At 60.0% G+C, this 57671-nt stretch carries 57 protein-coding genes (1 of these 57 running past the window's edge); 42 read left to right on the top strand and 15 right to left on the bottom strand.

The genetic code is table 11. The features are described from left to right. A protein-coding gene (locus tag AC04P6_RS00840) for a DNA internalization-related competence protein ComEC/Rec2 (protein ID WP_475564696.1) crosses the window boundary here: on the top strand, positions 1-557 show its 3' end. The gene continues 1714 nt to the left of window position 1, outside the view; only the last 557 of its 2271 coding nucleotides appear in the window; its start codon lies beyond the left edge, outside the window; its stop codon occupies positions 555-557. 9 nt (positions 558-566) lie between these two features. Beyond that, the gene (gene holA / locus AC04P6_RS00835) at positions 567-1541 is read left to right on the top strand and encodes a DNA polymerase III subunit delta (RefSeq protein ID WP_475564695.1); all 975 of its coding nucleotides are present in this window, start codon (positions 567-569) and stop codon (positions 1539-1541) included. A gap of 103 nt (positions 1542-1644) precedes the next feature. Here holA and rpsT read toward each other — a convergent pair whose 3' ends face one another. After that, complete coding sequence (gene rpsT / locus AC04P6_RS00830) at positions 1645-2139, bottom strand: 30S ribosomal protein S20 (protein WP_475564694.1); 495 nt, start codon at positions 2137-2139, stop codon at positions 1645-1647. A gap of 218 nt (positions 2140-2357) precedes the next feature. On the opposite strand from rpsT, the gene AC04P6_RS00825 reads away from it, so the two are divergent. The 17 genes from AC04P6_RS00825 (at position 2358) to AC04P6_RS00745 (ending at position 18488) form a co-directional block, all read left to right on the top strand. Beyond that, complete coding sequence (locus tag AC04P6_RS00825; RefSeq protein WP_475564693.1) at positions 2358-2831, top strand: hypothetical protein; 474 nt, start codon at positions 2358-2360, stop codon at positions 2829-2831. Positions 2832-2839: 8 nt separating this feature from the next. Then, positions 2840-4645 (top strand): translation elongation factor 4, encoded by a 1806-nt coding sequence (gene lepA, locus AC04P6_RS00820; RefSeq protein ID WP_475564692.1) that lies wholly within the window; start codon positions 2840-2842, stop codon positions 4643-4645. Then, a complete protein-coding gene (locus AC04P6_RS00815; RefSeq protein WP_475564691.1) occupies positions 4645-4836 on the top strand; it encodes a hypothetical protein in 192 nt (63 codons plus the stop codon). Before lepA ends, AC04P6_RS00815 begins: the two co-directional genes overlap by 1 nt. Positions 4837-4887: 51 nt before the next feature. Continuing rightward, entirely contained in the window at positions 4888-5826 is a 939-nt protein-coding gene (gene dusB, locus AC04P6_RS00810) for a tRNA dihydrouridine synthase DusB (protein ID WP_475564707.1), read from the top strand. After that, positions 5827-6936 (top strand): radical SAM family heme chaperone HemW, encoded by a 1110-nt coding sequence (gene hemW / locus AC04P6_RS00805; protein ID WP_475564690.1) that lies wholly within the window; start codon positions 5827-5829, stop codon positions 6934-6936. It abuts the gene before it with no gap. 188 nt (positions 6937-7124) lie between these two features. Next, a complete protein-coding gene (gene hrcA, locus AC04P6_RS00800; RefSeq protein WP_475564689.1) occupies positions 7125-8135 on the top strand; it encodes a heat-inducible transcriptional repressor HrcA in 1011 nt (336 codons plus the stop codon). A gap of 45 nt (positions 8136-8180) precedes the next feature. Further along, positions 8181-9308 (top strand): molecular chaperone DnaJ, encoded by a 1128-nt coding sequence (gene dnaJ / locus AC04P6_RS00795; protein ID WP_475564688.1) that lies wholly within the window; start codon positions 8181-8183, stop codon positions 9306-9308. Between the two features lie 6 nt (positions 9309-9314). Continuing rightward, positions 9315-10094 carry an RsmE family RNA methyltransferase gene (locus AC04P6_RS00790; protein WP_475564687.1) on the top strand — a complete coding sequence of 260 codons (780 nt, stop codon included), beginning with the start codon at positions 9315-9317 and terminating at the stop codon, positions 10092-10094. Next, complete coding sequence (mtaB, locus tag AC04P6_RS00785; RefSeq protein ID WP_475564686.1) at positions 10091-11317, top strand: tRNA (N(6)-L-threonylcarbamoyladenosine(37)-C(2))-methylthiotransferase MtaB; 1227 nt, start codon at positions 10091-10093, stop codon at positions 11315-11317. The genes AC04P6_RS00790 and mtaB overlap by 4 nt, the downstream gene beginning before the upstream one ends. Beyond that, positions 11314-12339: a PhoH family protein gene (locus AC04P6_RS00780; protein WP_475564685.1), complete on the top strand. Its 1026-nt coding sequence runs from the start codon at positions 11314-11316 to the stop codon at positions 12337-12339. Before mtaB ends, AC04P6_RS00780 begins: the two co-directional genes overlap by 4 nt. A gap of 2 nt (positions 12340-12341) precedes the next feature. Next, the gene (gene ybeY, locus AC04P6_RS00775) at positions 12342-12803 is read left to right on the top strand and encodes an rRNA maturation RNase YbeY (protein WP_475564684.1); all 462 of its coding nucleotides are present in this window, start codon (positions 12342-12344) and stop codon (positions 12801-12803) included. Then, complete coding sequence (locus AC04P6_RS00770) at positions 12800-13180, top strand: diacylglycerol kinase family protein (RefSeq protein ID WP_475564683.1); 381 nt, start codon at positions 12800-12802, stop codon at positions 13178-13180. Before ybeY ends, AC04P6_RS00770 begins: the two co-directional genes overlap by 4 nt. Positions 13181-13182: 2 nt before the next feature. After that, complete coding sequence (gene era / locus AC04P6_RS00765) at positions 13183-14091, top strand: GTPase Era (protein WP_475564682.1); 909 nt, start codon at positions 13183-13185, stop codon at positions 14089-14091. Next, positions 14091-14858: a DNA repair protein RecO gene (gene recO / locus AC04P6_RS00760; protein ID WP_475564681.1), complete on the top strand. Its 768-nt coding sequence runs from the start codon at positions 14091-14093 to the stop codon at positions 14856-14858. Before era ends, recO begins: the two co-directional genes overlap by 1 nt. Positions 14859-15076: 218 nt before the next feature. Then, positions 15077-15364: a 30S ribosomal protein S15 gene (rpsO, locus tag AC04P6_RS00755; RefSeq protein ID WP_074777282.1), complete on the top strand. Its 288-nt coding sequence runs from the start codon at positions 15077-15079 to the stop codon at positions 15362-15364. Between the two features lie 192 nt (positions 15365-15556). After that, entirely contained in the window at positions 15557-17800 is a 2244-nt protein-coding gene (locus tag AC04P6_RS00750; protein ID WP_475564680.1) for a polyribonucleotide nucleotidyltransferase, read from the top strand. A 133-nt stretch (positions 17801-17933) separates the two neighbouring features. After that, a complete protein-coding gene (locus AC04P6_RS00745) occupies positions 17934-18488 on the top strand; it encodes a TetR/AcrR family transcriptional regulator (RefSeq protein WP_475564679.1) in 555 nt (184 codons plus the stop codon). A gap of 66 nt (positions 18489-18554) precedes the next feature. Here the strand turns inward: AC04P6_RS00745 and AC04P6_RS00740 are convergent, their stop codons facing one another. Next, entirely contained in the window at positions 18555-19916 is a 1362-nt protein-coding gene (locus tag AC04P6_RS00740) for a radical SAM/SPASM domain-containing protein (RefSeq protein ID WP_475564678.1), read from the bottom strand. Between the two features lie 151 nt (positions 19917-20067). Here AC04P6_RS00740 and dapB point away from each other — a divergent pair, with 151 nt between their 5' ends. The 18 genes from dapB (at position 20068) to hflX (ending at position 40836) form a co-directional block, all read left to right on the top strand. After that, a complete protein-coding gene (dapB, locus tag AC04P6_RS00735; protein WP_475564677.1) occupies positions 20068-20829 on the top strand; it encodes a 4-hydroxy-tetrahydrodipicolinate reductase in 762 nt (253 codons plus the stop codon). A 120-nt stretch (positions 20830-20949) separates the two neighbouring features. Continuing rightward, on the top strand, positions 20950-21846 hold the full coding sequence (gene dapA, locus AC04P6_RS00730) for a 4-hydroxy-tetrahydrodipicolinate synthase (protein ID WP_475564676.1): 897 nt from the start codon (positions 20950-20952) through the stop codon (positions 21844-21846). 15 nt (positions 21847-21861) lie between these two features. Continuing rightward, the gene (locus tag AC04P6_RS00725; RefSeq protein ID WP_475564675.1) at positions 21862-23703 is read left to right on the top strand and encodes a ribonuclease J; all 1842 of its coding nucleotides are present in this window, start codon (positions 21862-21864) and stop codon (positions 23701-23703) included. Between the two features lie 173 nt (positions 23704-23876). Then, positions 23877-24044, top strand: a complete 168-nt coding sequence (locus AC04P6_RS00720) for a hypothetical protein (protein WP_475564674.1) — start codon at positions 23877-23879, stop codon at positions 24042-24044. A gap of 171 nt (positions 24045-24215) precedes the next feature. After that, entirely contained in the window at positions 24216-26690 is a 2475-nt protein-coding gene (locus AC04P6_RS00715; protein WP_475564673.1) for an FtsK/SpoIIIE family DNA translocase, read from the top strand. A gap of 2 nt (positions 26691-26692) precedes the next feature. Continuing rightward, positions 26693-27859, top strand: coding sequence for a helix-turn-helix domain-containing protein (locus AC04P6_RS00710; RefSeq protein ID WP_475564672.1), 1167 nt, complete (start codon positions 26693-26695; stop codon positions 27857-27859). A gap of 42 nt (positions 27860-27901) precedes the next feature. Continuing rightward, positions 27902-28399: a YajQ family cyclic di-GMP-binding protein gene (locus AC04P6_RS00705; RefSeq protein WP_475564671.1), complete on the top strand. Its 498-nt coding sequence runs from the start codon at positions 27902-27904 to the stop codon at positions 28397-28399. 80 nt (positions 28400-28479) lie between these two features. Beyond that, positions 28480-29769 (top strand): 30S ribosomal protein S12 methylthiotransferase RimO, encoded by a 1290-nt coding sequence (rimO, locus tag AC04P6_RS00700; RefSeq protein WP_475564670.1) that lies wholly within the window; start codon positions 28480-28482, stop codon positions 29767-29769. 1 nt (position 29770) lies between these two features. Continuing rightward, the gene (gene pgsA, locus AC04P6_RS00695; protein ID WP_475564669.1) at positions 29771-30940 is read left to right on the top strand and encodes a CDP-diacylglycerol--glycerol-3-phosphate 3-phosphatidyltransferase; all 1170 of its coding nucleotides are present in this window, start codon (positions 29771-29773) and stop codon (positions 30938-30940) included. Positions 30941-31080: 140 nt separating this feature from the next. Further along, on the top strand, positions 31081-32148 hold the full coding sequence (gene recA, locus AC04P6_RS00690; RefSeq protein WP_475564668.1) for a recombinase RecA: 1068 nt from the start codon (positions 31081-31083) through the stop codon (positions 32146-32148). Positions 32149-32154: 6 nt separating this feature from the next. After that, entirely contained in the window at positions 32155-32736 is a 582-nt protein-coding gene (locus AC04P6_RS00685; RefSeq protein WP_475564667.1) for a regulatory protein RecX, read from the top strand. Positions 32737-32969: 233 nt separating this feature from the next. Continuing rightward, positions 32970-34541 (top strand): ribonuclease Y, encoded by a 1572-nt coding sequence (rny, locus tag AC04P6_RS00680; protein WP_475564666.1) that lies wholly within the window; start codon positions 32970-32972, stop codon positions 34539-34541. A gap of 1 nt (position 34542) precedes the next feature. Next, on the top strand, positions 34543-35667 hold the full coding sequence (locus tag AC04P6_RS00675) for an ATP-binding protein (RefSeq protein ID WP_475564665.1): 1125 nt from the start codon (positions 34543-34545) through the stop codon (positions 35665-35667). 241 nt (positions 35668-35908) lie between these two features. After that, positions 35909-36229 carry a stage V sporulation protein S gene (locus tag AC04P6_RS00670; protein ID WP_066662499.1) on the top strand — a complete coding sequence of 107 codons (321 nt, stop codon included), beginning with the start codon at positions 35909-35911 and terminating at the stop codon, positions 36227-36229. A 24-nt stretch (positions 36230-36253) separates the two neighbouring features. After that, positions 36254-37603 carry a tRNA (N6-isopentenyl adenosine(37)-C2)-methylthiotransferase MiaB gene (gene miaB, locus AC04P6_RS00665; RefSeq protein WP_475564664.1) on the top strand — a complete coding sequence of 450 codons (1350 nt, stop codon included), beginning with the start codon at positions 36254-36256 and terminating at the stop codon, positions 37601-37603. Continuing rightward, positions 37603-38610, top strand: a complete 1008-nt coding sequence (gene miaA / locus AC04P6_RS00660) for a tRNA (adenosine(37)-N6)-dimethylallyltransferase MiaA (protein WP_475564663.1) — start codon at positions 37603-37605, stop codon at positions 38608-38610. The genes miaB and miaA overlap by 1 nt, the downstream gene beginning before the upstream one ends. Next, on the top strand, positions 38600-39520 hold the full coding sequence (gene dapF / locus AC04P6_RS00655) for a diaminopimelate epimerase (RefSeq protein ID WP_475564662.1): 921 nt from the start codon (positions 38600-38602) through the stop codon (positions 39518-39520). The genes miaA and dapF overlap by 11 nt, the downstream gene beginning before the upstream one ends. Before the next feature lie 17 nt (positions 39521-39537). Then, positions 39538-40836, top strand: coding sequence for a GTPase HflX (gene hflX / locus AC04P6_RS00650; RefSeq protein ID WP_475564661.1), 1299 nt, complete (start codon positions 39538-39540; stop codon positions 40834-40836). On the opposite strand, the gene lexA is transcribed toward hflX, so the two are convergent. Next, positions 40820-41461, bottom strand: a complete 642-nt coding sequence (lexA, locus tag AC04P6_RS00645) for a transcriptional repressor LexA (protein ID WP_475564660.1) — start codon at positions 41459-41461, stop codon at positions 40820-40822. The two genes, hflX and lexA, sit on opposite strands and share 17 nt — an antisense overlap. A 106-nt stretch (positions 41462-41567) precedes the next feature. On the opposite strand from lexA, the gene AC04P6_RS00640 reads away from it, so the two are divergent. The 4 genes from AC04P6_RS00640 (at position 41568) to AC04P6_RS00625 (ending at position 43518) form a co-directional block, all read left to right on the top strand. After that, entirely contained in the window at positions 41568-41915 is a 348-nt protein-coding gene (locus AC04P6_RS00640) for a hypothetical protein (RefSeq protein WP_475564659.1), read from the top strand. A 160-nt stretch (positions 41916-42075) separates the two neighbouring features. Continuing rightward, a complete protein-coding gene (nrdR, locus tag AC04P6_RS00635) occupies positions 42076-42519 on the top strand; it encodes a transcriptional regulator NrdR (protein WP_475564658.1) in 444 nt (147 codons plus the stop codon). A 20-nt stretch (positions 42520-42539) separates the two neighbouring features. Then, positions 42540-42983: a dUTP diphosphatase gene (gene dut / locus AC04P6_RS00630; protein WP_475564657.1), complete on the top strand. Its 444-nt coding sequence runs from the start codon at positions 42540-42542 to the stop codon at positions 42981-42983. Positions 42984-43125: 142 nt separating this feature from the next. Next, positions 43126-43518 carry a MerR family transcriptional regulator gene (locus AC04P6_RS00625; RefSeq protein WP_475564656.1) on the top strand — a complete coding sequence of 131 codons (393 nt, stop codon included), beginning with the start codon at positions 43126-43128 and terminating at the stop codon, positions 43516-43518. A gap of 332 nt (positions 43519-43850) precedes the next feature. Here the strand turns inward: AC04P6_RS00625 and AC04P6_RS00620 are convergent, their stop codons facing one another. The 3 genes from AC04P6_RS00620 to galE form a co-directional block, all read right to left on the bottom strand. Then, positions 43851-44828: a biotin--[acetyl-CoA-carboxylase] ligase gene (locus tag AC04P6_RS00620; protein ID WP_475564655.1), complete on the bottom strand. Its 978-nt coding sequence runs from the start codon at positions 44826-44828 to the stop codon at positions 43851-43853. A 70-nt stretch (positions 44829-44898) separates the two neighbouring features. Beyond that, on the bottom strand, positions 44899-46581 hold the full coding sequence (locus AC04P6_RS00615; protein WP_475564654.1) for a phospho-sugar mutase: 1683 nt from the start codon (positions 46579-46581) through the stop codon (positions 44899-44901). Positions 46582-46593: 12 nt separating this feature from the next. Continuing rightward, positions 46594-47613: a UDP-glucose 4-epimerase GalE gene (galE, locus tag AC04P6_RS00610; protein WP_475564653.1), complete on the bottom strand. Its 1020-nt coding sequence runs from the start codon at positions 47611-47613 to the stop codon at positions 46594-46596. A gap of 162 nt (positions 47614-47775) precedes the next feature. On the opposite strand from galE, the gene AC04P6_RS00605 reads away from it, so the two are divergent. Beyond that, positions 47776-48720 (top strand): UbiA family prenyltransferase, encoded by a 945-nt coding sequence (locus AC04P6_RS00605; RefSeq protein WP_475564652.1) that lies wholly within the window; start codon positions 47776-47778, stop codon positions 48718-48720. Between the two features lie 33 nt (positions 48721-48753). On the opposite strand, the gene gluQRS is transcribed toward AC04P6_RS00605, so the two are convergent. The 9 genes from gluQRS to AC04P6_RS00560 all read right to left on the bottom strand — a co-directional run. Continuing rightward, complete coding sequence (gene gluQRS / locus AC04P6_RS00600; RefSeq protein WP_475564651.1) at positions 48754-49704, bottom strand: tRNA glutamyl-Q(34) synthetase GluQRS; 951 nt, start codon at positions 49702-49704, stop codon at positions 48754-48756. Positions 49705-49714: 10 nt separating this feature from the next. Further along, the gene (locus AC04P6_RS00595) at positions 49715-50320 is read right to left on the bottom strand and encodes an indolepyruvate oxidoreductase subunit beta (protein ID WP_475564650.1); all 606 of its coding nucleotides are present in this window, start codon (positions 50318-50320) and stop codon (positions 49715-49717) included. After that, positions 50317-52071, bottom strand: coding sequence for a thiamine pyrophosphate-dependent enzyme (locus AC04P6_RS00590; RefSeq protein WP_475564649.1), 1755 nt, complete (start codon positions 52069-52071; stop codon positions 50317-50319). The genes AC04P6_RS00595 and AC04P6_RS00590 overlap by 4 nt, the downstream gene beginning before the upstream one ends. A 31-nt stretch (positions 52072-52102) precedes the next feature. After that, positions 52103-52558 carry an FHA domain-containing protein gene (locus tag AC04P6_RS00585; protein WP_475564648.1) on the bottom strand — a complete coding sequence of 152 codons (456 nt, stop codon included), beginning with the start codon at positions 52556-52558 and terminating at the stop codon, positions 52103-52105. Positions 52559-52584: 26 nt separating this feature from the next. Then, positions 52585-53982, bottom strand: a complete 1398-nt coding sequence (locus AC04P6_RS00580; RefSeq protein ID WP_475564647.1) for a D-alanyl-D-alanine carboxypeptidase family protein — start codon at positions 53980-53982, stop codon at positions 52585-52587. A 14-nt stretch (positions 53983-53996) separates the two neighbouring features. Then, positions 53997-56219 (bottom strand): VanW family protein, encoded by a 2223-nt coding sequence (locus tag AC04P6_RS00575; protein WP_475564646.1) that lies wholly within the window; start codon positions 56217-56219, stop codon positions 53997-53999. A gap of 2 nt (positions 56220-56221) precedes the next feature. Next, positions 56222-56869, bottom strand: coding sequence for a CDP-alcohol phosphatidyltransferase family protein (locus AC04P6_RS00570; protein ID WP_475564645.1), 648 nt, complete (start codon positions 56867-56869; stop codon positions 56222-56224). A gap of 82 nt (positions 56870-56951) precedes the next feature. Further along, a complete protein-coding gene (locus AC04P6_RS00565) occupies positions 56952-57389 on the bottom strand; it encodes a 4Fe-4S dicluster domain-containing protein (RefSeq protein ID WP_475564644.1) in 438 nt (145 codons plus the stop codon). 4 nt (positions 57390-57393) lie between these two features. Then, positions 57394-57671 (bottom strand): NADH-quinone oxidoreductase subunit D-related protein (locus AC04P6_RS00560; protein WP_475564643.1); only part of this gene is annotated, 278 nt, incomplete at its 5' end.

Below are 57671 nucleotides of genomic sequence, written 5' to 3'. Positions count from 1 at the left end.
CCGTTGGCACGGTGTGCGTGGCGGCGGATCTGCCTACCTGTCCTTCCGGTAATTGCGCGAAGCTCATGCAGGCTATCGGCGGCACGCGCGTTACGGCGCTTGCATGCGGCGATGAGGTCTCTATCGGCCACTTTGCGCTTCGCATAGTGTCGCCCGCTTCATTTGCCTGCGAAGGAGGAAATGCCGACAGCCTTGTATGCGCCGTAACGTGCGATGCGAACTCCGATGGGGTCGTCGATGCGCGCGCCCTGTTCACGGGTGACGCGGAAAGCGAGGTGCTTGAACCGCTGAACGAAGCAGGGGAGCTTTGCGATGTCGACATTCTCAAGGTTCCGCATCATGGATCGCGCGTGGGCATGAGCGAGGCGCTACTGCGAACGCTTTCTCCCGAAATCGCCCTCATCAGCGTGGGCGAGGGGAATCGCTATGGGCATCCAACGCCCGATGCCCTTGAGTTGTTGCAAGGGTGTGGCGCTGCCGTCTTCCGCACCGATGTCGACTCAGATGTTGTGTGTGATGTAACGCCCTCGGGCATCGCCGTTCGCCCGAACGGTTAGAATAGACGCATGACTACTAAAAGCGAACAGGGGCTTCTCCCCGCATACCTGGTTACCGGCGCCGACGATCTGAAGCGCGAGACGGTCGTCAAGCGCTTGCGTCAGCGCGTCGCAAAGGAAGGCGACCTCGAGTTCAACTCCGATACGTTCTCGGGCGAGAGCGACACGGGCGAATCCATCGTGGCCGCATGCAACACGCTTCCCTTCGCCAGCAACGTTCGCATGGTGCTCGTTACCGCCGTCGAAAAGCTCAAGAAGGCCGACCAAGAAGCGCTCGTGCAGTATCTTGGCGAGCCCTCGGCTACCACGGTGCTCTGCCTCGTATCCACTGGCTTGGCAAAGAACACGCGCCTGTACAAGGCTGCCGCCAAGGTAGGCAAGCAGGCGGTAATCGATTGCACTCCGCCCAAGCACGCGGAGCTTCCCAACAAGGTGCGTGCCATGGCCACCTCGCATGGCGTCACCGTCACGCAGGCGGCTGCCACCACGTTGGTCGACCTTGTGGGTGACAATACCGTGCAGCTCGATTCGCAAATTCAGAAGCTCGCGCTCGCTCACCGCGGAAGCGACCCCATCAACGAAACCGAAGTCCTGAACATGGTCAGCCGCACGGCGGAAATGAAGCCGTGGGATTTCACCGACGCGTTTTCCGAGCGCAACCTGAAGAAGTGCCTGCTCGTGCGCTCGCGACTGGATAGCATGACGCCCTTCGCGCTCATGTCGATGTGCACCACGCGCATCCGCGAGCTCATGATCGCGCGCGCTCTTCTGCAGCGTGGGCGCATCAACGACCTTCCTGGCGTGCTCCATGCTCCCGCTTGGCGCGTTAAGCGTCATGCCATGTGGGCGCGCAGCTTCACCAGCGAGGAATTGCATCAGGCTCTCATTGGCGCGCGCGATGCCGAAGCCGCCATGAAGAGCGGTTCCGATGCGGAAACGGTCTTCCAGAACTGGGTCATTTCGGTTGTGACCCGATCCAAGTAAGTCGCGTAGCACGCGAAACAAGCCCAGTAATACAGAAGAGCCGCTCGAATGAGCGGCTCTTCCCACTTGATATGCGAACGAATCCGTTCGAAAAGAGTATACCTTATTCGGCGGACTCTTCGGCTTCGGCGGCAGCTTCAGCGGCAGCAGCTTCGGCCTTCTTCTTGGCGGCTTCAGCTTCAGCCTTCTGGGTGGCCTTGCGGTTCTTTTCCTTGACCTTGGCGGCCTCTTCCAGAGCGGCAATCTTGGCAGCCTTGGCAGCAGCCTTCTTCGTGCCGCCCTTGGCTACGGGAGCCTTCTTTTCGGGGGCCTTGTAGTTCTTGCGGTCCTCTTCGGTGGCAACCGTGTTAGCGAGCTTCATGATGCCGCTCTTGCGGTTGGAAGCCTGGTTCTTGTGGATAACACCCTTGGAAGCGGCGCGGTCCATCAGCTTGCAAGCGTAATGAGCAGCTTCGAGGGCCTTGGGGCCGTCCTGCGCAGCAACGGCGTCCTTGACGGCGCGGGTTGCGGTCTTCAGCTCGGAACGGACAGCGCGATTGCGCATACGAGCCTTCTCGTTGGTAATGATTCGCTTCTTCTGGCTTTTGATGTTCGCCACGTCTGTATCCTCCGTTAATACCAAATGTTTCAAACGAAAACTTTGAAATCGTAGCACAATCCATGTGCATTGGGTACCTCTAAGCGACCAAAATACTCACATTAACTGAATTCTGGTTAATGCTTGTATTCATCGAACGTGGTACATTCGTTGCAAGCACGGCTGGACGTAGTATCTGCGCTCCGACCACGGTTATAGTAATAGAGAAGAGGGGACACATGAGGCTGAACGTGCGCAAATCCACAATTACACACCATACGACGTTCTCTTTCCGCAGCGCGACGCTATTCGCGTGCCTTAGCGCGGCCGCGCTCATGTGCGCCCTGTTCCTGGGTGGTTGCGGCTCCCGGGGGCACCAGATCGTTTCCCCCAATCAAACGTGCACCACGTGCCATGGGGAAAAGACCACCTACGGAACCACCGCCCATAACGATGCCGTGCGCTCGAACAACACGGTGACGGTGAACACGAAGGCCGATAAGGTTTCCATCTGCACTCCGCTGTTTACCTCGTCCGATGGTACCGCGTACACGCCCATTCTCGACCATACCGAAAGCGTTGCGGGCGGCTCCGCCACGCTTTCGCTCGACGATGGCGTGTGGGCCATCTGCCTCGACAACGGCGATTCGTCTGTTGGTCAAATCGTGGTTGTAAGCTCCGACGAATCCGAATCGGCGTCGATTACGCTATAGTTCTATGCATGAGCATAGATCCTAATTACATACGAAACTTCAGCATCATCGCGCATATCGACCACGGCAAGTCCACCATTTCCGACCGCATTCTGGAAATGACGGGCACGGTGGCTCAGCGCGACATGCAGGAGCAGCTGCTCGATTCCATGGATATCGAGCGCGAACGCGGTATCACCATCAAAAGCCAGGCGGTTCGTGTCGATTACACGGCCGACGACGGTCAGGTATACCATTTCAACCTTATTGATACCCCAGGTCACGTCGACTTTACATACGAGGTCTCGCGAAGCCTGGCTGCATGCGAGGGCGCGGTTCTCGTGGTCGACGCCACGCAGGGCGTGGAAGCGCAGACGGTCGCGAATGCCATGATGGCCATGAACGCCAATCTGGAAATCATTCCGCTCATCAACAAGATCGACCTGCCCTCCGCCGAGCCCGAACGCGTGCGCGAGGAAATCGAAGACGCGTTGGCCATTCCCGCCGACGATGCGGTTCTCGCTAGTGGCAAAACGGGCATCGGCGTGCATGACCTGCTGGAATCGGTGGTGTACAACATCCCCGCGCCGCAGGGCGACCCGAATGCGCCGCTGCGCGCTCTCATCTTCGACTCGTACTTCGATGCCTATCGCGGCGTTGTGGCCCTGGTGCGCATCGTCGACGGCACCATGCGCAAGGGCGAGCGCATCCGCATGATGGCCACGGGCGCAACCACGCACGTGGAAGAAGTTGGCGTGCGCCGTCCTGCGGAAGTTGCCGCTGATTCGCTTTCCGTTGGCGAGGTAGGGTACCTGGTCACGGGCTTGAAAGACACTTCCATGGTGAAGGTGGGCGATACGGTAACGTTGGCAACTGGTGGCGTGGAAGAGCCCCTGCCCGGCTATCGCGACGCGAAGCCCATGGTGTACACGGGCATGTTCCCCATCGACAGCGACCAGTATCCCGACCTGCGCGATGCGCTCGACAAGCTCTCGTTGAACGACCCGGCCCTGCGCTACGAACCTGAAACGAGCCACGCACTCGGCTTCGGCTTCCGCGTTGGCTTCCTGGGCCTTCTGCATATGGAGGTGGTGAAGGAGCGCCTCGAGCGCGAATTCGACCTCGACCTTCTGGCCACGGCTCCCAGCGTGGAATACCACGTGTACAAGACGAATGGCGAGATGATCAGCCTGCATTCGCCGCAGGATATGCCTGACCCGGGCGAAATCGAGCATATCGAGGAGCCCTACCTGAAGGCGAAGATCCTCATTCCGCCCGATTACGTGGGCGCGGTCATGGACCTCACGGTCGCGCGCCGCGGCACGTTCGTCACCATGAACTACCTGTCGCAGCAAACGGTCGAGATGATCTGGGAGCTCCCGCTTTCCGAGCTCATCCTCGATTACTTCGACAAGCTGAAGAGCAACACGAAGGGCTACGCCTCGCTCGACTATGAGTTCGATGGCTACAAGCCCAGTCGTCTGGTGAAGCTCGACATCCTGCTTTCCGGCAAGCCCATCGACGCGCTGTCGTTCATCGTGCATCGCGACAAGGCGTACGACCGCGGCAAGGTGCTCTGCGAGAAGCTCAAGGAAATCATTCCGCGCCAGATGTTCGAGGTGCCCATCCAAGCAGCTGTGGGCGGGCGTGTTCTGGCTCGCCAAACGGTTAAGGCGAAGCGCAAGGACGTTCTTGCGAAGTGCTATGGCGGCGACATCAGCCGCAAGCGCAAGCTTCTGGAAGCGCAGAAGCGCGGCAAGAAGCGCATGAAGAATATTGGCAGCGTTGAAGTGCCGCAAGAGGCATTCATGGCGATTCTGAAGGTGGATGACTAATGGCGCGCTCCGAACAATACGATTGGCTCGACGATCCGTTCGACGAGAAGAAGAACGCCCAGCTGAAGCAGGGTATGAGCGGTGGCAGCAAGCTTGCCATCGTGCTCGGGTGCGCTGGCGTGCTCGTTGTGGCGTTCGTCCTCGTCGTGTTCCTGATGCTTGGCGTAACCAGTGCGTTGGGCAGCATGTAGCGGCGAGCGTCCATGCACGATTACCGTTCCTTTTTGCAAGATCACCGCGTGATGCTTGCGCCCCTGGCGGGTGTGAGCGACCGCGTTATGCGCCAGCTCTGCATCGAGCAGGGCGCCCAGCTCACGTTCACCGAGATGGTGAGCGCGAAGGGTCTTTCGTATGGCAACGAGCGCACGGAAGACCTGCTAGAGCTTGCGCCCAACGAGGATATCGTCGGCGTTCAGATTTTCGGCCACGAGCCCGACGTCATGGCGTCCCAGGCCTCGCGCTTGTGCGAGACGGTGGGGGAGAAGCTCGCCGTCATCGACATCAACATGGGTTGCCCCGTTCGCAAGCTCGTTACCAAGGGCGATGGCAGCGCGCTCATGAAGGACCCCCTGCTCGCGCAGCGCATCGTGGAAGCGGTCGTTTCCGCATCGAGCGTTCCCGTTACCGTGAAGTTCCGCAGGGGCTATAACCTCGACTGCGAAAGCGCTCCCGAATTCGCCCGTCGCATGGAGCAGGCGGGCGCGAGCGCCGTTACCGTGCATGGCCGATACGCTGCGCAAATGTATCGTGGCGATGCCGATTGGGGCGTTATTGCCCGCGTGGTCGAAGCCGTTTCCATTCCCGTGGTGGGCAATGGCGATATCGCATCGGGAGCCGATGCGCTCGCCGTGATGGAGCAAACGGGTTGCGAAGCCGTGCTCGTAGCGCGCGCTGCCCGGGGCAATCCCTGGGTGTTCGCCGATATCCGCGCAGCCCTCGAGGGGCGCGAAGCGCCCATTCCGCCCACGCCAGCCGAACGCGTTGCCATGGCGCGCCGCCATGCGCATTTGCTCTACGAGTGGGAGCCACGTGCCCTGGTGCGCATGCGCAAGATGGGCAGCTGGTATTGCAAGGGTCTCGACGGTGCCTCTGCTGCGCGTGGCATGTTGAATGCATGCTCCACCATCGAGGAATACGACCGTGCGTTCGACCAGCTCGAACGGCACTTGCGGGAGTGCTAGATGCACGATCCGTATAAGGCGCTCTACATTCACGTACCCTTCTGCAAGCAGCGTTGTCGCTACTGCGATTTCGCTACGCAGGCCGTGCCCGCCACGTCTCCGCTCATCCGCGAGTACGTCGACGCGACGGTAATGGAAATTCGCCGCGCGGGGAAGCAGGGGCTCCTTTCCGAAATCGAGACCGTCTATTTGGGTGGGGGAACGCCCTCGTTCATCGGCTTGGGCCCCCTCACCGAAATCATGTACATCCTCGGCCTGTCGATGCACCTTACCGATCAGGTGGAATGCACGATGGAGGCCAATCCTGATAGCCTGAGCGAGCGCATGGTGAACGACATGTGGGCGCTTGGCGTGAATCGCCTTTCCATTGGCGTGCAGAGCTTCGACGACGACGTGCTGCGCATTCTGGGGCGCGTTCACGATGCGAATGCGGCGCGCGAAGCCGTGAACATGGCCCATGGTCGCTTCCAGAACGTGAGCATCGATTTGATGTGCGGCATTCCCGGCCAGAGCGAGGAGAGCTTCCGCGAAAGCGTGCGCGAGGCCATCGAGCTGGGCGTAACGCACGTAAGCGTCTATCCGCTCGCCATCGAGCCAGGCACGCCCTTTGACGAGCTCGTTTCGCGTGACGCCATGCCCATGCCTGATGATGATGTGGAGGCGACGCACATGAGCATCGCCTCGAGCATGCTTGCCGAGGCGGGCTTCGAGCGCTACGAGGTGGCAAATTACGCGAAGCCCGGGTTCCAGAGCCGCCATAATACGGCGTATTGGACGGGCAAGCCCTATCTGGGCATCGGCCCTTCGGCGGCCAGCATGATGCAGGATTCGCAGCGTCGCATGCGCAAGCAGGACGGCGTCGTTACCGACGATCTGAATGCGCGCCAGATGCGCGTCGAGGACGTCATGCTCGGCATGCGCATGAGCAGGGGCGTTTCCGAAGAAACCCTTGCGCATGCATGCGAGCTCGCGCCCGAGTTGCGCGCTGTGATGGAGTCGCTCGTGCAGAGCGGGCTCGTGAATCACGCGAACGGACGCTGGACGCCCACCGAACGTGGTTGGCTTTGCGGCAACGAGCTCTACGGTGCCATTTTCGACGTCGCGCCGTAGCCGTGGTTACCCGTGCGTAAACGCCGGGTTGCGCTTCGGACGCTTTTCGTTTTCTCACGTGGGTTCACTGTGACAGATTGGTGTCGTTTTAGCACTTGAAGGGCGCGGCTGCTAGAATGCTCACGAGGTATTGTACGGCCCGCCGGTAGGTGGGCTTTTTAGAATGGCGATTACGCGAAAGGAGGGCCATGCTTTCGGATAGGCGACAGCGCGTTTTAGCTGCGCTCATCGAGGAATACGTTTCCCATGCATTGCCCGTTGGTTCGCGTACGCTCGTTCAAAATTACAATCTCGGCGTCAGCTCTGCCACGGTGCGCAACGAGCTCTCCGTGCTTGAAGACGACGGCTACATCACGCAGCCGCATACGTCGGCTGGTCGCATTCCCACCGATTTCGGCTACCGTTCCTTCGTCGATGATCTGCTGAAGACGCAGTTCGCCGATGAGGGGCTCGACGAGGACGCTCGCCGAGCTGCCGATAATCTGCGCGAAAGCGCCTCCGAGCTCGACGACCTTATCGAGAAGACCACGTCGGCGCTGGCGCGTTTCACCAACAACCTCACCATCGTGCTTCCGCCTAGCACGCTGCGTCTCGATATCAAGCAGGTCACGTTCGTGTCGCTGTCGTCAAATCGCGTGCTCGCGATTGTGGTAACGGAAGACGGTCAGGTGCTGAACAGGCATATCGATTTCGTCGACCCTATCGACACGGGCGATTTGGCTTCTGCTCAGAACGCCCTCAACCGCGTGTTCGCGGGCAAGGGGCTCGATGAAATCAGCGACGATTTCAACGAGGAGGCCGCTGAAATCCTGCGCGACCCGCTCGTGTCGGTGCTCTTCGAGGAAGTGCTCGCCTGCCTGCGCGAAGGCGATAGCGGCCACGCGCGCAGCCTGGGGCTTTCCACGATGGTCAGGCAACCGGAGTTCGAACGCGCGCAGAACCTCATGCCCGTGCTCGAGGTTCTGGAAGACGATACCGTGCTCATGCAGATTCTGAAGGATTCGCCGGCCGATTCCACGTCGGTGCGCATCGGGCACGAAAACGCATCCTCGCAGCTTTCGGGCGTTTCGGTCATCGCAGGCCGCTACGGCCGCGGGGCGAGCGAGGGCGTCGTTGCCGTCATCGGCCCAACGAGAATGGACTACGCCCAGGTCATACGCGCGGTCAACGTCGCGCGCCGCGCCTTGGGCGATGAATAGTGTTACCGCGCCTCCGGGCGTATAGAAAGGAAAGGCATTAGCTGTATGGCAAGGGATCTCTACGAGGTACTCGGCGTCGAGAAGACGGCGAAGGACGATGAGATTAAGAAGGCTTTTCGTCGGAAGGCCCGCCAGCTTCACCCCGACGTCAACAAGGCCGAAGACGCCGAAGACCAGTTCAAGGAACTGAACGAGGCGTATGACATCCTCTCCGACGCCAACAAGCGCGCTCAGTACGACCGTTTCGGAACCATCCCCGGTGCCAGCGGCGGCGGCCAGCCCTACGTCGATTTCGACGATATCTTCGGCGGCGGCTTTGGCATGGGCGACCTGTTCAGCAGCTTCTTCGGGGGCGGCATGGGCGGCGGTGGCGCACGCGTGCGTCGCGAGGGTCGCGACATGGGCGTGGGCCTGCGCCTCACGCTCGAGGAAGTTGCCACGGGCGTCAAGAAGGAAATCATCTACGACCGCCTTGCTCCGTGTCCCGAATGCGGCGGCAGTGGCCTGGGCGAAGACGGCAAGGAAGTAACCTGCCCCGAATGCCATGGCCAGGGTCGCGTCGTCACCGTGCAGCGTACCTTCTTGGGCGACATGCAAACGGCCACCACGTGCCCCAAGTGCGGTGGCACGGGCCAGACCATTGAAAACCCCTGCACCGAGTGCGATGGCCAGGGTCGCGTGCCCGACCGCCAGCACGTTTCCGTGGAAGTGCCCGTGGGCATTCGCGACGGCCAGCAGCTGCGTCTTTCCGGATACGGCGAGGCTGGCATGCGCGGCGCCGCTTCGGGCGATCTCATCGTCACGTGCCGCGTGATGCCGCATGATTTCTTCCAGCGCGACGGCGATAACCTCCACACCAGGGTGAACGTGTCGGTCGTGCAGGCGTGCCTGGGCGCCGATATCGAAGTCGAGGGCATCATGCCTGACGAAACGGTGTCCGTTTCCATTCCCGCCGGCTGCCAGAACGAACAAGTGGTGCGCGTGCGTGGCTTCGGCATGCCCCGCTTCAAGAGCGATGCGCGTGGCGACCTGTTCGTGCATGTCAGTGTCGTGGTTCCCAAGAAGCTCTCCAAGCGCGAGCGCGAGCTGCTGGAAGAGCTGGCGAAGGAAATGGGCGAGGAGTACGCCGAAGAGCGTACGCGCTTCCAGAAGATCAAAGACGCTTTCAACTAGGATGCCATGAGTCTGCCCCGGTTTTTCCTGGATGACCAGGTTCTCTCTGCTGAAACCGAAGAGGTGTTCCCGCTGCGCCTCTCCGCCGAGGATGCGAAGCATGCGCGCGTGCTTCGCCTGGCGCCTGGCGAGCATATTGCGGTAATCGACGCTACGAGCGACTACTTCGAGTGCGAGATCACCGATGCGTCCGATGGCCTCATGGTGCGCATAGCCTCTCACGAACATGCTCCCTCGGCTGGCCCCGAGGTCGTTCTTTTGCAGGGGCTCGCCAAGGCCGACAAGATGGAGACCGTCATCCGCCACGCCACCGAAATCGGCGTTTCCGCGTTCGTGCCCCTCATCTGCGATCGAAGCGTCGTGAAGCTCGACGCGAAGAAGGAGGGCAAGCGTCTTGCGCGCTGGCGTTCCATCGCGAAGAGCGCTGCCATGCAGTCGGGCCAGATGCGCATTCCCGAAATACACGAGCCCGCAACCGTGAAGGCTGCGGCTGAAGCCCTGTTGGGCGCCACGGCGGTCATCGTTTGCTGGGAAGAGGCGCGCGAAGGCGGCATCAAGCAGGCGATCGAACGCGGGCTTGCCCATAACGCCTGCATTCCCGCCGATGCGCGCGTGGCCGTCGTCGTGGGTCCCGAGGGTGGGCTCACCGAGGCGGAAGTACGGGCCTTTCACGAGTTCAATGCATGTGCGAGCACCGTCACGCTTGGCTCGAGCATCCTGCGCACCGAAACCGCGGGCATCGTCGCGCCTGCGCTCGTCATATACGAACTGGGCGGTCTTCGATGAGGGCCCGCATCGTCAATTTGGGCTGCAAGGTAAATCGCGTCGAGTCCGACGCCTTTGCGGCCGACCTCCTTTCGCTGGGCTTCTCCGTCGCCGATGACGACCCCGATTGCGTCATCGTGAACACCTGCACGGTCACGGGCGAGGCCGAAAAGAAGACGCGCAAGGCCGTGCGCCGCGAATTACGCGATTATCCCCAGGCCAATGTGCTGGTTACGGGGTGTGCTGCGGCTATCGACGCGGACGAGTTCACCAGCATGAGCGAGCGCGTCATCGTCGTTCCGAAGACGCAAGTCGTCGATGTGTGCCTTGAATGCTGTGGCTTGTCGCGCGAATCCGTTGTTCCCGCATCGTCGGACGTGCGCTTCGGAGATGGCTTCCCATCGCGCGTGGGGCTGAAGATCCAGGATGGCTGCAACAATGCCTGCACCTACTGCATCGTGCACGTGGCGCGCGGCAGGTCCGTCTCGGTTCCCCTGGCCGATTGCGTGCGAGAAGCGCGCGAGCTCGTTGCCGCGGGCGCGCGCGAGCTCGTCCTTACGGGCATTAACCTGGGCGCCTATCGCGATGGCGACGCGCGTCTCTCCGACGTGGTGCGTACCCTTCGCAGGGAAGTTCCTCAGGCGCGCATTCGCATTTCCAGCGTCGAGCCGCGTGACATCACCGACGAATTGCTGGATAGCATCGCGGAAGCCGATGGAATGGTGTGCCGCCATCTGCATTTGCCCCTGCAGTCGGGCAGCACGCGCGTCCTGCGCGAAATGGCACGCCCGTATTCCGCCGAGCGCTTCCTCGATATCGTGAATCGTTCGCGCGAAATCATCCCCGATTTGTCGCTTTCCACCGACATCATCGTGGGCTTCCCGGGCGAAACCGACGAGGACTTCCAGGAGACGCTTCGCATGGCGCGCCTGTGCGCGTTCAGCAAGATTCACGTCTTCCGCTATTCGCGTCGCGTGGGCACTCCCGCGGCCGAGCGCGCCGACCAGGTAGACCCCCATATCGTTGCCCAGCGCGCCGATGAGCTCGCTCGCCTGGGCGACGAGCTGCGCCTTGAGCAGGCCCGTGCGCGCTTGGGGAAGAGCGAGCTCGTGCTTATCGAGCAGAACGGCCTGGGAACCACGGAATCGTACTATCAGGTTGCGCTTGACGACCGTTTTCCCGATAGCGGTCTAGTATCCTGTGAATTGAAAACCGTCGACGAGAATGGTGTATTCAGCGTATGACAGACATGGAAACGAGCGTTTCGCTAACCGCCCCCGATACGGTGGACATGGCCAAGGTCGTGGGTCCGCAAGACGAGCTTCTGCGCTTCATCGAGGACGCGTATCATGCGAGCATCCTCGTGCGCGGGAACACCGTGCGCATTTCGGGTGAGCAAGTTGAAGTGGATTCCGTATCCTCGCTGTTCACCGACCTCTTTTCGTATGTGCGCGAGGGCGGCACGCCCAATCGCGCGTACGTGCAGCATGCCATCGAGCTTCTGCGCACGGGCGAGTTCGCGCCGCGCGCCTTGCGCGACGACGTGGTGCTTTCGCATCGCGGGCGCTCCATTCGTCCGAAAACCGCCGGTCAGAAGCGCTATGTCGACGCCATTCGCAAGAACACCATTACGTTTGGCATAGGCCCCGCGGGTACGGGCAAGACGTATCTTGCCATGGCGATGGCCATCCGCGCGCTGCGTCAGCACGAGGTAAGCCGCGTCATCCTCTCGCGCCCCGTGGTTGAAGCAGGCGAGAACCTCGGATTCCTCCCCGGCACGCTCAACGAGAAGATCGACCCCTATATCCGCCCGCTCTACGACGCGCTCTTCGAGATGATGGACCCATCGCGCGCTCAGGCGTACTTGGAAGACGGCACCATCGAAATCGTCCCGCTCGCGTATATGCGCGGTCGTACGCTCGACAACAGCTTCATCGTGCTCGACGAGGCGCAGAACACCACGCCTCAGCAGATGAAGATGTTCCTCACGCGTCTTGGCTTCGCGTCGAAGATGGTCGTTACGGGCGATATCACCCAGCTCGATCTTCCGCGCGGCGTTTCGGGCTTGCGCCAGGTGCGCGGCATTCTGTCTGATGTACCCGATATTGCGTTCTGCGAGCTTTCCCGCACAGATATTGTGCGTCATTCTCTCGTATCCGCTATCGTCGACGCGTATAATCGTGCCGAGGAGGCACGTGCGCTCTCCTCTTCCGAAAGCGCTCCCAACCACGTATCTCAGGTGCAATCCGCGCATCGGGAAGGATAGGAATGGAAATCACCGTCAATTACGAATACGGCAAGGAAGACGTCGAGGGCCTGCCCATCGCCGAGCTCGCCGAGTTCGTTGTTTCCGCTGAGGGGAAACCTGCCAGCACCGAAATGTCCATCAGCTTCGTCGACGACGAGGAAATGACGCGCCTGAACGAAGGCTACCGCGGCAAGCAGGGTCCCACCGATGTCCTCTCGTTCGAATGCGATAACCTCGATGACGAATTCGACGTCGACGCCCCCGAAGATGCTCCGTACGAGCTGGGCGACATCGTGATTGCCGTCGATGTCTGCAAGCGCCAGACGCAGGAATACGGCACCACGTTCCAGGAAGAGCTCGAGCTCCTCATCACGCATGGCTGCCTGCACCTGTGTGGCTACGATCATATCGTCGACGAGGAAGCCGAGGTCATGGAAGCGCGCGAGCGCGAGCTTCTTGCGGCGTGGCGGGATAGATCGTGAAGCCCGGCGCGGGAAAAACCCCATTCGCGAAGTCGTTCAAATACGCCGTCGAGGGTGTAATCGAGGCGTATAGAACGGGGTTCAATATTCGCGTGCAGACCGCCGCCGCCGTTTTGGTGGTTGTTCTGGGGCTCCTTTTCTCGATTCAGCCGTGGGAATGGTGCGCCGTTCTCATTTGCTGCGGGCTGGTGGTTGGCGGCGAGTGCATTAACTCCGCCATCGAAGATGCCGTCGACCTCGCAAGCCCGCAATTGCACCCCACGGCGAAGGCCGCCAAGGATATGGCTGCCGGCGCCGTGTACGTGTTCTCTATCGTTTCCTTCATCGTGGGATGCATCGTGTTCGTCCCGCATGTTCTTACCTTTCTAGGGTGGTAACCATGGAATTCTCCGAAGATTTCCGCTCGGGGTTCGTCACGCTCATCGGGCGCCCCAACGCGGGCAAGTCAACGCTCATCAATGCCATCATGGGCAAGAAGGTGGCCATCACTAGCGATACTGCGCAAACCACGCGCCATCGTTTCCGCGCCGTCGTCACGCGCGACGATTACCAGCTCGTGTTGGTGGATACCCCGGGTCTGCATAAGCCGCACGACGTGCTGGGCGAAGAGCTCAACGAGTCGGCCATTCAGGCGCTCGACGGTATCGATGCCGTGGCGTTTTTGCTCGACGCGTCGAAGCCCGCAGGCCGCGGCGACGAATGGGTCGTTCGACAGATTTCCGCCGTGAAGGCGAAGAAGATCCTCGTCATCACCAAAACCGACCTGGTCGATGCCGAGACCATCGCCAAGCAGCGCGCTGCCGCCGAGGCGCTGGGCACGTGGGATGCCGTCATCGAGGTTTCCTCGGTTACGGGCGATGGGGTAGAGGCGTTCATGGAAACGGCTTCCAGCCTCCTTCCCGCTGGTCCCCAGTGGTTCCCCTCCGATATGGAGACCGACCAGCCCACCGAGGTGCTCATCGCCGAGTTCATCCGCGAGAAGATCCTCCGCTCCTTCCACGACGAAGTGCCCCATGCCATCGGCGTCGTCGTCGAGGAAATGGAATACGACGAGCGCAAGAACCTCGAGCGCATCTACGCGCTCATCTACGTCGAGCGCGATAGCCAGAAGGGCATTATCATCGGCAAGGGCGGGCGTGCCCTGAAGGCCATTGGCAGCGAGGCGCGCACCGACCTCGAGCAGATGCTCGGTTCGCGCGTGTTCCTCGACTTGCGCGTGAAGGTCCGCAAGAACTGGCGCCGCGACCTCAACCAGATCAGGCGCTTCGGCTACGGAGAAGGCATGTAGTGGCAAGCCCCACCAAGGCATGCCGCGTGCTCGTGGTGCGCAAGACGAAGCTCCGCGAGACCGACCTCATCCTCTCGTTCCTGCATGAAGATGGCTCGCTGGGCCAGGCAATCGCCCGCGGGGCGCGCAAGCCTGGCAACACGTTTGCCTCGCGCCTCGAGTACTTCTGCGTCGCCGACGTGCTCCTCGCGCAGGGCAAGGGGCTCCCCATCGTCACCGAGGCGCGATGCGTTTGCTCGCACACGCGCCTGCGCGAAGACGTGGCCTTCAATGCCGCGGCCGCGCCTGTCATCGATGCTCTGGCCAAATGCGGTCAGCCCGAACTGCCCGTCGCGCGCTTGTTTGATATGGCCTGTGCCGCGCTTGACGCGCTTTGCGAATGTGACGAGTCCTCTGCTCCCGCTCTTTGCGCGGCGTTCCTCGTCAAGCTCTTCGCGATGCTCGGCTTTCGACCGCGCGTGTCCACGTGCGTCTCCTGCGGGAATGCGGTGTCGCTCGAAAATGGGGCATGGCGTGACTTCTCCTTCGAGGAGGGCGGATCCGTATGCGTCGAATGTCGCGCTCACGTGCAGACGCAGCGCATCGAGGCTTCCACGCTCTTGTGGGTGCGTGCGTTGTTGGGACAGCCCTTCGCGCACGTCGTCTCGTCGGACGTTCCGCTCGAGGCCTCCTTTTCCGTGCTCCACTTTGCGCATCAGTGGTTCCGCGAGCATATGGGCGTTAACCTGAAGTCGTTGAACTATTTGCTCACCTGCGGATTGTTCTAGCCGTTCGCCTTTTCGGGGCGCCGTTCGCGGGGCGCTGCCCCTTATGTGCAGTCAATGGTGCTTTCCCATACCGCGCTACTGCCAATTCCTGGGATGTGTATAATGAACAAGCTGCATTAGCAGGGCTTTCCCCTTAGCACGCACGCGCCACCTTGCATGCGTCCTCGGAGGAAAGATCAATACACGTTGCCCGCAAGGGCGGAATGAAAGGTGGAAGCATGGCTGATAAGCTGAGCATTTCCAAAGAGCGCGTAGCCGAACTCATGAAGGAATACGGTAAGAACGAGAACGATTCCGGTTCTGCTGAAGTGCAGGTCGCTATCCTCTCCGAGCGTATTCGCAACCTCACCGAGCACCTGAAGACCCACAAGAAGGACAACCATTCTCGTCGTGGCCTCATGATGCTCATCGGTAAGCGCCGCGGTCTGCTGAAGTACATCAAGAACCGCGACATCACCGAGTACCGTGAGCTCATCAAGAAGCTCGGCATTCGCGACAACGTGTAAATGCATAAAGCCCGCATCTCGCGGGCTTTTGCTTTTCGAGGCCGCAATATGCGGCTTCGGCGCGAACCGAACGGATGAGGTTCGCGTGTGACTGCGGTCGGCCGCGAAATGTATCGCGGTTGCTCGCGGCGGGGGTAGGCCCCGTCGAAGAAGCTTCGCCTCATAGGGAGGCGAGGGAAGAGAAAGTGAAATATGGAAAAAATCGTAGAAGAGTTCGAGCTATACGGTAAGAAGTATCGCTTTGAAACCGGCGAACTTGCCAAGCAGGCCACGGGTGCCGTTCTGGTTACCCAGGGTGATACCACCTGCCTGGTCACCGCTGTCGTGAGCAAGGAAGAGAAGGATTACGACTTCTTCCCCCTCACGGTCGACTTCATGGAGAAGATGTACGCCGTGGGCCGCATCCCCGGTGGCTATCTGAAGCGCGAGGGCAAGGCCAGCGACAAGGGCACCCTCACGGCTCGTCTCATCGACCGCCCCATCCGCCCGGGTTTCCCCGACGGCTTCAAGAACGAAGTGCACATCGTCGCAACCACGCTCGTCGTCGATGGCGATAACGCCCCCGACTGCATCTGCGTGAACGGCGCCTCCGCTGCGCTTCTCGTGGGTGGCGCCCCGTTCGATGGCCCCGCTGCCTGCGTGCGCGTTGGCCGCAACCCCGAAACGGGCGACTTCATCTGCAACCCCTCTTACGACGAACTGGAAGAGAGCGATCTCAACCTCACCATCGCCGGCACGGCCGATTACATCTCCATGGTGGAAGCCGGTGCCAAGGAAATCAGCGAGGAAGACATGCTCGCCGCCATGAACTTCGGCCAGAAGGCCATCGCGGAGTTCTGCGCCGCTCAGCAGCGTTTCCTCGACAAGGTTAACCCCCAGCCGCTGGAGTACACGGTCCATCAGGCCGATCCCTCCATCGCCGAGCGCGTCGACGCCCACTTCGACGAGATGAGCGCCGCTCTGCATGACGCCGACAAGCTTTCCCGCATCGGCAAGGTCGAAGAGCTGAAGGCCTCCATCAAGGCTAACGACTTCTCCGAAGAGGAGCAGGCTGCCTGGGGCTCCGACATCGCCGCTGCTTGCAAGGCCCTCGAGAAGCGCGCCATGCGCCGCATGGTCATCGAGACGGGCGAGCGCGCCGATGGCCGTACCGCCAAGGAAATCCGTCCGCTGTACATCCGTCCCGGGTATCTGCCCCGCGTGCACGGTTCCGGTCTTTTCCAACGCGGCCAGACGCAGGCCCTTTCCGTGTGCACCCTTGGCACGCTGCGCGAAGGTCAGCGCCTCGACACCATCGACCCCGCCGAGGGCAAGCGCTACATGCACCAGTACAACTTCCCGCCGTACTGCACGGGCGAAGTTGGCCGCATGGGCGCCCCCAAGCGCCGCGAAGTTGGTCATGGCGCCCTGGCGGAACGCGCCCTCCTGCCCGTTCTGCCCGACGAGGACACCTTCCCCTACGCCATCCGCGTAGTCAGCGAGGTCCTGGAATCCAACGGTAGCTCTTCCATGGCTTCCACCTGCGGTTCCACGCTCGCACTCATGGATGCCGGCGTGCCCATCTCGGCTCCCGTTTCCGGCATTGCCATGGGTCTCATCAAGGAAGGCGACGACGTCGTCATCCTGTCCGACATCCAGGGCTTGGAAGACTTCCTGGGCGACATGGACTTCAAGGTAACGGGTACCGAAAACGGCATTACCGCCCTTCAGATGGACAACAAGGCCCGTGGCCTGTCCACCGAAATCCTCGGTCGCGCCCTCGCGCAGGCCAAGGAAGGCCGTGCGTTCATCCTCGAGGCCATGCTCAAGGAAATCCCCGCGCCTCGTTCCGAGCTCTCCGAGTTCGCTCCGCGCATCGAGACCATCAAGATTCCGGTCGACAAGATTCGCGACGTCATCGGCACCGGTGGCAAGGTCATCCGCGGCCTGCAGGACGAAACGGGTGCCACCATCGAGGTCGAGGAAGACGGCACCGTGCATATCGCGGCCGTGGAAGGCCCTGCTGGCGAAGCTGCCAAGCAGGCTATCCTCGACATCGTCAAGGAGCCCGAAGTCGGCGAGATCTTCGAGGGCGAAGTCGTCGGCATCAAGGATTTCGGCGCATTCGTGAAGCTCACGGCCAGCAAAGACGGCCTGCTGCATATCAGCCGCATGGCCAATGGTCGCGTTGGTCGCGTCGAAGACGTTCTGAACCTGGGCGACGCCGTTAAGGTGCAGGTCATCGAAGTAGGCGAGAATGGCAAGATTAGCCTCGACCGCCTCGAGAAGCCCGATGCGCCCGAAGGTGCCGGCCGTCCCCGTCGCGAAGGCGGCGAGCGTTCCGAGCACGGCGATCGTCCGCGTCGTCGTCCCGGCGACCGCGGTGGCGACCGTGGCGGCAGGGGAGGCCATGGTCGCGACGACCATCGCAAGCCCCGCTCCCGCAACCGCGACTAATCGATAGTCGAATTCGCATTGCTGGAAAGGCGCCCTCCTGGGCGCCTTTCTTTGTGCGGCAATAATGCCGGTTCGCTTTCCGCAAATAGGCGCTTTGGGGTATCATTTGGTGCTATACGCAAAGGGGGTTGACGTGGATAACGACGCGAAGCATCAAATCGTCGCTGCGTACCAGCAGCTTGTTGCCAAGGGCGGATATCAGGTCATCTCGGTTACCGAAGTCGCAAACCGGGCTGGCGTCTCGCGTGCCACGTTCTATTACCATTTCAAGGATATCTACGACCTGGTCGATTTTCGGGAACGCGAGTACATCGATGCGCTGTTCCGGGAAATGCCCGACGATCAGGATGCCTGGTCGGGCGTGGTGGATATGATCGTCGACCTGTACGAATCCGACACGCTGCACATCTTCGGCGACTATGCGCACCTCGACCGCGACATCCTGCGCAAAATGAACTCCCGCCTCATCTACGATATCCTGAAGCGCTGCTTCGAACATGATTTCGTGAATTACGATGGTACCGACGAGGAGATCGAGTTCTTCCTGGTTACGCTTACGTATGCGCTCATTGGCATGGTGGAATCGGTGCTCGACCATTCGGTTGATGCCAAGCCGCGCGCCTATTTCAAGAAGCTCGATACGTACGTCGTCCAACCTTTCAAAGCGCGCATGGCCGAGCGCCTGTAGGATGCGAAAACGGCACCCCGCCGCGTTATCGCGTGCGGGGTGCCGTTGCTGTATGCGCTATGTGCGCTATTTCACGAGCAGTGCGGGATTGTGTTCCTTGCTCGCCCAGAGGCGATCTGCGCGCGGCTCCCATTCTGCCGCGATGTCGATGCACCTATCGGAATAGACGTGCACGTCCTCTGGCTGCAGGATTTCGGTGGAATGCGCCCCCGTGTCCTCGATGATGCGCACGAGCCTCCCTGGATTGTCCAGGACGGGGCAGGGACGCAGCATGTTTTCGTTGAATGGCTGATTGTTGTGATATGCCATGAACAGCGGTCGCTTCAGGCATTCCAGCAGGGTATGCTCGCGGATGTTCGTATCGCTGTAATGCATGAACACGCACGGGTCGATGTCGCCGTTCGCGTTGATGTGCAAGTAGCGGCGTCCGCCGGCGATGCAGCCGCCCACGTATTCGCCGTCGTTGAAGAAGTCTAGCGTGAACAGCGGTTTCGTCTCCCTGAATCCGCGTACGACGTCGTACATGCGCTCGCGTTGCTCGGGGCGCGTGATAAGGTCGACGTCGGCGCCGGCTCCTACGGGCATGTAGCTGAAGAACCAGCAGAACTTGGCGCCCTTCTCGATCATCCAGTCGAAGTACTCCTCGCTTCCGATGGTGTCGACGTTCTTGGCCGTGTAACAGCAGCTGATGCCGAATCCCAGGCGGTTCTTGCGCATGAGGTCCATCGCATCGCTGACCTTGCCGAATACGCCTTCGCCGCGCCTGAAGTCGGTAGCGTCCTCGAAGCCCTCCACCGACACGATGGGGATGAAGTTGCCCACGCGCAGCACCTCGTCGCAGAAGTCCTGGTCGATGAGGGTGGCGTTCGTGAAGCAGAGGAACTCGCAGTCATCGTGCTTGTTGCAGAGCGCGATGAGGTCCTTCTTGCGCATGAGCGGCTCGCCGCCCGTGTAGATGTAGATGTAGACGCCGAGTTCCTTGCCCTGCATGATGATGTCGTCGATCTCGTCGAACGAGAGGTTCAGGCGATTGCCGTATTCGCCGGCCCAGCAGCCGGTGCAGTGCAGATTGCAGGCGCTCGTGGGGTCCAGTAGCAGCGCCCAGGGGATGTTGCATCCGTGTTCCGCGCGCAGTTTCTGCTGCTGTTCCCAGCCAGTGATGCTGCCGTTCACGATGAAGTTCTGGAATGCCTTCTTCAGGATGTTGGAATCGATGTCATCCCAGAGGCTCATGATGAGCTTGTTCCAGTTGTTGTCGGGGTTCGCGATTACGCGGCGGAAGGCTGCGCGCTGCGTTCCCATCATCTCACCTGGGGTGATCTTGTCTACGAGTTCCATGATCTTCGGCAGGTTCCCGCGTGGGTCTTTGTCGAGATACTCGTACACCCTGTTGAATCCGAAACGCTTGGCCGAATCTGCAATGCTCATGTTTCCTCCTAACCCTAGCCCATACGTGTATTATCCGCGCGCGATGTTTTTCATGTGAATTTACAAGAAGTGGAAAGTGTAAGAAAAGTTGTATGTATTGGGCGGGTGAAATATGCTTGTGCAATCGAAAAGCCAATCGAAAGGTACGTACATGATTAAGGTTGCGGTTGCTGGTTGCATGGGCCGTATGGGGCAGGCCGTCGTGAACGCGGTTCAGTCGGCTGACGATATGGAGCTCGTCTGCGGTATCGACTTGAACCAGGTAGATGCGGCGTATCCCGTCTACACGTCGCTCGCTCAGGCTATCGAGGCCGAAACGCCCGATGTCCTGGTGGATTTCACGCAGCCTTCCGTTGTGGCGGATAACGTGCGCGTTGCGCTTACCGCTGGCGTGAACTGCGTGGTGGGAACCACGGGCCTTTCGAACGAGACGCTCGAAGAGCTCGCAAAACTCGCCACGAACGATGCGTGCCTCTTCTACGCGCCGAACTTCACCACGGGCGCTGTTCTCATGATGCAGTTCGCAAAGGCCGCCGCGCCGTATTTCCCCGAAGCCGAGGTCATCGAGTTCCACCATGCGCGCAAGAAGGACGCTCCCAGCGGCACCGCCATGCGTACCGCCCAGATGATTTCCGAAGCGCGCGACTTCGACAGCACCGCACCCGGTTCCGAAACCGAGCTCGAGGGGGCAGAAGGCGCTCGCGGCGCCCTCATTGCGGGCGTTCCCGTGCATTCGGTGCGCTCCATGGGCTACGTGGCCACGCAGCAGGTCATCTTCGGTTCCATGGGCCAGACGCTCACCATTACGCACGATTCCTGGGACCGCGAGAGCTACATGCCGGGCGTTCTGCTGGGCATTCGCAGCGTGGGCGAGCGCTCTGGCCTCGTCGTCGGCCTCGAAACGTTCATGTAGGCCGAGCCTCCTTTCCAGAACTAGCACACGCCGTTCGTCTGCATTGATTTCTTGAATGCAGACGAACGCGTCTTTTGCTGTGCAATAATGAGGCATCTCGTACACATGCAAGGAGGCACTATGTCCAGCACACCAGTTTTTGGCCGTCTCATTCCGGCGATGGTCACCGCTTATGATGAAAACCTTCAGGTTGACGTCAAGCAGAACTGCAAGCTGGCCAAGCGTTTGCTCGATGGCGGGTGCGATTCCATCCTCCTCTTCGGCACTACCGGCGAAGGCCCCACGATTCACGTGGAAACGAAGCTTGCCGTCATCAAGGCCGTTGTCGAGGAAGTCGCTGGTCGCGCTCCCGTAATCGCCAATGTGGGCACGAATTGCACGGAAGATAGCATCGCGATGGCCAAGAAGGCTGCCGCGTGTGGTGTCGATGGCCTCATGGCCGTCGTGCCCTTCTACAACAAGCCTCCGCAGGAAGGCCTGTACCGCCATTTCCGCGCCATCGCGGAAGCGGTCGACCTGCCCATCATCCTGTACAACATTCCTGGTCGTTGCGGTATCAACATGACGGCCGAAACCACGCTGCGTCTTGCGCGCGACTGCGCCAACATCGTGGCCGTGAAAGAGGCATCGGGCGACCTCGACCAGATCGCCGCTATTTGCGATGCCGCCCCCGAAGGCTTCGCCGTCTACTCCGGCGACGACGCCCTCACGTACGAAGTGATGAAGCGGGGAGGCGTAGGCGTCATTTCCACGACCGCCAACTGCGCCCCCGCCGCTATGAAGAAAATCGTCGATAACGCCATCCAGGGCGATTGGGACGCTGCCTTCTCGGCGCACGAAGCTATCCTGCCCCTCATGAAGGGCCTGTTCGTAACGGCTAATCCCATCCTGGTGAAGAAGGCGCTCAACCTCCAGGGGTTCACCGTGGGCGGCCTTCGCCTTCCGCTTGTCGACGCAACACCCGAGCAGACCGCGCAGCTTGCCGAGACCATGCGCGTGTGCGGAGTGCTCGACTAGCAGTTAGGATAGGTTTTGGAACAACAGAATAACCAGCCCGAACAGGGCAACGCTAAGCGCAAGCAGTCGCGTTCGTACAAGCACGTCGACATCAAGCGCGAGCGTCCCAAGTTGTCCAAGGAAGAGGGCGACGCTCCTAAGCGCCGTCGTCGCAGCGGCAAGAAGGCGCAGTCTTCCCAGGTTTTGGCCGCAAAGAAAGATCCGAAGGCAAAACTCAAGGTCATTCCGCTGGGCGGCCTCGATGCCATTGGCAAGAACATGACCGTTTTCGAGTGCAATGGCGACATGGTGCTCGACGATGCGGGCCTCATGTTCCCCGACGACGACCATCCCGGTGTCGACCTCATTCTGCCCGATTACACGTATGTGCTGGAAAATGCCGATAAGCTTCGCGGCATCGTGATTACCCACGGCCACGAAGACCATACCGGATCGCTGCCGTATTTGCTGAAGGACCTCGACCGTCAGGTTCCCATCTACGGTACCAAGCTCACGCTTGGCCTTATCGAGGGCAAGTTCGCCGAGCATCGCATCAAGAACGCGAAGCTCATCGAAATCAAGCCTGGCCAGCGCGTTCAGCTGGGATGCATCACGTGCGATTTCTTCGCCGTGAACCATTCCATTCCCGGTGCGGTGGGCATCTTCTTCCAGACTCCCGCGGGCACGGTGCTCCACACGGGCGACTTCAAGCTCGACCAGACTCCCATCGATGGCGTTACCACCGACTTCGGCGCTCTCGCACGCTTTGGCAAGATGGGCGTCGACCTCATGATGAGCGACTCCACGAACGCCACGGTGCCCCATTTCACGCCGTCGGAAGCAACGGTGGGCGAAACGCTGCGCAAGATCATCGGCCAGGCAAAGGGCCGCGTCATCATCGCCAGCTTCGCCAGCCACATTCACCGCATGCAGCAGATCTGCGATGCGGCGGTTGCTGCGGGGCGCAAGGTCGTCGTTACGGGCCGTTCCATGGTGCAGAATACCGATATCGCCCGCAAGCTGGGCTATCTGAACGTCTCCGACGCCGACATCATCGATGCGTACGACCTGAAGGGCATTCCGCCCGAGAAGGTCGTGGTCATGTGCACCGGTTCGCAGGGCGAGCCCCTTTCCGCGCTCGCGCGCATCGCTGCCGGCGAGCACAAGACCATCGAAATCGATCCGGGCGATACGGTCATCATCAGCGCAACGCCTGTTCCGGGTAACGAGAAGGCCGTCACGCGCGTCATCAACCTGCTTTCGAAAGTGGGTGCCGACGTATTCGACAAGAGCCGTGCTCAGGTGCACGTTTCCGGCCATGCCGGCCAGGAAGAGCTGAAGCTCGTTCTTTCCATCGTGAAGCCCAAGTGCTTCATGCCCGTTCATGGCGAAGCCACGCATCTGCGTGCGCATGCCAAGCTGGCCGCCGCCACGGGTGTGAACGAGAACAACATCTTCATCCTGGAAAACGGCGAATCGCTCGAATTGTCCGCGAAGGGCGTTCGTCGCGGCGAAACCGTGGAAAGCGGCATCGTCTTCGTCGATGGCCTTTCCGTGGGCGATACCAGCCAGGACGTGCTCAATGAGCGTAGCGCCATGGTGGAACAGGGCATCGCGTCCATTGCGTGCGCCATTTCCACCCAGACGGGCAAGCTCGTGGGCGATGTGGCCGTGCAGATGCGCGGTATCTCCGGCGGCGACGATGAGTACCTGGTCGAAGACGCGGCTTCCGCCGTGCGCCATGGTCTCGAGAAGGCGATTTCCAAGGGCGGAAAGCGCCGCGACTTGGAAAAGGCGTGCCGTCAGTCGCTTCAGTCGGTTCTGTGGGACCGCATCAAGCAGCGTCCGCTGGTCATCGTGAACCTGCTTGAAATCTAGGGCATTCGAGCCGAATGGCTTCTGTCGTAGGGTTTAGCTTGGGGTCGCCAATGGCGGCCCCTTTTTGCGCCTGTTTAGTGCGCTAAGAGGGGCGTTCTTATTCTTGCCGGGCGTAACGCGGGTTGCTCTTTGGGTGCGGCCATGCATTCGGGCTGCGTAATGGGGACGTCAATTTGAAGGCGGTTAACTGTTCGTGGGGTGGAGCCATTGCCCAGTTTGGCTACGAGGCCATGGTGAACGAATTAGCCAAGAAAGGCGTGAACGTCGTCTTCGCCTCGGGCAATCGCTCTGCCGACCTTGATGAAACGATGGCCCTGCGACATCGGAAGAGCCGGCCGTAGCTTTGGGCAATGGCCTTTGCCTGCCGCGGGACGACAAAATGCACACATAGCCGATTCATTACCCCAGTTCGTCGATGGCGTGTTGATGTGGTCAAACGCTATTGGCGACTATGTAAAGAAATAAGTTATACTTTCCGAAACGATATTTAAACGCAGCAAAAGGAGTGTGACGTGCCGCGCACAGCAAAGGGCACATCGGGTAAGCCGGGAAAGAAATCACGTGCAAACAACTCTGCATCCAGGCAGGGGAGGGGTGCGCAGGCCGCGCGCGCCAATCAGGTGGCAGGCGATCGTTTTCTCGACGACCGCTCTCGTCGCGATATCGCTGGCGTCGTATGCGCCGTTGTGGCCGTCGCGCTTTTCATCGTCTCGCTCATGCCCGGCACGGGCATCGTTACGCAGTGGCTTTCCTCGGTGCTTCACATTGGCCTGGGCCTTGGCACGTACATTCTGCCGTTCGTGCTCGTGCTCATCGCGGTGAGCCTCATTTGGCGTAGCGGCGAAAACCAGAATCGCATGTCCGCGCGCGTTACCGTGGGCCTCATCATCCTGTTCTTCGCGCTGCTCGTCATCCTCGCTTCATACACGCCAGGGCTTTCGGGTAGCAACCTGCAGGTGCTTTTCTCACACGAGAACCTCGTCAACCAGGGCGGATATATCGGCGCTCTGGTTGCGTACGTCTTCCTGCTCCTGTTTGGGCAGCTGGTAACCACCATCATCATGGCGGGCGTCATCGTCGTTGCGCTTATCATCATTGGCTTCTCGCTTTCCGACGTGGTTGATAAGATTCGCGCGCATGCGTCCGAGCTTCGTTCCCCTGAAGGCGAGTCGGGCGATACCGACGTCATGCCCGCTCCGGCATACAAGCCGCTCGAGGTTTCGAAGCCGCGCCGCGCCTCCCGCGAAGGTGGCAAGCGCGAACCCGTTATGAAGCGCGGGGGAGCGCAGGGCCGTGCGCAGTCGGCTGGCGTGACCCAGAAAATCGATTTCGGCGCTACTCCCGCGCAGTCCGTGCCCCGTGCCGCTGCGGCGCGCGATGCCGCCGTGGATTCGGGCGCTTCGGCCGCCCTTACACGCAGGTTGGGCAAGCGCTCCCGTAGCGATGCCGATGCCGCCCCCAAGCGCAGCAATGCCGCCGTGGGCGTTACTACGCCCAAGCCCTCCGAGGGCTTCGTGCTTCCCGATATGAATCTCATCAAGTCGTCGGGTGCGAAGGTTGCCAGCAAGGAAACCGAGGAGACCCTGCGCGAGACGGCCATGCTCCTGCAGAGCACGCTTGCCGACTTCGGCGTCGATGCCGAAGTGGTTGGCTGGGCGGCGGGGCCCACGGTAACCCTGTTCAAGGTCTCTCTGCCTTCGGGCGTGCGCGTGAGCAAGGTCACCAATCTCACCGACGATATTGCCCTCGCCATGGCTTCGCAGGGCGTGCGCATCTTCAGCCCCATTCCGGGCACCAACTACGTCGGCATCGAGGTTCCCAACGTGAAGCGCCGCTCGGTGCTGCTGGGCGATGTTCTGCCCCAGGCGGGGAAGAGCCCGCTCGAAGTTGCCATCGGCGAAGACGTCGAGGGCAACCCCATCGTTTCCGACCTCGCGAAGATGCCACACCTGCTTATTGGCGGTACCACTGGTTCCGGTAAGTCCGTGTCCATCAATGGCATGATCATGTCCATTCTCATGCGCGCTACGCCGGCCGAGGTCCGCTTCATCATGATCGACCCGAAGCGCGTTGAATTCACGCCGTACAACGGCATTCCCCATCTGTACGTTCCCGTTGTCACCGAATGCAAGGAAGCCGCGAGCGCCCTTTCCTGGGCCGTTGCCGAAATGGAACGTCGCTTGAAGGTCTTCTCGAAGGTGGGCGCCAGGAACATCGGCCAGTACAACGCGAAGTGCCAGAACGGCATGCAGATTGGCGAGGAAGACGCCGAGCAGCTGCCCTACATCGTCATCATCATCGACGAGCTTGCCGACCTCATGATGAACGTGGGCAAGGAAGTCGAATTCTCGATCAGTCGCCTGGCTCAGCTGGCGCGTGCTGCCGGCATTCACATGATCGTTGCCACGCAGCGTCCGTCCACGAACGTTGTCACGGGCCTCATCAAGGCAAACATCACGAACCGCATCGCCTTCAACGTGGCCAGCGGTATCGACAGCCGCGTCATCCTCGACACGCCGGGCGCCGAGAACCTCATCGGCTGGGGCGATATGCTCCTCTCGAAGCCCGAGTACTCCAAGCCCCAGCGCCTGCAGGGTTGCCTCGTCACGGAAGACGAGATCACTGCGGTGGTTACGCACCTGAAGGAGCAGGGCGAACCCGAATACCATCAGGAAATCCTGCAGACCAACGTCATCTCGCTTGGCGATTCCGCCCCCGACGGTTCGGGTGGTTCCTCGGGCGCCGACGACCCGCTCATTTGGGAAGCGGCCGATATCGTGGTGAATTCCGGCCTTGGCTCCACTTCCAATATTCAGCGCCGACTGAAAGTCGGTTATTCGCGAGCTGGGCGTATAATGGACATGCTTGAGGATAAGGGCATCGTCGGGCCTCCGAACGGCAGCAAGCCGCGCGAGGTTCTGGTTGACGCCATGGAATTGGAAACTTTGAAAGCGTTCGAACAGAACGATGCGAATACCGGGGAGTAAGCATGAGCGATGTAAGCTTTGGTGAAATACTTCGGCAGACGCGCGAGCGAAAGGGCCTCGACCTCTACGCTACCGCCCGTAGGCTTCGCATTCGCCCCGATATTCTGCGCGCTATCGAAGATGGCAACTTCGCCGCCATGCCTCCGCGTGGCTACACGCGCAACATGGTGAACGGCTACGCTCGCTACCTGGGGCTTAACCCCACCGATATCACGGGGATGTACATTGACGAGCTTTATGCCTACCAGTCGGGCGTCTCCCGCGCGCATCAGCGTTCCACTGGCTTCGACATGTCGGCGGCTCCCGAGAACACCCGCTTCCCGCATCGTGGCGGCACGTCGCGCCTGCGCGCGTCCGATCAGAACATCAAGCCCCGTCGGCAGGCACGTGATGCCTCTGCGCGTCGTCAGTCTTCGCGCAAGCGCTCCGAGGGCTCGTATATGGAAGGCCTCGAGAGCATGGAGCGTTCGCGTGGCGTTCCCCAGGTGAAGGGCAAGAAGGTCTACACTCCTGGCAAGGTCATGCCATCGCGCGGTTCCGTCCTTCCCCCGCAGTCGTTCGTTGGGCAGTCCGCTTCGGCTGGCGGCGCTAATGGGGTGGGGCATTCCAAGCTTCCGTTTCTCATCGCCGCGGCGGTTGTCCTCGTCATCGTGATCATCGTCTGCTCGCTCCTCTTCTCCCAGAAGTCGCAGAGCGCCTCGGAAGCCACGTCCACGATGCCCGTTACCGGCCTAAGCGATTCCTCGTCGTCCGGCTCTAGCTCCGCGGCATCCGATACCTCATCGCAGGCATCCGAAAGCTCGAGCGCTGCCTCTACCGCGGTGGCTCCCACACAGGGCGAGTTCACCTATACCGTAGCCAGCGGCGGCTCCACGTACATCGAGGTCTACGTCGACGGTACTACGCAGGAAGCCGATACCGTCGCAGGCCCGGCTACGCAGAGCTACACCTTTACGGATACGTTGCAGATTATCTGCGTCGATAGTTCCAGTGTTACCGTGACGGTTAATGGCGAAGAGCAGGAGCTCAAGCCCAATTCGAACGGCATCGTGAATGTCACGTACGAATTCTCCGATATCCTGGCGGAATGGAAGTCGGCGCATCCCGATGCGATCAGCGACACCGCATCCTCTTCCGCCAGCACGAAGACGTCGTCCGCCAGCGAGTAAGCACGCTTCCTTCGCTGATTGGTTATAAAGAAAGGTACTTACATGGCTAAAGAATCCAGCTTCGACATCGTTTCGAGCGTAGACATGCAGGAAATCGACAATGCGTATGGCCAGGCTAAGAAAGAGCTCACCCAGCGCTACGACCTTAAGGATTCCGGTTCCACCATCGCGCTCGACAAGCAGGCCAAGACCATCACGGTGAACGCGCCCAGCGATTTCGTGGCCGGTCAGGTTACCGACATCATTTCCAGCAAGCTCGTGAAGCGCGGCATCGACCTCTCTGCCATCAAGTGGGGCAATTCCGAAAACGCCTCGGGTGGCACGGTTCGCAAGGTTGCCACGATCGTCGAGGGCATCGACCGCGATACCGCTGGCAAGATCAATAAGGACATCAAGGCTCAGAAGTTCAAGGCCAAGGTCACCATCGAGGGCGACAAGCTACGCGTTTCCAGCGCTTCGAAGGATACCCTGCAGGATGTCATCACCTTCGTGAAGGGCAACGATTACGGTCAGCCGCTGCAGTTCACCAATTATCGCTAGTCCATTTCTGTTGTTGTAATTGCCGAGCGCGCGCGTGCCTGTCACGTGGGCGCTCGGTTGCGTATGTTCAAGGAAGTCTCATGAGCGAATCGCAAGTCATTTCCGTCTACATCCTCACCATGGGGTGCGCCAAAAACGAGGTCGACTCCGATAAGATGCGCGCAAGCCTTCAGGCTGCCGGCTACCGCATGACCGACGAACCCGAAGAGGCGCAGGCCGTTATCGTGAACACGTGCTCGTTCATCCAGAGCGCTACCGAGGAAAGCCTGCAGGCTATTTTCGAGATGGCCGATTTGCCTGCTGTCGAGTCGGGCGATGCGAAGCTCATCGTGGCTGGCTGCATGCCCGCGCGATATGGTGACGACCTTATATCCGAGCTGAATGAGGCTTCGGCGTTCGTTCCCTGCAGCAAGGAAGACGATATCGCCTCCATCCTCGACGCGCTGTTCCCGCATCGCGCAAGGCTTCAGGATGCATCGGCTGCCCCCGAGGTGCTGAGCGCCTACGTGAAGATTTCCGATGGCTGCAATCGTTTCTGCAGCTACTGTTCCATTCCGTATATTCGCGGTAGGTACCACAGCTTCCCGTTCGACCAGATCGAGGCTGATGTCGAGGCTCAGATTGCGCGCGGTGCGCGCGAAATCGTGCTCATCGCGCAGGATACGGGTCGTTGGGGCGACGACTTCGACGAGCCTTCCACCTTGGCCTGGCTCATGTCCACACTTGCCGAAAGGCATTCCAGCACGTGGTTCAGGGTCATGTACCTGCAGCCCGAGGGGATTACCGACGAGCTGCTTGGCGTCATGGCTTCGCACGATAATATCTGCTCGTACCTGGATATTCCGTTCCAGCATGCCAACGAGCGCATCCTCTCGCGCATGAACCGCAAGGGGAGCGCCGCCGAGTACTTGAAGCTCATCGAGCATATTCGCACGATGGTGCCCGGCATTACGCTCCGAACGACGTTCATCGCGGGCTTTCCTGGCGAGACGGAAGATGAGTTCCAGGAGCTCTGCGATTTCGTCGAGGATATCGACTTCGATTACGTGGGCGTGTTCCCGTATTCGCTTGAAGAGGGCACGCGCGCCGCGAAGTTCGACGATCAAATCGACGACGACGTGAAGCTCGAGCGCGTCCAGGCGGTGCGCGATATCGCCGATGCTATTTCGCGCGAGCGCATTGCCGCGCGCGTCGGTTCCACGCTTGACGTTCTCGTTCTTGGGGCGGAAGAAGATGGTCAGCTCTTTGGCAGGGCGCAGTGCCAGGCCCCCGATGTCGATGGCGTGGTATACGTTCACCGAGGTGCGGTAGGCGACGTCGTTCGCGTTACCATCCAGGATACGCTCATGTATGAAATGGAAGGTGAATAGCATGCCCCAGGCTGCTTCCCAGCGCGAAAAGCTTTGGACTCCCGCCAACAAGGTAACGTTGGCGCGCATCCTTCTCATCCCGTTTTTCGTCGTGGCCATCATCAGCCCCTGGCCCGAATGGTTCCCGCAGTGGGCCGATGCGAGCATTTGGAAGCCCTGGATTGCCGCTGGCGTGTTCATTGCCATCGCCGCCACCGACTCCATCGATGGCCACCTCGCGCGTAGCCGCAACGAGGTCACCACCCTCGGTAAGTTCATGGATCCCCTAGCCGATAAAATCCTCGTCGCTTCGGCGCTTTTGGCTCTTATCGAACTGGGTGTTCTGCCTTCTTGGGTGGCTCTAATTATCCTAGCCAGAGAGTTCATTGTGTCGGGTATTCGTATGCTTGCCGCAAGTCAGAACGTCGTGATTGCCGCCAGCTGGTACGGCAAGGCGAAGACGGTCACGCAGATTATCGCCATCGTTCTGTTCATCATCAAAGACAGCCAATCCGTTAGCGATTTCGGCTCGATGCTCAGCAACGGCCTGTATCTCTTCAGCTGGTTCGTCATGCTCGTGGCAGTGGTTCTCACCATCGTCTCGATGCTCGACTACTTCGTGAAGGCGCGCGAGATCCTGGGTTTCGTGCGCGCCGATGCTGGTTGTGGCACGAAGGTGAAGACGAAGCTCGCAGAGCCGCGTCAGACCAACGAGGAGCTTGCCGCAGAGGTTGTTCAGATGGCTCGTGAGTGCAATGCGCTTATCGGCACCGCCGAAAGCTGCACGGGTGGCCTCATCAGCGGCACGCTTACCCATATCCCCGGTTCGTCATCCGTGGTTGCCGGCGGTATCGTCAGCTATTCCAACGAGGTCAAGAAGTCGCATCTGGGCGTTGCCGAATCCACGCTTGCCGAGCATGGCGCCGTGAGCGAGGAAGTGGCGTGCCAGATGGCCAAGGGCGCTCGCGAGGCCCTGAACGTCGACACCGCCGTGGCGGTAACCGGCATAGCCGGCCCGGGTGGAGCCGTTCCCGGCAAGCCCGTTGGCACGGTGTGGATCGGTCTTTCCGATGCCAATATGACGTATGCGCGCCTCTACCATTTCGAAGGCGATAGGGAACGCGTGCGCGCGCAGACCGTCCACGAGGCGCTTCGCCTGGTGCGTGCCTCTCTGTCCACCTATTCGCAATAATCGCGCGACTATTCTGCGGCTCTGCTGCGACTTTTCTTCGTGCGCGCCGTCACTGCGCTCCTCGATTCTGAAGGTACGTTCTTGACGTACAAACAGATGTTCGTATAATGATGCTCATCCAAACAGAATCGAGGAGACCAATGGCCCAGACGCAAAGCAAAGATCAAATCCTGAAGCTCACCACCGACCAAATCGAGCAGAAGTTCGGTCGCGGTTCCATCATGAAGCTGGGCGAAGGGGGTCATAACCTCGATATCGGCGTTATCCCCACGGGCGCGCTTCCGCTCGATGCCGCTCTTGGCATTGGCGGCGTCCCCCGTGGCCGTATCGTCGAAGTCTACGGCCCGGAATCTGGTGGTAAAACCACCCTTGCGCTCCATATCCTTGCGGAAGCTCAGGCGCAAGGTGGCGTCGTTGCCTTTATCGACGCCGAGCACGCTCTCGACCCGGTGTATGCCGCCCGCCTGGGCGTCGATATCGACGACGTCCTCATCAGCCAGCCCGACACGGGCGAGCAGGCGCTTGAAATCTGCGACATGCTCGTGCGCAGCGGTGCTATCGATGCCGTCGTCGTCGACTCTGTAGCCGCCCTGGTTCCTCGCGCCGAAATCGAGGGCGAAATTGGCGATACCACCGTTGGCCTGCAGGCTCGCCTCATGAGCCAGGCGCTCCGCAAGCTTGCCGGCTCTCTTTCGCGTTCGAACACTACCTGCATTTTCATCAACCAGTTGCGCGAGAAGATCGGCGTCATGTTCGGCAATCCGGAAACCACCACGGGTGGCCGTGCCCTGAAATTCTTCAGCAGCGTCCGCATCGAGGTCCGTCGCTGCGACTACGTGAAAATCAACGGCGAAACGGTTGGCAACCGCGTGCGCGCCAAAGTGGTGAAGAACAAGGTCGCCCCTCCCTTCAGGCAGGCCGAGTTCGACCTCATCTACGGCCTGGGTATCTCCAAAACGGGCTGCATTCTCGACATGGCCGTGGAATGCGGTCTGGTGAAGAAGAGCGGCGCTTGGTATACCTACGGCGAAGAGCGTCTCGGTCAGGGCCGCGAAGCCGCGAAGCGCACGCTCGAGGAAAACCCCGATCTGCGCGACGAACTCGAACTGAAGGTGCGCGAGGAATACGACATGATGCTTCCCGACCCGGCGGATTCCGCGAAGGGCACCGAAGTCACCCCCGACCCGAAGCCTACGAAGCGAAAGTAGCTTCCCATGACCATCGAAGGGAAGGGTAGGGCTCTGTCGTCGTTCGACCCCGGCGATTGCGCGCATAAGCGGCGTCGTTCCCGTTGCTCTAACTCGGGTGCGCGCAATGCGAGCGGGGAACGGCCCTCTACTCCGCCCTTCGATCGCATTATTCGTCTCTGCGCCCAGCGCGATAGGTCCGAGCATGAAGTGCTCGAGCGCCTTATGCGTGCCGGTTATACCGAAAGCGAATCGCGTGAAGCGCTCGAACGTGCCGTGTCATGTGGCTTGGTAAGCAACGAGCGCTTCGCCGAATCGTTTATCCGCTCGCGCGTTTCCATGGGCAAGGGTCGCGTGTCCATCGAGAACGAACTCAAGCGTAAGTTCGGCATCGATCCGGAACCCTATTTCGAAGACGAGGGCGCTTCGTTCGGTCTTTCCAGCGAAGAGCAAGTAAGGCGAGCCGTTGAATTCCTTCGCAAGCACGAGCCTCGCTGCAAAGACGTATGGGGCGGAGCCTATCGCAAACTCATCGCGAAGGGCTACGCTTCCTCGATTGCTTCAACGGCTACGCGCGCGTGGTTCGAATCGCGCGATGAAATGGCATAGCGGCGGAAACTTTCGTGGCTTTTGCCATTATTTTCGCAATCCCCGCGTATTATTCTTGCCGTAACGTCTATAGTAGAACGAGCATGAGAAAGCATACCTGAAAAGGTATTTTATATATTGAACTGAATATATAACCTTGGGTGCCTTACACCCGTGCAATCTCATGCCAGTGTATACACTGGCTTTTTTATGCTTTGAAATACGAACGAGGATGTACCAGGAAGGGGAGTCCGATGGAAATAATCTTTGCCGTCGTCGGCGTGGCAATCGGTGCTGTTATTGCCTTTGTTGCCGTCAGCGCAATGAATTCGTCCAAGCAGAAGCAGACGGCCCAGGAAGCCCAGTCTCTCATCGACGACGCTCGTAAGCAGGCCGATACCCTGCGTCGCGAAGCCGAAGTCGAAGCGAAAGACAAGGCTCTTGAAATGCGTCAGTCCATCGAGGCCGAGCGCACCGAACGCCTGAAGGACGTTCGCTCTCAGGAAGACCGCTTGAACCAGCGCGAGAAGTCGCTCGACCACCGCAGCGATTCGCTCGACGCGCGCGAGCACCAGATTTCCAGCATGCAGGGTCAGGTCGACAAGCGTTCCCGCGATCTTCGCGAAAGCGAGAAGCAGCTCGAGCGTCGTCGCGCCGAGGTCGAGGAAGAGCATCTGGAAATCAACCGCCAGCTCGAAAAGGTTGCTGGCATGACGTCCGACGAAGCCAAGACGGAACTGCTCGACAACCTGAAAGACGAAGTCGCGCACGAATCCGCCGCCATCATTCGCGAAGCCGAAACGCGCGCGAAGGCAGAGTCCGACAAGAAGTCCCGCGAGATTCTCAGCATCGCCATTCAGCGCGTCGCTGCCGACCATACGTCGGAAATCACGGTTTCCGCCATTCACATTCCCAGCGACGACATGAAGGGCCGCATCATCGGTCGCGAAGGTCGTAACATCCGCTCCTTCGAGCAGCTTACGGGTACGAACCTCATCATCGACGACACTCCCGAGTGCGTCACGATCAGCTGCTTCGACCCGGTTCGCCGCGAAATTGGCCGCGTCACGATGGAGAACCTCATCGCCGATGGCCGCATTCATCCCGCGCGCATCGAAGAGATGTACAAGAAGGCCGAAAAGCTCGTCAACCAGAAGATTGACGAAGCGGGCGAGCAGGCCGCGTTCGATACCGGCATGCACGACCTTCATCCCGAACTGGTGCATACGCTTGGCCGCCTTCTGTACCGCACGAGCTATGGCCAGAACGTGCTCGATCACAGCCTCGAGGTTGCGTACCTTTCCGGCGTGATGGCTTCCGAACTTGGCCTCGATCCCATCGTCGCCAAGCGCGCAGGTCTACTGCATGACATCGGCAAGGCCATCGACCGCGAGGTAGACGGCAGCCACGCCGTTATCGGCGCCGACCTCGCTCGTCGTTTCGGCGAGAAGCCCGAGATCGTTCATGCCATCGAAGCTCATCATAACGACGTCGAGCCCAATAGCGTTCTCGATGTGCTCGTGCAGGCCGCCGATGCCGTTTCCGCTGCACGCCCAGGTGCTCGCAAGGAAACCCTCGATGCGTACGTCAAGCGCCTCGAGAAGCTCGAGGAAATTGCCAACGCACACAAGGGCGTCGAGCGTACGTACGCCATCCAGGCCGGCCGCGAGCTTCGCGTTATGGTCGAGCCCGAAGTCGTCGACGAGGCAACCACCACGGTGCTCGCGCACGACATCGCCCAGCAGATCGAAAACGAAATGCAGTATCCCGGCCAGGTCAAGGTAGTCGTCATTCGCGAGAGCCGCGCAATCGGCATCGCCAAGTAGCATGTCTTCCGAAGACCTCGCTCAATTCGTAGAAGAAGTAACCGGCGAAAGCCACCTCCGAGTCGAAGACGACTTCGGGGGTGGCTTCGTCCGTTTGCGCAGCGCTGAAGCCGAGCGTAGGCAGGCGAAGCACGACGTACGCAGCGTCGAGGACATCGTTATCGAGATGCTTCGCAACGCGCGCGACGCGCATGCCCATAGCATCTATGTGGCTACGGGCCGCGAGGGCGATACGCGCCGCCTCGTCATGCTCGATGATGGCGACGGCGTGCCCAGCCATATGCGCGAGCGCATTTTCGAGGCGCGCGTCACGAGCAAGCTCGATTCGGTGCATATGGATACTTGGGGCGTGCATGGCCGTGGTATGGCGTTGTACGCTATCAAGGAGAATGCCCAGCTCGCACGCATTCAGGAAACGCTTCCCGGAGGTGGTTCGTCGTTCCTGGTGGAAACCGATGCCACTAAGCTCGCCGAGAAAACCGACCAGAGCACGCGTCCCCAATTCGTGCGTTCCTCGGAAACGGGCACTGTCACGGTGCGCGGCCCGCGCAATATCGTGCGCACGGCCACGGAATTCGCCTACATCGACCGTTCGGCCGTGCAGGTGTATTTCGGAAGCGCTATTGAAATTGCTGCTACGCTTTGGGCATTTGGTCGCTCGGTGCTCAGCAAGGCGACGCTTGCGTTTTGCAACGATCCTTCCGAATTGCCCATCTTGAAGCGACTTTCCATCGCGGGTACGCCTGAGGAATTCGCCGAAATTGCCGATACGCTTGGTCTGCGCCTATCCTCGCGCAGCGCGCGCCGAATCATGGATGGGCAGATTCAGCCGCTTCAAGACCTTGCGTCTCAGGTTGTCATCGCAAGCGATAGCGAAAAGCCCATGCGCGCGAAGAGGGAACGCGCGCATGATGCTGCGGCGCAGAGCACTCACGAGCCTGGTCTGTATGTCGACCCCCGTTCGCTGAAGATCGCGCCCGAAGACCTCGAGGCGTTCAGGCAGGCTATTGCGCGTTCTTATGCCGACCTTGCCGATGCATACTATCTCGATCGGAATGTCGATCCCGCTGTCTCGGTGCAGAAGAGCGGCATCCGCATCACCATTCCCGTCGTCATGGAACGCTAGACTGCGGCAGCGTATGATCGTCGTGCTACGTTGCGTACTCTGAGCAGGCGTTTTGCGCGTGTGATTGGTGCGCTTTTCCCGTTTCGCGTGGCGCGCGTGATACGTCCGGCGCGAGCTTGGGAATTCTTGTAGTCCCGCTGGCGTGGTTGCGTCTTTATTTGCCCTGTTCGCCAAATACGACTACAATGACAGATTAAGATGCAGTATCGCAGCAAAGTCGCACTACGATAGGAAATACAACGTGCCGAACGATTCGCAGCAACAAATTGGCTTTCTGAAAGTCTCTTCCAAGTCTTCTCCGGCTTCCGTAGCCGGTGCTATCGCCGGCATGGTGAAAGATGGCGTCGATGTCGAAATTCAAGCCGTCGGTGCTGGTGCTGTGAACCAGGCTGTTAAAGCTATAGCTATTTCGCGTGGTTTTCTTTCTCCCATCGGTATCGAAGTTGCCTGCATCCCGTATTTCGCCGATATTGTTATCGATGGTGAATACCGCACCGCCATACGCTTCAAGGTCATTTTGCATTATCTGAAGAATGGTGCCACCATCGGCGAAAACGTGTAATTTACTTTCTCGAGGTTTCACTTCATGTTTGAAAATACCACCTTCTGCATCACGACGTTCGGATGCCAGATGAACAAGCACGATGCCGAGCGGCTATCGGGGCTTATGTCGTCGCTGGGTTCCACTCCCGTTGAAACGAATGCCGAGGCCGACTTTTCCATTTTCGTGACGTGCTGCGTACGCGAAAAGGCCGATGAGCGCCTTATGGGCACGGTGGCCACGATGAAGAACGATCCCGTTCGCCCGGGCAGCCCCTTCGGCAAGCGCTTCGTAGCCATTGGCGGCTGCATCGGTCAGCGGGATGGCGAGAAGCTCCTCGACCAGCTCGAAAATGCCGATGTCGTTTTCGGCACGCATAACATGGAAGCGCTTCCGCATCTTCTGCAAGACGCGATCGAGGGCGGCATGCGCCGTTCCGAGGTGGTTGATGGACGCGCCGAATTCCATGATGACCTCCCCGAGGACCGCGAGCATCCTTGGGCTGCGTGGCTTCCCATTACCGTGGGCTGCAATAACTTCTGCACCTACTGCATCGTTCCGTACGTGCGTGGCCGCGAACTCAGCCGACCGCTCGAGGAGATCGCCCAGCAAGCGCAGGCGTATGTCGATGCGGGCGTGAAGGAGATTACCCTTCTGGGCCAGAACGTCAATTCGTACGGGCGCGACCTGTATGGAGAGCCGCGTTTCGCGCAGGTGTTGGACGCCGTATCCGCTACGGGCGTCGAGCGCATTCGCTTTGCCACAAGCCATCCGAAAGACCTCACCGACGAGGTAATCGAGCGCTTCGGCACGCTACCGAACCTCATGCCTGCGCTGCATCTGCCCGCGCAGAGCGGTTCTAATCGCATTTTGAAGGCCATGAACAGGCGCTATACCGTCGAGCATTATCTCGAGCTCATCGAGAAGCTCCGCCGCGTGCGTCCTGACATCGCCCTTTCCACCGACATCATCGTTGGCTTCCCAGGCGAAACGGAAGAAGACTTCCAGGCTACGTACGACCTGGTGGACAAGGTCGGTTACAACCAGGTGTTCACGTTCATCTACAGCAAGCGCGAGGGTACTCCCGCTGCGAAGATGCAGGACGACACGCCGCGCGAGGTTATCCAGGAGCGCTTCGACAGGCTCGTCGAGCTCGTTCAGCGCAATGCCGAGCAGCTCAACCTCACGCAGAACGAAGCCGGCGTGGTGCTTCCCGTGCTCGTGACGGGCGCGAGTAAGAACAATAGCTCCATCTTGGCGGGCAAAAGCCCGCGTAATCAGACGGTCCACGCGCGCGTGCCCGAAGGTATGAGCGCCGAAGACCTTGCGGGCTCCATCGTCGACATTCGCATCGACGAGGCCCATACCTGGTATCTCTGGGGAACGATGCTCTAATGCTGTGGCCTGCTGCCTCGGGCGATGCGAGCGAGGTGGTTTGCCCGCTCGACAAGCCGCTTATTTGCGTTGTAGGGCCCACGGCTTCGGGCAAGACGGCTCTTGCGCAGCATATGGCAGAACGTCTGCAGGGTGCCGTGATCAGCGCCGACAGCATGCAAATCTATCGTGGCATGGATATCGGAACGGGGAAGATTGCCCCGGCCGAGCGAACCGTCCCGTATTTCGGCCTTGACCTTGTTTCTCCTGGCAGCGCCTATTCTGCTTCGCTGTTCCAGGAATACGGCAGGGGAGTGGTGCTGGAATCGCATCGAAACGCAACGCGGCCCATCGTGTGCGGTGGCACGGGCTTCTACGTGCGCGCGCTCGTTGACGACTACGATTTCCCCGCAGGCGAGCAGGTGGGGAATGCCGTGCGTGATGAGTACAATGCGCGCATCGATGAGTTGGGCCCGGAGTCGGTCTGGGAAGAGCTCAAGCTCGCGGATCCTGCGTCTGCGGCTCTCATCAATGCGCATGATACGAAACGCGTCGTTCGTGCGTTCGAGCTTCTCGGCGAGGGAACGTCGTATGCCGAACAGCATGCGAAGCTTCATGCCATTGGGGCCTATTTTCCCGTTGCCATGATTGGCTTGCAAGTCGATCCCGAGATCCTGCGCGCCCGCATCGACGAGCGCGTCGATGCGATGGTCGATGCGGGGCTCGTGCGCGAAGTCGAGTCGCTTCTTTCCAAGGGGCTTCGCGAGGCGCTTACGGCCAACCAGGCCATTGGCTACAAGGAAATCGTGCAGTATCTTGATGGTGCGATTTCTCTTGATGAGGCCATTTCGCAGATCAAATTCGCCACGCATCGCTACGCGAAGCGCCAGCGCACGTGGTTCCGAAAAGACAAGCGCATTCATTGGATATGCGCAGACCGTGATGATGCCAGCGAGCTTCTTTGTCGCGCGTTGGAAATCGTGGATACTGAAGACAAAAACTCGGAAAGGGCTGCGCATGAAGCTTAATTTCACCAAGATGGATGGTCTGGGCAACGACTTCGTCATGATTGACGATATGAGCGCTTCCATCGAACTGGAGCCGCGTCAGATTGAGTACCTCTGCGATCGCCACTTCGGCATCGGCGGCGACGGCGTCATTCTCGTTCGTCCGAGCGATAAGGAAGATTGCGCTGGCTACATGCATTACTTCAACGCCGACGGAAGCCTTGCCCAGATGTGCGGCAATGGCGTTCGCTGCTTTTCGAAATTCCTCGTCGACCACGGCTATGTCGATGCGTCTGCTGGTTCGTTCGTTGCCGATACGCTTGCCGGCCGCAGGCCCATTTCGTTCGAAACCGATGCCGAAGGCAAGATGACGGTTGCTACGGTTGATATGGGCGAACCCATTCTGCAGCCTGCCGAGGTTCCCGTAGCGCTTCCCGCGAACGCTCAGTATGGCGATACGCCCTACGTGAGCGAAACTGCCGTCGACAGTCCCTGGGGTTCCTTCGAGTTCACCTGCGTGTCGATGGGCAATCCCCATGCGATTACGTTCATCGAGGATTTCGACGCGCTGCCTGACGCCATTTTCGACGATCCGGCTTGCAAGTCCCTCGAAACGCTCAATCTCAATACGGTCGGTCGCTTCTACGAGAGCAACGCGGCGTTCCCCGAAAAGGCCAACATCGAGTTCATCCAGGTTGCCGAGGATGGTCTGCATATGCGCGTATATGAGCGCGGCGACGGCGAAACGCTCGCCTGTGGTACGGGCGCGTGCGCGAGCAATGTCGCTGCCGCCCTTACGGGCCGTGCGGGTCGCGTGAACGACGTGCACCTGCGTGGTGGCGTGCTGCACATTGAATGGGCTGATAATGGCCACGTCTTCATGACGGGCCCTGCGGCCGCTTCCTTCACGGGCGAAATCGAAATCGACTAGCGAGCGTCTGTATGTCGGTGAACAAGAATCGTTTTCCACTTCGCGATACCGCCGAGGTTCCCGAGCGGGCGATTCTGGTTGGCATCGACCGACCTGGTTCATCCTGGCCGTTGCATGAGACGATGGCGGAGCTCGCGCGTCTTACGGCGACGGCTGGTGCCGAGGTTGTGGCGGAAACCACGCAGAAGCTCGATGCGCCCAATGCTCGCACCTTCGTGGGTAGCGGCAAGGCCGTGGAAATTTCCGAGCTCTGCACGGCATACAGTGCCGACATCGTGATCTTCGATGACGAACTTACGCCTTCCCAGCAGGGCAATTTGGAGAAGATCATGGGGCGCGATGTGAAGGTCATCGACCGCACGGCGCTCATTCTCGACATCTTCGCGCTCCACGCAACAACGCGCGAGGGGCGCTTGCAGGTGAAGCTCGCGCAGAATCAGTACCTCTATCCGCGTCTGCGTGGCATGTGGGCTCACCTGGCTAGTAACCGTATGGGCGGCGGCGTTGGCAGTCGTTTTGGCGAAGGAGAAAGTCAGCTGGAGGTTGACCGCCGCATCGTGCGCAACCGCATCACGTCGATTCGCCGTGAGCTTGCGGAGCTCGACAAGAACCGTTCCGTTCAGCGTCAGGTGCGCCAGGAAAGCGGCATGCTGCGCGTTGCGCTTGCCGGTTACACGAATGCGGGAAAGTCGAGCCTGCTCAATGCGCTTACCAATGCGGAAGTGCTGAGCTACGACAAGCTTTTCGCAACGCTTGATTCCACTACGCGCAAGTACACGCTGCCCGAGGGGCGCGAGATTACGCTTACCGACACGGTCGGCTTCATTCAGAAGCTTCCTACCACGCTCGTTGAGTCGTTTAAGAGCACGCTCGACGAAGTGCGCGAGGCGGATATCATCCTGCATGTGGTTGATGCTTCGTCTGAAAGCTTCGAGGGGCAGATGCGTGCCGTCGATGACGTATTGAATCAGATTGGTGCGCAGGATATTCCGTCTATTCTGGTGTTCAACAAGATTGACTTGCTTGACGAAGAGGGGCGCGAAGCGCTTGCGTACCACTTTCCGAACGCAATGCAGATTTCCTCCCTCACGCGTGAGGGCATGGATGCGCTCATTGGGCGCATCGTAAAGCTAGCTGCCGCCCAGGACGAGATTCTGCACGTGCTGGTGCCGTATACGCGTGGCGACATCGTTGCGTTGGCACATGAGCGCTGCTACATCGTGGAAGAGCATTATGACGAGCACGGCACGTGGATGACCATTCGCGTGAGCCCGTCGCTTGCGAGCAGGTTCGAAGCGTTTATCGAACGCGCCTAAAGAGCGCGACGACCTTGCCCACGATAGTGCATTCGCGCACGATGATGGGTTCCATGCTGGAGTTTTCGGGCTGCAGACGGATGTGGTCTGCCTCGCGGTAGAAACGCTTGACCGTTGCGCCGTCTTCCACGAGAGCCACGACGATTTCGCCGTTGTGCGCCGTATTCTGCTCCTTCACCACGATGTAGTCGCCGTCGTTGATGCCGGCCTCGATCATGGATTCGCCATGCACCGAAAGAAGGAACGACGCCGAATCGCCCACGATTTCCGTGGGGAGCGTGATGGTGCTGGTGATGTTTTCGTCGGCGAGAAGGGGAGTGCCGGCGGCCACATCGCCCACGAGGGGGAGTTCCACGACGTTTTCGTACGATGCGATGACCTGGGACTGACTTGCCGCGGGAGTGGGGGATTCGCCTGCGAGCGTGATGGAACGCGACTTCAGGGGGTCGCGGTGGATGTAGCCCTTGTCTTCCAGCGCCTTCAGGTGCACGTGAACGGTGGAGGGGGAGCTGAGGTTCATTCGTTCGCAGAGCTCGCGCACGGTGGGGCCGTAACCGTTTTCCTCGATGCAGGCGGTGATGCAATCGAGCACGGCCTGCTGACGTTTCGTGATGTCCTTTGACATATGCCCCTCCATACGAACAAATGTTTGATAATCTTGTTGACAAGAACTTATGTTCGATTTAGAGTATACACGAACAAAGGTTCTATGCAAGAGCAAGGAGGCAGAAATGAAGGACCTGAACGTCATGTATCCCATCGACGGAACGGCCGCACGTAAGCCTGATTGTTCTCGATACAGCAATGAAAACGAGCACATCATCGACTTTACGCGGGCGGTTGCGGCATACGAAAAGAAGCATGCCATCAACTCTATTGAAGATGCGTACAAGGCTCGAATGCGTGAGCGCGTGCAGGCGCGCTGCGCTCGCATCGCTTCCGAAAGCCAGATGATCACCGATTTTCGCTACGGCAACGTCAAGGGCATGCAGTTTTCCGATACTCGCATGAGCCATGTTCTGGTTGCCGGCGCTGTGTACGCTGCGCTAGGCATCGCCTTTATCTGCCTATCCCTCTAGGGCTCCCCAGATGCTGCGTTCTGTGGTAGCTGCGTAAACGGCCTGCGTCCGTCTGCGTCTCGGGCGCAGGCCAATAAAATACCCTGTTTCTCTCGAATCGGCTTCATATTGTCCCAGCTGGTATGGTAATCTAACGCCAAGCCGAAAGAGAGGAAGTCATATGCGCTGTCCATCATGCGGGCATACCGATTCCAAGGTTGTTGATTCCCGTCCCTCTGAAGACGGTACGAGCATTCGACGTCGCCGCGAATGCCTGAAATGCAATCGTCGCTTCACGACGTACGAACGTCTCGGCGAAAATCCTCTTGTGGTTCGCAAGTCCGACGGCACCTCTGAAGTCTACAGGCGCGATAAGATCCTCCGTGGTCTCTATATCGCCTGCGCCAAGCGCCATATCACGCCCGATCAGATCAATTCCGTCGTCGACGATCTTGAAACCGAGCTTAGGAACAAGAACTATACCGAGATTCAGTCGAAAGCGCTGGGCGACATGGTCCTGCAGCGTTTGAAGAATCTCGACGAAGTTGCCTATATTCGCTTTGCCAGCGTGTATAAAGACTTCAAGAACGTCGAAGAGTTCAATAAGGCCATCAAGGGTCTGTAAGTCCATTCGAAAGGTTATATATGTCTTCTCTTACGCTGCCCGTAAAGGTAGTAAACGATAACGCTGTGCTTCCGGAAACGGCATACGAGGGCGACGCGGGCATCGATCTTCGCTCCGTCGAAGATATTACGCTCCAGCCCTTCCAGCGCGCTCTCATCCATACGGGCATCTGCGTCGCCATTCCCGAAGGCTACGCAGGTTTTGTCCTTCCTCGTTCCGGGTCCGCCATCAAGCAGGGGCTTTCCCTGGTCAACGCCCCGGGTCTTATCGATAGCGGCTATCGCGGCGAGCTCATGTGCATCGCCATCAATCTCGATGCGAACGAACCCATTCATGTGAAAGTGGGCGACCGTATCGCGCAGCTGGTCATTATGGGCGTCGAAAACGTTTCTCTGCTCGTGCAGGACGAACTTTCCTCCACGCAGCGAGGGGAGGGCGGCTTTGGAAGCAGCGGCGTGAAATAGCCGCTGCATCATAGCCTTTCATGCAATACGCCCTCGTTGCACGACAATGGGGGCGTTATTTGTAACCGTTCTTCTACTTAGAGTTACTCTAAGTATGCTATAGTTCTCGTTAGAGTTACTCTAAGTAGAAATAGAGGACCCCATGGCTGCTGCAACGAAGAGCGAAGAGCGAAACGGCTATTCCATTACCGAAGTCGAGGATATGACGGGCATTACCGCTCATACGATTCGGTACTACGATAAATGCGGCTTTTTCCCGAACCTGCAGCGCGATTCGCGTGGGCGTCGTTTCTTCAGCGATGTCGATCTTCATCAGCTAACGCTCATCGAGGCATTGCGCTACAGCGGTCTGTCGATTGAGGGAATTGGTTACTTCGTCCGGATGCAGCTACGTGGCGCCGATGGAAGCAAGCAGCTCATGCGCGTTCTGTCCGAGCAGAGATTGTCTCTGGATTTGAAGATGCGCGAGATTGAGGAATGCCAGGCGGCTCTGGAAGCGTATGCGACTGAAATAGCCGATAACGCCAGGGTATAAGTAGTCGTCTGAAGATAAAACGGGGCCTTAGAACGGCTCTCATGGCCTTGGTGTTGTAAGCCCAGCTCAGACGCATAGTATTCCGCGCACGGCGCGTATGGTGCAATTTCTTGATATATAAATATCGGATAATATATATTATGTAAAGTAAGCCAAAATCAAACAATAGGTGTGGTTTTGCCGCTACTGCTCTTTTGGTTTGCTCAGGTAGATTGGCTGACGCGATAGATCAATGTGTGCCGTATATCTCTATGCTGCGCGATTGCTCTGTCCAACGACTGCGCATGTCTTCGGCGTTTGAAAACGTCGATTGCTTTTTCGCGCCGCACAATCTATACGCGCAGGCTTACTTCTCCAGACTGAAGCATCTTCTCGCTTCCGTCTTCGAAACGCACATGCAGCGACAGGTCGTCGTTGATGCCAAGGGCAATCGCCTGTTGTTCGCTCTTGCCTTCGATGACGGTAATGGAATTCCCCACTATGAACGAGCGGTCGCGGTATTCCTCGAGGTAATCGCCGAAGGCGCCATGCTCGTACATGGCTACGAATTCCTTGATGATGCAGCCTGCAAGAGCTGCGCGTGTTCCCTGCTTGATCTCGGTGGATATAGCTCCCGCACGCTTCCTGATGTCTTCGGGGAATCCCCCTTCGGGCTCGTAGACGTTCACGCCGATTCCCACGACGGCATATGTGAGCATGCCGGTTTCCAGGTCGGACGAGGCTTCGGTTAGGATGCCGCAGATCTTCTTTTCGCCCAGGTAGATGTCATTGACCCACTTGATGCTGGTGCATACGCCGAAAACCGAATCGACTGCACGGCACGTTGCCACGGCGGCGGCTGCGGTAATGCTCGTGGCGTCGGCGATTGCGATGTTCGGGCGAATGAGAATGCTGAGGTAGATTCCCTTGCCTGCGGGGCTGAAAAACGGCCTGCCGCGGCGACCGCGCCCTGTCTGCTGATTGCCTGCTATGATGGAGAAAACTTCGTCTTTTCCCTGTTCAGCGGCTGCCTTCACATCGATGTTGGTGCTTCCCGTCGTGGCAACGACGCACGTTTCCACGGGATAGCGCGCATCGGAGAGCGCCGCATCGACGTCCTGCTTGGTTACGATGTCCTGGTTCGCCGCGAGACGGTATCCCCTGTTGCGCTGTGCCTCCAGGATGTAGCCCTCATCTTCCAGGGCCTTCACGGCCTTCCAGATAGCGGCGCGTGATACTCCCAGTTCGGCTGCGGCAGCTTCTCCGGAAATCCAGGTATTCTGCTTCGAAGCCTGGGAAAGGAGGTCTAAGAGGGAATCTCGCGTGGACATGTGCGTTCCTTTGCATATATGGAGGGCGCACCGAAATCGATGCGCCCTACCCCTTCGTATTGCTTACGCTCTAGGAAAGGAGCTCGCGTGCGGCTTTGTCGAGAACCGCCGTGAGCTCGTCGGCTTCTTCGGCGGTTGCGCCGTTGCTGAACAGGTATGCCTTGATTTTCGGCTCGGTGCCGCTGGGGCGGATGATGACCTTGTTCATGTTGGGCAGGCGCAGCTCGATGACGTTCGCCTTCGGCAGGCCGTTGTAGCCATTTTGGTAGTCGATTACTTCTTCGATGGGCTGACCTGCGATTTCGGTGGGTGCCGAGTCGCGGAGCGCAGTCATGATACCAGCCATCTTGCGTGCGCCGTCGGCGCCGGGGAACGAAATGCTCACCGTCTTGTTGCGGAAGTAGCCGTACGTGCGATAGAGCTCGTCGATGGCCTGGGCCAGGTTCATGCCGCGCTTGCGATAGTGCTGCGCCATCTGGCAGATGATCATGCTGGCGCAGATGGAGTCCTTGTCGCGCACGTGCGTGGCGGCAAGGTAGCCGTAGCTTTCCTCGAAGCCCAGCACGAATGCCTCTTCGCGGCCTGCGTCCACCAGTTCGCTGATGATGTTGCCGATGTACTTGAAGCCCGTGAGGGTGCGCTGGATGCGAACGCCCCAATGGGCTGCGATCGTGTCAATCATGACCGTGGAGACGATGGTGCTCACCGCAACGGCGTCGCTGGGGAGCTTGCCCGTCTTGCTGCGCATGCGGCAGAGGTAGTCGAGCATGAGGATGCCCACTTCGTTGCCCGTGAGCAGCTGGTAATCGCCGTCGTTCTTCACGGCAATGCCCACGCGGTCGGCGTCGGGGTCGGTGGCCAGCAGCAGGTCGGGGTGTACGCGCTCGCACATCTCGATGCCCTTTTCCATCGCCTCGCGAATCTCGGGATTCGGGTACGGGCACGTGGGGAAATCGCCATTCGGTTCGGCCTGTTCGGGTACCACGGTAACGTCGGTTACGCCGATACGCTCGAACATCTTGGAATTGCATTCCAGGCCAGAGCCGTTAAGCGGCGTGTACACGAGCTTCAGGGAAACGTCGGATGCGTCGGGGTCGGCCATGCTCGCCCGAAGCTCGGCGTCGATGAATGCGTCGATGACGCTATCGTCGATCCACTCGATCAGGCCATCCTGCTCGTACTCCTCGAAGCTCTTCATTTCCAGGGCGCTGAACTCGTCGATGCCCGCGATGGCGGCGGAAATGTTGCTGGCTGCATCGCTCGTGATCTGGCAGCCGTCGGCGCCATAGACCTTATAGCCGTTGTATTCAGCCGGGTTATGGCTTGCCGTCATGCAGATGCCAGCCGACGTGCCCAGATGGCGTACGGCGAAGCTGAGCGCGGGCACGGGCTCGATGCGCGGATAGATGAAGCTCTTCACGCCCTGAGAGGCCAGGATGCGCGCGGTGTGATGCACGAATTCCAGGCCCATATTGCGACTATCGCGCGCAATGGCAACCGTGGGCTGCTCGAACGTCTCGTTCAGGTACGCCGCAACGCCCATCGTGGCCTTCCCCACCGTATAGACGTTCATGCGGTTGGTGCCTGCGCCCAGGATGCCGCGCAAACCGGCGGTGCCGAATGCGAGGTCCTGGAAAAAGGCATCGTCGATGGCGGATTCGTCTGCGCTTGCGAGCAGCGCGTCGAGCTGTTCCCGCACAGCGGGGTCGCTCACCTGCTCGTTCCAGCGATTTACAACATCTTCCCTGATCATGCGTGAACCTACCTATTCAGCGTATCCGTTGGGGTTGTTCTTCTGCCAGTTCCAGCTGTCGCGGCACATGGTCTCGATGCCGAATTCGGCCTTCCAGCCAAGCTCGGCTTCGGCCTTGGCGGCGCTTGCATAGCACTGCGCGATGTCGCCCGCGCGGCGCGACTTGATTTCGTAGGGCACGTCGACGCCGGTTGCCGCGATGAAGGCCTTCACGACGTCCAGGACGCTGTAGCCCACGCCCGTGCCGAGGTTCCACACGTGCACGCCCGTGGTGCCAGCGGTTGCCTGCAACGTCTTCACGTGGCCGCGGGCCAGGTCGACGACGTGGATGTAGTCGCGCACGCCCGTGCCATCGGGAGTGTCGTAGTCATCGCCGAAGACGCCAAGGCGCTCGAGCTTGCCCAGCGCCACCTGCGTGATGTAGGGCATGAGGTTGTTGGGAATGCCGTTCGGGTCTTCGCCCATCAGGCCGCTGGGATGCGCGCCAATCGGGTTGAAGTAGCGAAGGAGCGAGACGTTCCACTCGTTATCGCTTACCCACATGTCGTGGAGCATCTGCTCGAGCATCTTCTTCGTCTGGCCATACGGGTTCGTGGGGTTGCCCAGCGGGCATTCCTCGGTGATGGGCACGAATGCCGGGTCGCCGTAAACCGTTGCGGACGAGCTGAAGACGATGCTCTTCACGCCATGGTTGCGCATGACGTCGAGCAGGATCAGCGTGCCTTCGATATTGTTCTGGTAGTACTCCCACGGCTTCACGACGCTCTCGCCCACGGCCTTCAGGCCTGCGAAATGGATAACCGAGGAAATGTTTTCGGCTTCGAAGATCTGCTCGATAGCGGGGCGATCGAGCATGTCGGCCTTGTAGAAACGGGGACGCGTCCCCGTGATGCGTTCGATGCGGTTGAGGGATTCTTCCTTCGAGTTCGCGAGATTGTCGAACACGACGACATCGTAACCCGCGTTGATCAGCTCGACACAGGTGTGGCTTCCGATGAAGCCCGTGCCACCGGTAACCAGGATGGTTTCCATGCACGCTCCTTTGCGATAGATAGTAGGTATGGCAAAAAGCCCTATCCAGTGTAGCGCCTACGGTTCCATCACGCCCAACTTGCGTGAAATTATCACGTGCGCTTGGGGTTTACGGTATAGTACTAACGCGTTTACGAGCCTCGTTGAAAGAGTTTGCAACCCATGGTTGAAGATCGAGCATTCCAGCCTCTTACTCCCACGTTCATGATTCAGCTTGCCGCACCCCACACGTGGACGGCCTCCATCTTCCCCGTGTTCCTGGCCAGCTGCCTCGCTTTCGCGGCGAATGCTTCTGCGGGCAGGCCTACGAGCATTGTTTCCGTTGTGGTCCTTCTCGCCATCAGCGTGCTGCTGCAGAGCTCCGTGAACACCATCAACGACTATTTCGACTACGTGAAGGGCACCGATACCGAAGAGAACCAGCTCGACCCCACCGATGCGGTTCTCGTGTACAACAACGTGAACCCGAAGCACGTGCTCGTCTACGCCCTCTTGCTCATCGCCGTTGCGTTTGCGCTGGGCGTGTACTGCATCATCATCGCGGGAATCGTTCCGCTGGTAATCGCGCTCATCGGCGTCGCCGTGATATTCCTGTACTCGGGCGGCGGCCTGCCCATTTCGTACCTGCCGCTGGGCGAACTCGCCAGCGGGCTCACCATGGGCGGCCTTATCACGCTTGCCAGCTATCAGGTACTCACCGGCACGCTCGATTTCATGGTACTCGTGTATTCCATCCCCGAAATTCTGGGCATCGCCCTGATCATGCTCACGAACAATGGCTGTGACATCGAGAAAGATACCGAGGCGCATCGAAAGACGCTGCCCGTGCTGCTTGGTCACGAACGCACGGTGAAGCTCTATCACGGTATCATCTACGTGTGGGCGCTTTCGATTTGCGCGATTGTCCTCGTTGCGTTTACGCCGGGCGCCATCGTCCTGCCGTTCATGCTGTGCGCCGCCCATGCGCCTGGCCGTTTGCTTCTGGCCAATCCCCTTACCGCGCAGTCTCGTGCGGGCGCCTTTGGCCAGTGCTCCACGCTGAACATCCTGTTCGGCACCTTCTACGGGGCGTGCGTGCTCGCCTCTTCCGTGGCTCTCGTGCTCTAATTCGGAACTTAGAGTAACTCTAAGTCGATAATCCTATAGGTGATCGTGCCAGGGGATCTGGATGCGGTTGCGCAGGTTGCCGAAATCGGCCACCTGCATGAGCTCGGTGGGGCTGATGGGCTGAAATTCCGGAATGAGCCCGGCCTTATGGGCGATGGCCCCTATCACTCCCTGCGCGCTTCCGAATTCCTCTAGGAGCTGCTCGAGCGAAGCGTCATGATCGCGCTTGGAGAGCCTGCGATTCTCGCGCGCGACGAGCAATGGCACGTGCGCATAGGCGGGATGCGGAAGGCTCAGCTCGTCTTGCAGGAATATCTGCTGGGGCGTGCTGCAGAGCAGGTCCACTCCCCTCCCCACGAGCGTTACGCCCTGTTCGGCGTCATCCACCACCACGGCGAGCTGATATGCGAACGCGCCATCGCTGCGCCTGATGAGAAAGTCGCCGCAGTCGCTGGCGAGGTTTTGGCTATACGCACCCTGGAAAATGTCGTCGAGCGAAATGACGCGATGCGGCACCTCGATGCGCCATGCGGGCTTCCGCGTGCGAGAGCGCTCCTCGATGGCTTCCTGCGTAAGATGGCGGCACGTGCCCGGATACACGTGCTTCTCGCCCTTGTGGGGAGCCGAAGCAGCATGCAGGTCGGCGCGCGTGCAGAAGCAGGGGTACACGTTGTTTTTGCGTGCGAGCTGGTTGAACGCGTCGGCGTAGATGGCGGTGCGTTCGCTCTGGCGCATTATGGCGCCGTCCCAGCCAAGGCCGAGCATGTCGTAATCGCGCATGATCTGGTCTGCATAGGCGGGCTTGCAGCGCTGCGGGTCGAGGTCCTCTATGCGCAGCACCACTTCCCCGCCCTGGCGCTTGCAAAGCAGCCAGGTAACAAGGGAAGCGTAGATGTTCCCCGCATGCATGCGGCCCGTGGGCGAAGGCGCGAAGCGTCCCCGTACGATTGACGTGGCGGTATCTTCGGTGGGTTTGCGAGTCATGTAGGCGCCGCTAGCGGCGGTTCGCCTCGCTCGAAACGCTCTCTACTCCCCTATGGAATGCGTCGATGTTCATGTCGATGGTTTTCGGCGGAACCTTCAGGCGGATCTGCTCTTCCCAGCTTTCCAGGGAAAAGGGCATGTTCGCAGCGAGGGCGCCCAGAAGGACGACGTTCGCGCATTTGAGCGAGCCGGCTTCGCGCGCGAGCTCGTTGGCGGCCACGAGCTGGGCGTGGTATTCCGCCAGGCGCTCATGGACGCGCGTGGGCATGGAGGCCCGACCCGTGAGCACGGGAAGGGGCTTGATGGATACGTCGTTCACCAGGAGCTTTCCATCTTGCGCGAGGTATGGAAGATTGCGCAGCGCTTCGGTGGCCTCGAAGCAGAGCAGGTAATCGGCCGACGCGCGGTCGCATACCATCGACTGCACGCGCTTTCCCAGGCGCACGACGGTGGTTACGGAACCGCCACGCTGTGCCATGCCGTGAATTTCGGAAAGCTTTACCTCCAGGCCGTTGGAAATGGCCGTTTTCGCCAGAAGGTCGGCGGCGAGAATCGTTCCCTGACCGCCCACGCCCGCTAGCAGGACCGTGGTTGCGCCGTCGCTGTACACGCTCATCGAAGTGCTCCTTCCATGCGCACGATGGCGCCAAATCCGCAATAGCCCTCGCATTGGCCGCAGCCAACGCACTGTTCGGGGTCGATGACCGCCCCGCCCGTTTCTTCGACGCATGCGATCGCGGGGCAGCCAAGGCCCACGCAGACGCCGCAGGCGCGGCAATCGCCAGTGATGGAGAACGGAGCCTGACGCTCGAAGACCTTCTTCAGCAGAACGCAGGGGCTGCGGAAGATGATGACGGAGAGCTCTTCGGAATTGGACGTGGCAGCCTTGATGGCGGCGCGTACGTCCTTCATGACGTTCGGGTTTACCACCTGGATGTCTTCAATGCCCAGCGAACGGACCATGCCCTCGAGGTCGAGTTCGCGCGAGGGGCGGTTCTGCAGCGTGATGCCGTTGAACGGGTTGCCCTGGTGGCCCGTCATGCCAGTGGTGCGATTGTCGAGGATGCAGATCGTGCCCGCACCCTTGTTGTAGGCCGTGGAAAGAAGGCTCGTGAAGCCGGAATGGCCGAACGTGCTATCGCCGATGACGGCCACGACGGGATGATGGTTCGTGCCGGCAAGCGCCAGCTCGAAGCCATGCGCCATGGAGATGGATGCGCCCATGTCGAGCGTGGAATCCATGCCTGCCAGCGGCGGCACGGCGCCAAGCGTGTAGCAGCCAATATCGCCCGTGACGATGCATTTCGCGCGCACGAGCTCCTTGAATACCAGGCGATGCGGGCACCCGGCGCAAAGCGCGGGCGGACGGCCCGGCACGTCTTCCTGCGCGGGAAACTCCTCGGGCAGGGAAAGGCCAAACGCCGATTTGATGAGGCCCGGCGAAAGTTCGCCTTCCTTGGGGAGCGCATGGGCGCTGGGTTCGGAAACCTCTACACCTGTGGCTTTCACCTGCGTAGATAGGTAATCGGAACCCTCTTCCACCACGTAGAGCCTATTGACGTGGCTTGCGAGCCTTTGCATGAGGCCCGATGCGATGGGCCAGGTGATGCCGAGCTTCAGGATGGAGGCATTGGGAAGCGCGTCGCGCACGTACTGATACGATGCGCCAGCGCATACGATGCCGATTTCCGAGTCGTTCAGCTCGAGGCGGTTGAGCGAGCTCGTTTCCGCCCATGCCGTAACCTGCGCGATGCGGCCGTCGAGCGACGTGCGGCGCGGCTTGGCGTACGCGGGCATCATGACCCACTTGGCCGGGTCCTTCTGGTACGGAATGAGCTCGCGCTCTTCGCGCTCCCCCACTTCAACGGGGGATTTGGCGTGGCTCACGCGTACGGTGCTGCGCACGAAGAACGGGATGTCGAAACGCTCGGAGGCGTTGAAGGCCTCGATGGTGAAGGCGCGCGCTTCGGCGGAGTCGGAAGGCTCGACAACGGGAATGCGGGCGCCCTGCGCATGGAAGCGCGTGTCCTGCTCGTTCTGGCTGGAATGCATGCCCGGATCGTCGGCGGCGAGCACCACCAATCCCCCGTTCACGCCCGTGTAGGCGGCCGTGTAGAGCGGGTCTGCCGCCACGTTCACGCCCACGTGCTTCATGGTGGCCAGAACGCGCGCACCGGCGGCGCTGGCGCCCACGGCGACTTCCACCGCGACCTTTTCGTTTGCGCACCATTCGGCGTATACGTTGTCCTTCGCGCCGAACGATTCCAGGGTTTCCGTGCTGGGTGTACCCGGATAGCCAACGCCTATGCGCGCGCCTGCTTCCCAAGCGCCTTGGGCGATGGCCTCGTTACCGGATAAAAGCTGCATGCTAACCCTTTCTCTCGAGCGTGTGCGGCGGTTATTCGCTGTACAGGAGGCAGAAAGCCCCAATCTGAACGATGTCGTCGTTTTCGAGCACGCGCTGCGCGACGTTCTCGTTGTTGATCCAGACGCCGTTGAAGCTATCCTCGTCGCGGATGGCGAAGCGATCGCCCACGGGCGTAACCACGGCGTGATGGCGGGATACCGTCATGTCGTTCAGGAAGATATCGCATTTCGGGGAGCGGCCGATGGTGAGGTCGCGCGCCTCGAGCGGGTATTTCGTATCAATCTGCTGCGGCCCGCGCACTACCGTGAAGGATGCGCTGGGAGCGGCGACGGGAGCGGCGTGCGCGCCCTGGCTATCGCGGGGAGCGTCGTCGTCGAGGTTGATTGGCTGGAACTTCTGGGTGGAGCCGGTGAGCTTGAAGCCGCACGACGGACACGCCGCATCCTGCGGCTTCACCGGACCATTGCATACGGGGCATGTTTCCATGTGACATCCTTTCACGCGGAGTCTTGCTATGCGGCAGAAAGACTCGACTTATCGTAAATGAGCTCAACTTCGTTATAGCATACGCTATCGGCTACTCCGTCATCGCCAGAAAAGCCCCCTATCAGGCGAGACCACCAGATTCCCAGCGCCTCGAGCGGGTTGGGCGCAGCCACGTCTTCGGTGGCGACGAGGTTCGCCGTGCCGATGACTTCGTTTTGCTGGTAGTACGTGATGGTGCCCACCACGTCTCCCGCCTTCACTGCGCCGTTGATGTCGTAGTACTGAACGCTCTGGCTCACGTTGCCCGCGAGCGCGAACACGCGGAACGTGAGATTCGGATTCTCGAGCGTTGCGGGAACCGTCTTGTCCGTCCAGGCTGCATCGGCCACTTCGGCTACGAGCGGCACGGTAACGCCGTTCGAGTTCACCGTGGTCTGCGTCGACTGCGCAGCGGAATAGTCAACCATGTTATCGAACGCCCAGTCCCAGAGCGTGGACGTATCGGTGAAGCGCATCGAAGACGAGGTGGAGTTCAGCACGGCGGAAACAAGGCGCACGCCGTCCTGCTCCACGGCGCCGGCAAAGCACTCGCCCGCCGCGTCGGTAAAGCCGGTTTTCACGCCAAGGAGGCCGTCGTATACGCCGAAGAGCTCGTCAGTCGATTCGAGCTCCACGCCCGTTTTTGCCCCATCGCGCGTAACGGTAACGGTGCCGCCATCCTGGCTGGTGATCGAGCGAATCGCGTCGATGCTCATGGCGTAATTGGCCAGCGTTGCAACGTCGCGCGCGGTGCTGTAGAGCTCCTGGTTGGCGTACACGCCGTCGTCGAGGCCGTGAGGATTCGCCCACAGCGAGTCGTTCATGCCCAGCTTGGCGGAAGTGTCGTTCATGGCCTGCACGAATGCCTCTACCGATTCGCTCTGCGAGGGCGAGCCGTTCCCCTGTTCTTTCAAAATGAGGGCGCCCACCGACTCGGCGATGGATTGCGCGGCGTCGTTGCCGCTGGGCCAGAGCATGGCCTTCAGGGCTTCCTGGAGCGTGAGCTTGTCGCCTTGCTGCAGGCCCGCGGAAGACTCGCCGATGGCGGCAGCGGTGCTGCTCACGGTGATTTCGGTGTCGAGGCTCGCGTATTCCACGGCGGTTACCGCGGTCATGACCTTGGTGATGCTGGCGATCTGCACGTGCTCGTCGGCGTTGCGCTCGAACAGCACGTTGCCGTCGGAATCCATGAGCAGCACCGACGTGGCCTCCACGCTGGGGCACTGGGCTGCCGAGAGATTGCGATTCGCCACGGTTTCGCCCGCGATGATGTCGCTCTTCTGCACGTTCGCGTATGCCGTTGCAGGCGAAAGCGCCAGCGTGGCGACAAGCGCAAGCGCGGCGACGAGACAGGCGGATATGGCTCGTTTGTTTGAAAGAATCAAAACGTATGCCCTTTCTAGCTCTTCGTTCCCACAACGACAACTTCGTTGACGGCAACGTATGTAGATTGGAACAGGTCCTTATGCAGGACATTCCCTTCGGAATCCTTCACCGTGCGCGTGACGCTGATGCTCGAGCCGTTCTTTCCCTCGGTCTGAACGTACTGCGTTCCCGCAGCTACGGTGTCGTCATAGGTGTAGGTAGTGCCATACTGCGCGCCGTCTTGCCATTCTCCCGTCTCGGTGGAAACGCTGTAGCCAGGGTCGACGCCATAGATGGTGGCGGTAACGGACGTGCTCGTGTACGACATGTCCAGCAGCACGTCGGATGAGCTGTCGTTCGTCCATTTCAGGTCGGGCGAAGGATAGCTGATGGCTGCGTCGCGCCCAGCTGGATACGAGGCGATGTAGCTGGAATGGTTGTGGCGTTCCTTGATGGGAAAGCCGGCGTTGTAGGCGGCATTGAAGACGGTCGTGGCCACCTGGCAGATGCCGCCGCCGAAGTCTTCCTCGCTCACGCCGTTCACCACGACGCCTGCGACCATGAATCCAGCCGCTTCGTTGCACTCGCCTGCGATGTCGTTGAAGCTCCACACTCCCCCGCTGCTGCTCACGATGGACTCGTCCAGCAAGTCGGCTGCGAGGTGGATGTTGTGGTTGCGCGCTTCGGAACGTGCGGTGTATTCCGTGGTATAGGAGCTGATCTTCGTGACGATGCCAAGCGAAATGGCATCGTCGAGCGCAATGTGACCAGGCATGTCGACGAGCTTCAGCGTTACGGTTGGCGTGCTGGAAGGTGCCGCGCCGCCGAAGAGCGCGTTCGTGATCTGTGCTACGGCGTCGTCGGTTTCGGGCATGAGTCCGCCCGAGGTGACGTTCACGAAAATGCCACTGTCGTCTTTGCCGAACTCGATGGTGAGGTTTTCGGTGTCTACCGCGTTAAGCGAATTGGTCACCAGGTAATGCTTTACTTTCGAGCTGTCTATGGCGGGCGTAAGGCTATACGAGCCGTCGCTTTCCTGCACGACGTCGGCGCGAATCATATCTCCCAGGTCGGAAGCGGTGGCGTGCCACTCGTTGCCCTCTTCGACGAAGTCGAGGCCCTGCGCGATGGCTGCGTTGATCGCATCGCACGTAGCCTGCGCTTCCTCGGCGTCGATCTTCATCGGCGTGAACACCGTCTTGGCCACGAAAGCCCTGGTTACAGAATCGTCGCTGGTCAGCAGCGATGAAAGCTCGCTGGCAAACCACGAGCGGTCGACCATCATGCCGTCGTGGCCATCGGTAATGGTGGCCTTGCCCGAAGTGATGGAAATGCCGTAGTTCACATACGGGTCGCCGATTGAGGCATCGATCTGGCCCGCAAGCCATTCGAGGTCTTCCTCCCCGAACGACACGACGACGTCGAGCGCGCGCGACCCGAAGAAGAGGCCGATGCGGTCGAAGATGCCCGCGCGTCCTTCGGCCATGGCGCTGTCAATGAGCGCTTCGTAATCGATGGAGGCATTGAGGCGCGAGGCGTCGGTCGTCCAGACTTCGGTGGAAGCCAGCTCTTCCTCGACGGTGGTCTCGTCGCTCGACTGGACATTGGTGTAATGAAGCGCCATACCTTGCTCGCTCGCGTAGATTTCCACGTCGGAGCTGGTGAGTCGAGGGTCGTATACGCTGCGCACGGCATCGATGGCTTCGTCGCGCGTCATGCCCGCAACGTCGATGCCGCCCACGGACACGTTGGGCATGACCTTTCCCCACCGCATGACGTAGTCGCCCGCATAGCATACGCAGTTGAACAGGACGAACACGACGAGGATGGCGGCGAGAATCGCGGTTTTCGGATGGCGTGCGTGAAGCGCGCCGAACAGGTTGCCAATTCCCTTGCCGATGAGGGCGAGCAGCGATGCGATCGCTCCGAGAATGGTTAGGATGAGGCCCTTGTTCTGCTGTGGCTTCTTGGGTGCTCGGTTAGCGCTGCGCCCCTGCTGGGCGCGGGTGGCGCGGCTGGCGTTTCCGCGCGTTGCCTGCGTCGAGCGAATGCTGCGCGTTTGCTGCGTACGCGTGCGGGAACGAGCTTGGCTTGATGTGCGCGTGCTGGAACTGCGATTGGAAGTGCTGCGCGAGGACGAGCGCGTGCTTGAAGAGCGCGACGACTGGGCACGACGCGACTGCGCCGTGTTGGCGTGCCTTCCGGAACGCGAAGACGCGTTCCTCGACGAGGAGCGGTTGTGCCGAGGCTCGGACATGGCTATGCGACGGCTTTCTTCGCCTCGGCCAGCTTGCTAAGCGCGGTGCGAATGTAGTACGTGGTGGTGAAGGCGCCTAGAACGAGGCCAGCATAGATGAACCAGATGGCCCAGCAGACGTCGTTGCCGTTGAAGCCGGGGAGCCAGGCGAAATCGCACCAGCTCAGGCCGGGAATAAGCGGAGCATTCAGCACCAGGCCGGCAAAGCCCACGAAGAAGAACGTCGTGGCCACTTTGCCAGGATAGATGACGTCGACGCGCACGTTCCAGCGCTTCAGCAGGAATGCGTATCCGCCCATGAGCAGGATGTCGCGACCCAGCACGAGCACGATGATCCACAAGGGGATGCGACCCGTGAGATATACGCCCAGCACGCCCAGAATCATGAGGAGCCTGTCGACCGCGGGGTCGAGCATGCGGCCGAGCTTGCTTACCTGGTTGGTGCGTCGCGCGATTTGGCCGTCGATCCAGTCGGTGCATGCGGCCAGCGCGAAGAGCACCGTGGCAACGATATTGTTGCCCTGCATGAGCGTGACGAAGAACGCTGGAATCATGCACAGGCGCACGAAGCTCACCGCGTTGGGGAGCGTGAGAATAGCATCAGAGGGGTTCTGAGGCGTGCCGATATTGTTCTCGTTTACGTGCGTCATAATCCTGCGTTTCTGCTCATCAAAACAAAAAGAGTCGGATGGGATAAACATCCGACTCTCTATTGTAGCGAAAAACGCCTGCCTATTCCTTTGCGGCCTCGCGTTCCGCTTTGGCTTTCATAGCAGCTTCAAGTTTCGCCTTCTTAGCTGCTTCCTTGGCTGCTTTCTCCTCTTCGGACTCTTCGGGCTTGGTGAAGGTCTCCACTTCCATGGCGCGCAGGGGCTTCTGGTACGCCGGGTCCATCGTGAGGCACTTCTTCGGGCAGGCGTACGCGCACGAACCGCACTGCACGCAGCTGAAGTGGTTGATTGCCCAGGTACCGGCCTTCTTGTCGACCGTGATGGAGTGCGACGGGCATGCCTTCTGGCAGATGCCGCACAGGATGCACGCCTTCATATCGTTCTCGATATGCCCCTTCAGGCCGGCCGGAGCGGGCTTCGTCTCGAAGGGATACAGGACGGTTTCGGGCTTCTTGAAAAGCGAGCCCAAGGTCATTTTTCCGAGTTTGAAACTACCCATGGCCCTACCTTTCCGTGCAGCTGATGCAGGGGTCGATCGTGAGCACGATCATGTTCACGTCGGCAACGTCGCATCCCTTCAGCGCCACGGCCATGCCGGCCAGGTTCTGCGAAGTGGGCGTGCGCATGCGCATGCGGTCGAGGTACTTGGTGCCGTTTCCCTTGGCGTAGTAATAACACTCGCCACGCGGTTGCTCGAGAACGTTGCAGGCTTCCGAGTCGACCGCCGGGGCACCCTTCACGGCAACCGCTATGTCGCCGTTGGGCAAGCGCGCGATGAGCT

It is taken from the genome of Denitrobacterium sp., from assembly GCF_056180635.1.
Note: the sequence above shows the minus strand (reverse complement) of the source record. Positions and strands in the feature narration are given on the sequence as shown.

Coding starts and splice junctions, on each gene's coding strand:
- holA (WP_475564695.1), top strand. CDS start 567: ATGACTACTAAAAGCGAACAGGGGCTTCTCCCCGCATACCTGGTTACC.
- AC04P6_RS00825 (WP_475564693.1), top strand. CDS start 2,358: ATGAGGCTGAACGTGCGCAAATCCACAATTACACACCATACGACGTTC.
- lepA (WP_475564692.1), top strand. CDS start 2,840: ATGAGCATAGATCCTAATTACATACGAAACTTCAGCATCATCGCGCAT.
- AC04P6_RS00815 (WP_475564691.1), top strand. CDS start 4,645: ATGGCGCGCTCCGAACAATACGATTGGCTCGACGATCCGTTCGACGAG.
- dusB (WP_475564707.1), top strand. CDS start 4,888: ATGCTTGCGCCCCTGGCGGGTGTGAGCGACCGCGTTATGCGCCAGCTC.
- hemW (WP_475564690.1), top strand. CDS start 5,827: ATGCACGATCCGTATAAGGCGCTCTACATTCACGTACCCTTCTGCAAG.
- hrcA (WP_475564689.1), top strand. CDS start 7,125: ATGCTTTCGGATAGGCGACAGCGCGTTTTAGCTGCGCTCATCGAGGAA.
- dnaJ (WP_475564688.1), top strand. CDS start 8,181: ATGGCAAGGGATCTCTACGAGGTACTCGGCGTCGAGAAGACGGCGAAG.
- AC04P6_RS00790 (WP_475564687.1), top strand. CDS start 9,315: ATGAGTCTGCCCCGGTTTTTCCTGGATGACCAGGTTCTCTCTGCTGAA.
- mtaB (WP_475564686.1), top strand. CDS start 10,091: ATGAGGGCCCGCATCGTCAATTTGGGCTGCAAGGTAAATCGCGTCGAG.
- AC04P6_RS00780 (WP_475564685.1), top strand. CDS start 11,314: ATGACAGACATGGAAACGAGCGTTTCGCTAACCGCCCCCGATACGGTG.
- ybeY (WP_475564684.1), top strand. CDS start 12,342: ATGGAAATCACCGTCAATTACGAATACGGCAAGGAAGACGTCGAGGGC.
- era (WP_475564682.1), top strand. CDS start 13,183: ATGGAATTCTCCGAAGATTTCCGCTCGGGGTTCGTCACGCTCATCGGG.
- rpsO (WP_074777282.1), top strand. CDS start 15,077: ATGGCTGATAAGCTGAGCATTTCCAAAGAGCGCGTAGCCGAACTCATG.
- AC04P6_RS00750 (WP_475564680.1), top strand. CDS start 15,557: ATGGAAAAAATCGTAGAAGAGTTCGAGCTATACGGTAAGAAGTATCGC.
- AC04P6_RS00740 (WP_475564678.1), bottom strand. CDS start 19,916: ATGAGCATTGCAGATTCGGCCAAGCGTTTCGGATTCAACAGGGTGTAC.
- dapB (WP_475564677.1), top strand. CDS start 20,068: ATGATTAAGGTTGCGGTTGCTGGTTGCATGGGCCGTATGGGGCAGGCC.
- dapA (WP_475564676.1), top strand. CDS start 20,950: ATGTCCAGCACACCAGTTTTTGGCCGTCTCATTCCGGCGATGGTCACC.
- AC04P6_RS00710 (WP_475564672.1), top strand. CDS start 26,693: ATGAGCGATGTAAGCTTTGGTGAAATACTTCGGCAGACGCGCGAGCGA.
- AC04P6_RS00705 (WP_475564671.1), top strand. CDS start 27,902: ATGGCTAAAGAATCCAGCTTCGACATCGTTTCGAGCGTAGACATGCAG.
- rimO (WP_475564670.1), top strand. CDS start 28,480: ATGAGCGAATCGCAAGTCATTTCCGTCTACATCCTCACCATGGGGTGC.
- pgsA (WP_475564669.1), top strand. CDS start 29,771: ATGCCCCAGGCTGCTTCCCAGCGCGAAAAGCTTTGGACTCCCGCCAAC.
- recA (WP_475564668.1), top strand. CDS start 31,081: ATGGCCCAGACGCAAAGCAAAGATCAAATCCTGAAGCTCACCACCGAC.
- AC04P6_RS00685 (WP_475564667.1), top strand. CDS start 32,155: ATGACCATCGAAGGGAAGGGTAGGGCTCTGTCGTCGTTCGACCCCGGC.
- rny (WP_475564666.1), top strand. CDS start 32,970: ATGGAAATAATCTTTGCCGTCGTCGGCGTGGCAATCGGTGCTGTTATT.
- AC04P6_RS00675 (WP_475564665.1), top strand. CDS start 34,543: ATGTCTTCCGAAGACCTCGCTCAATTCGTAGAAGAAGTAACCGGCGAA.
- miaB (WP_475564664.1), top strand. CDS start 36,254: ATGTTTGAAAATACCACCTTCTGCATCACGACGTTCGGATGCCAGATG.
- miaA (WP_475564663.1), top strand. CDS start 37,603: ATGCTGTGGCCTGCTGCCTCGGGCGATGCGAGCGAGGTGGTTTGCCCG.
- dapF (WP_475564662.1), top strand. CDS start 38,600: ATGAAGCTTAATTTCACCAAGATGGATGGTCTGGGCAACGACTTCGTC.
- lexA (WP_475564660.1), bottom strand. CDS start 41,461: ATGTCAAAGGACATCACGAAACGTCAGCAGGCCGTGCTCGATTGCATC.
- AC04P6_RS00640 (WP_475564659.1), top strand. CDS start 41,568: ATGAAGGACCTGAACGTCATGTATCCCATCGACGGAACGGCCGCACGT.
- nrdR (WP_475564658.1), top strand. CDS start 42,076: ATGCGCTGTCCATCATGCGGGCATACCGATTCCAAGGTTGTTGATTCC.
- dut (WP_475564657.1), top strand. CDS start 42,540: ATGTCTTCTCTTACGCTGCCCGTAAAGGTAGTAAACGATAACGCTGTG.
- AC04P6_RS00625 (WP_475564656.1), top strand. CDS start 43,126: ATGGCTGCTGCAACGAAGAGCGAAGAGCGAAACGGCTATTCCATTACC.
- AC04P6_RS00620 (WP_475564655.1), bottom strand. CDS start 44,828: ATGTCCACGCGAGATTCCCTCTTAGACCTCCTTTCCCAGGCTTCGAAG.
- AC04P6_RS00615 (WP_475564654.1), bottom strand. CDS start 46,581: ATGATCAGGGAAGATGTTGTAAATCGCTGGAACGAGCAGGTGAGCGAC.
- galE (WP_475564653.1), bottom strand. CDS start 47,613: ATGGAAACCATCCTGGTTACCGGTGGCACGGGCTTCATCGGAAGCCAC.
- AC04P6_RS00605 (WP_475564652.1), top strand. CDS start 47,776: ATGGTTGAAGATCGAGCATTCCAGCCTCTTACTCCCACGTTCATGATT.
- gluQRS (WP_475564651.1), bottom strand. CDS start 49,704: ATGACTCGCAAACCCACCGAAGATACCGCCACGTCAATCGTACGGGGA.
- AC04P6_RS00595 (WP_475564650.1), bottom strand. CDS start 50,320: ATGAGCGTGTACAGCGACGGCGCAACCACGGTCCTGCTAGCGGGCGTG.
- AC04P6_RS00590 (WP_475564649.1), bottom strand. CDS start 52,071: ATGCAGCTTTTATCCGGTAACGAGGCCATCGCCCAAGGCGCTTGGGAA.
- AC04P6_RS00585 (WP_475564648.1), bottom strand. CDS start 52,558: ATGGAAACATGCCCCGTATGCAATGGTCCGGTGAAGCCGCAGGATGCG.
- AC04P6_RS00575 (WP_475564646.1), bottom strand. CDS start 56,219: ATGTCCGAGCCTCGGCACAACCGCTCCTCGTCGAGGAACGCGTCTTCG.
- AC04P6_RS00570 (WP_475564645.1), bottom strand. CDS start 56,869: ATGACGCACGTAAACGAGAACAATATCGGCACGCCTCAGAACCCCTCT.
- AC04P6_RS00565 (WP_475564644.1), bottom strand. CDS start 57,389: ATGGGTAGTTTCAAACTCGGAAAAATGACCTTGGGCTCGCTTTTCAAG.